This window comes from Arthrobacter sp. 260, assembly GCF_013116745.1.
Classification (GTDB): domain Bacteria; phylum Actinomycetota; class Actinomycetes; order Actinomycetales; family Micrococcaceae; genus Arthrobacter_D.
In genome coordinates, this window is sequence record NZ_JABFOE010000011.1 from 1 (window position 1) to 57671 (window position 57671).

General features: G+C 65.7%; 37 protein-coding genes and 1 tRNA gene (1 of these 38 running past the window's edge). 10 read left to right on the forward strand and 28 right to left on the reverse strand.

Annotated features, from left to right (window positions below):
* The 14 genes from HMI57_RS19565 to HMI57_RS12880 all read right to left on the reverse strand — a co-directional run.
* Positions 1–3681 (reverse strand): LamG-like jellyroll fold domain-containing protein (locus tag HMI57_RS19565; protein WP_171586410.1); only part of this gene is annotated, 3681 nt, incomplete at its 3' end.
* A 1-nt stretch (position 3682) separates the two neighbouring features.
* Positions 3683–4501: a hypothetical protein gene (locus HMI57_RS12820; protein WP_171586411.1), complete on the reverse strand. Its 819-nt coding sequence runs from the start codon at positions 4499–4501 to the stop codon at positions 3683–3685.
* Between the two features lie 10 nt (positions 4502–4511).
* Positions 4512–8111: a PKD domain-containing protein gene (locus HMI57_RS12825; protein WP_346655206.1), complete on the reverse strand. Its 3600-nt coding sequence runs from the start codon at positions 8109–8111 to the stop codon at positions 4512–4514.
* A gap of 2 nt (positions 8112–8113) precedes the next feature.
* Positions 8114–8929, reverse strand: a complete 816-nt coding sequence (locus HMI57_RS12830; protein WP_171586412.1) for a hypothetical protein — start codon at positions 8927–8929, stop codon at positions 8114–8116.
* Between the two features lie 26 nt (positions 8930–8955).
* On the reverse strand, positions 8956–9786 hold the full coding sequence (locus HMI57_RS12835) for a CDP-alcohol phosphatidyltransferase family protein (protein WP_171586413.1): 831 nt from the start codon (positions 9784–9786) through the stop codon (positions 8956–8958).
* Positions 9783–11003, reverse strand: a complete 1221-nt coding sequence (locus HMI57_RS12840; RefSeq protein ID WP_171586414.1) for a DUF1972 domain-containing protein — start codon at positions 11001–11003, stop codon at positions 9783–9785. Before HMI57_RS12840 ends, HMI57_RS12835 begins: the two co-directional genes overlap by 4 nt.
* Positions 11003–11500: an adenylyltransferase/cytidyltransferase family protein gene (locus tag HMI57_RS12845; protein ID WP_171586415.1), complete on the reverse strand. Its 498-nt coding sequence runs from the start codon at positions 11498–11500 to the stop codon at positions 11003–11005. Before HMI57_RS12845 ends, HMI57_RS12840 begins: the two co-directional genes overlap by 1 nt.
* Complete coding sequence (locus HMI57_RS12850) at positions 11500–12996, reverse strand: sugar transferase (protein ID WP_171586416.1); 1497 nt, start codon at positions 12994–12996, stop codon at positions 11500–11502. Before HMI57_RS12850 ends, HMI57_RS12845 begins: the two co-directional genes overlap by 1 nt.
* A 596-nt stretch (positions 12997–13592) precedes the next feature.
* The gene (locus HMI57_RS12855; protein ID WP_171586417.1) at positions 13593–16283 is read right to left on the reverse strand and encodes a LuxR C-terminal-related transcriptional regulator; all 2691 of its coding nucleotides are present in this window, start codon (positions 16281–16283) and stop codon (positions 13593–13595) included.
* Entirely contained in the window at positions 16276–18927 is a 2652-nt protein-coding gene (locus HMI57_RS12860; RefSeq protein WP_171586418.1) for a LuxR family transcriptional regulator, read from the reverse strand. The genes HMI57_RS12855 and HMI57_RS12860 overlap by 8 nt, the downstream gene beginning before the upstream one ends.
* A 454-nt stretch (positions 18928–19381) precedes the next feature.
* Positions 19382–22093 (reverse strand): LuxR C-terminal-related transcriptional regulator, encoded by a 2712-nt coding sequence (locus tag HMI57_RS19570; RefSeq protein ID WP_171586419.1) that lies wholly within the window; start codon positions 22091–22093, stop codon positions 19382–19384.
* Positions 22090–24447, reverse strand: a complete 2358-nt coding sequence (locus HMI57_RS12870) for a LuxR family transcriptional regulator (protein ID WP_171586420.1) — start codon at positions 24445–24447, stop codon at positions 22090–22092. The genes HMI57_RS19570 and HMI57_RS12870 overlap by 4 nt, the downstream gene beginning before the upstream one ends.
* Positions 24448–24762: 315 nt before the next feature.
* Entirely contained in the window at positions 24763–25350 is a 588-nt protein-coding gene (pth, locus tag HMI57_RS12875) for an aminoacyl-tRNA hydrolase (RefSeq protein WP_171586421.1), read from the reverse strand.
* 20 nt (positions 25351–25370) lie between these two features.
* The gene (locus HMI57_RS12880) at positions 25371–25994 is read right to left on the reverse strand and encodes a 50S ribosomal protein L25/general stress protein Ctc (RefSeq protein WP_171586422.1); all 624 of its coding nucleotides are present in this window, start codon (positions 25992–25994) and stop codon (positions 25371–25373) included.
* Between the two features lie 362 nt (positions 25995–26356).
* Here HMI57_RS12880 and HMI57_RS12885 point away from each other — a divergent pair, with 362 nt between their 5' ends.
* Positions 26357–27670 carry a UDP-glucose/GDP-mannose dehydrogenase family protein gene (locus HMI57_RS12885; protein WP_171586423.1) on the forward strand — a complete coding sequence of 438 codons (1314 nt, stop codon included), beginning with the start codon at positions 26357–26359 and terminating at the stop codon, positions 27668–27670.
* A gap of 39 nt (positions 27671–27709) precedes the next feature.
* Here the strand turns inward: HMI57_RS12885 and HMI57_RS12890 are convergent, their stop codons facing one another.
* From HMI57_RS12890 to HMI57_RS12910, 5 genes are all read right to left on the reverse strand, one after another.
* Positions 27710–28690: a ribose-phosphate diphosphokinase gene (locus tag HMI57_RS12890; RefSeq protein WP_019483222.1), complete on the reverse strand. Its 981-nt coding sequence runs from the start codon at positions 28688–28690 to the stop codon at positions 27710–27712.
* A complete protein-coding gene (gene glmU, locus HMI57_RS12895; RefSeq protein WP_171586424.1) occupies positions 28687–30258 on the reverse strand; it encodes a bifunctional UDP-N-acetylglucosamine diphosphorylase/glucosamine-1-phosphate N-acetyltransferase GlmU in 1572 nt (523 codons plus the stop codon). Before glmU ends, HMI57_RS12890 begins: the two co-directional genes overlap by 4 nt.
* A 92-nt stretch (positions 30259–30350) precedes the next feature.
* Positions 30351–30422, reverse strand: a tRNA-Gln gene (locus HMI57_RS12900).
* A 97-nt stretch (positions 30423–30519) separates the two neighbouring features.
* On the reverse strand, positions 30520–32328 hold the full coding sequence (locus tag HMI57_RS12905; RefSeq protein ID WP_171586425.1) for an ATP-binding cassette domain-containing protein: 1809 nt from the start codon (positions 32326–32328) through the stop codon (positions 30520–30522).
* Between the two features lie 65 nt (positions 32329–32393).
* Positions 32394–33368 carry a 4-(cytidine 5'-diphospho)-2-C-methyl-D-erythritol kinase gene (locus HMI57_RS12910; protein ID WP_171586426.1) on the reverse strand — a complete coding sequence of 325 codons (975 nt, stop codon included), beginning with the start codon at positions 33366–33368 and terminating at the stop codon, positions 32394–32396.
* Between the two features lie 129 nt (positions 33369–33497).
* Here HMI57_RS12910 and HMI57_RS12915 point away from each other — a divergent pair, with 129 nt between their 5' ends.
* From HMI57_RS12915 to HMI57_RS12925, 3 genes are read left to right on the forward strand one after another with little or no spacing between them, the layout of a single operon-like run.
* The gene (locus HMI57_RS12915; RefSeq protein ID WP_171586427.1) at positions 33498–34334 is read left to right on the forward strand and encodes a hypothetical protein; all 837 of its coding nucleotides are present in this window, start codon (positions 33498–33500) and stop codon (positions 34332–34334) included.
* A complete protein-coding gene (locus tag HMI57_RS12920; protein ID WP_171586428.1) occupies positions 34334–34783 on the forward strand; it encodes a phage holin family protein in 450 nt (149 codons plus the stop codon). Before HMI57_RS12915 ends, HMI57_RS12920 begins: the two co-directional genes overlap by 1 nt.
* Positions 34780–35367, forward strand: coding sequence for a DUF3618 domain-containing protein (locus HMI57_RS12925; protein WP_171586429.1), 588 nt, complete (start codon positions 34780–34782; stop codon positions 35365–35367). The genes HMI57_RS12920 and HMI57_RS12925 overlap by 4 nt, the downstream gene beginning before the upstream one ends.
* A 93-nt stretch (positions 35368–35460) precedes the next feature.
* Here the strand turns inward: HMI57_RS12925 and rsmA are convergent, their stop codons facing one another.
* Both rsmA and HMI57_RS12935 read right to left on the reverse strand, forming a co-directional pair.
* On the reverse strand, positions 35461–36366 hold the full coding sequence (gene rsmA, locus HMI57_RS12930; protein ID WP_171586430.1) for a 16S rRNA (adenine(1518)-N(6)/adenine(1519)-N(6))-dimethyltransferase RsmA: 906 nt from the start codon (positions 36364–36366) through the stop codon (positions 35461–35463).
* 65 nt (positions 36367–36431) lie between these two features.
* The gene (locus HMI57_RS12935) at positions 36432–37361 is read right to left on the reverse strand and encodes a TatD family hydrolase (protein ID WP_171586431.1); all 930 of its coding nucleotides are present in this window, start codon (positions 37359–37361) and stop codon (positions 36432–36434) included.
* Between the two features lie 268 nt (positions 37362–37629).
* On the opposite strand from HMI57_RS12935, the gene HMI57_RS12940 reads away from it, so the two are divergent.
* The 3 genes from HMI57_RS12940 to HMI57_RS12950 are packed head-to-tail and all read left to right on the forward strand — an operon-like array spanning position 37630 to position 42489.
* Positions 37630–38598 (forward strand): MoxR family ATPase, encoded by a 969-nt coding sequence (locus HMI57_RS12940; RefSeq protein ID WP_228721110.1) that lies wholly within the window; start codon positions 37630–37632, stop codon positions 38596–38598.
* Positions 38599–38605: 7 nt separating this feature from the next.
* Entirely contained in the window at positions 38606–40063 is a 1458-nt protein-coding gene (locus tag HMI57_RS12945) for a DUF58 domain-containing protein (RefSeq protein WP_171586433.1), read from the forward strand.
* Entirely contained in the window at positions 40060–42489 is a 2430-nt protein-coding gene (locus tag HMI57_RS12950) for a DUF3488 and transglutaminase-like domain-containing protein (protein ID WP_171586434.1), read from the forward strand. The genes HMI57_RS12945 and HMI57_RS12950 overlap by 4 nt, the downstream gene beginning before the upstream one ends.
* 29 nt (positions 42490–42518) lie before the next feature.
* On the opposite strand, the gene HMI57_RS12955 is transcribed toward HMI57_RS12950, so the two are convergent.
* Positions 42519–44000 carry an NAD-dependent succinate-semialdehyde dehydrogenase gene (locus HMI57_RS12955; RefSeq protein ID WP_171586435.1) on the reverse strand — a complete coding sequence of 494 codons (1482 nt, stop codon included), beginning with the start codon at positions 43998–44000 and terminating at the stop codon, positions 42519–42521.
* Between the two features lie 172 nt (positions 44001–44172).
* The gene (rsmI, locus tag HMI57_RS12960; protein WP_171586515.1) at positions 44173–45012 is read right to left on the reverse strand and encodes a 16S rRNA (cytidine(1402)-2'-O)-methyltransferase; all 840 of its coding nucleotides are present in this window, start codon (positions 45010–45012) and stop codon (positions 44173–44175) included.
* 337 nt (positions 45013–45349) lie between these two features.
* Here rsmI and HMI57_RS12965 point away from each other — a divergent pair, with 337 nt between their 5' ends.
* Both HMI57_RS12965 and HMI57_RS12970 read left to right on the forward strand, forming a co-directional pair.
* Positions 45350–46831: a glycosyltransferase family 39 protein gene (locus HMI57_RS12965; protein ID WP_228721111.1), complete on the forward strand. Its 1482-nt coding sequence runs from the start codon at positions 45350–45352 to the stop codon at positions 46829–46831.
* A gap of 44 nt (positions 46832–46875) precedes the next feature.
* Positions 46876–48699 (forward strand): AMP-dependent synthetase/ligase, encoded by a 1824-nt coding sequence (locus HMI57_RS12970; RefSeq protein ID WP_171586436.1) that lies wholly within the window; start codon positions 46876–46878, stop codon positions 48697–48699.
* Positions 48700–49017: 318 nt separating this feature from the next.
* On the opposite strand, the gene HMI57_RS12975 is transcribed toward HMI57_RS12970, so the two are convergent.
* The 3 genes from HMI57_RS12975 to HMI57_RS12985 all read right to left on the reverse strand — a co-directional run bounded on the left by HMI57_RS12975 (position 49018) and on the right by HMI57_RS12985 (position 53899).
* Positions 49018–50373, reverse strand: coding sequence for an HNH endonuclease signature motif containing protein (locus HMI57_RS12975; protein WP_228721103.1), 1356 nt, complete (start codon positions 50371–50373; stop codon positions 49018–49020).
* Positions 50374–50961: 588 nt separating this feature from the next.
* Complete coding sequence (locus HMI57_RS19575; protein ID WP_346655207.1) at positions 50962–52737, reverse strand: TIGR01906 family membrane protein; 1776 nt, start codon at positions 52735–52737, stop codon at positions 50962–50964.
* A 169-nt stretch (positions 52738–52906) separates the two neighbouring features.
* A complete protein-coding gene (locus HMI57_RS12985) occupies positions 52907–53899 on the reverse strand; it encodes a stage II sporulation protein M (RefSeq protein WP_171586437.1) in 993 nt (330 codons plus the stop codon).
* Between the two features lie 161 nt (positions 53900–54060).
* Here HMI57_RS12985 and HMI57_RS12990 point away from each other — a divergent pair, with 161 nt between their 5' ends.
* On the forward strand, positions 54061–54864 hold the full coding sequence (locus HMI57_RS12990) for an RDD family protein (protein ID WP_171586518.1): 804 nt from the start codon (positions 54061–54063) through the stop codon (positions 54862–54864).
* 39 nt (positions 54865–54903) lie between these two features.
* Here HMI57_RS12990 and HMI57_RS12995 read toward each other — a convergent pair whose 3' ends face one another.
* A complete protein-coding gene (locus HMI57_RS12995) occupies positions 54904–56181 on the reverse strand; it encodes an Ig-like domain-containing protein (protein ID WP_171586438.1) in 1278 nt (425 codons plus the stop codon).
* 102 nt (positions 56182–56283) lie between these two features.
* Positions 56284–57671: the 3' portion of an adenosylhomocysteinase gene (ahcY, locus tag HMI57_RS13000; protein WP_171586439.1), read on the reverse strand. It continues 109 nt past the right edge of the window; only the last 1388 of its 1497 coding nucleotides appear in the window; the start codon falls outside the window, past its right edge — the gene reads right to left on this strand; its stop codon occupies positions 56284–56286.

Genomic DNA, 57671 nt, shown 5'->3' on the forward strand with positions numbered 1-57671 from the left:
CCCCTCCACCGACGACGTAAACGCCGCCACCGGAGCACCATTAGCCACCGGCGGAGTGGAGACCGTCACGGTTTCAGCCACGGTATGGGTTCCACCGTCGTTGTCGGTGACCGTCAGGGTAACCTCGTACGTTCCTTCGGCAGCATAGGTGTGGCTGGAAACTGCGACATCGGAGGTGATCCCGTCGCCGAAGTCCCAGGCGTAGCTGACGACGGTGCCGTCGGTGTCTGACGAGCCTGTGCCGTCGACATTCACGGTGAGCCCGTTGGTGTCCTGCTCGAAGGAAGCTACCGGGAGGACGTTGGCAGGAGCCTCGACCACAACCTCCTCAGTGACCGTGTCGGTGGCACCATCGTCATCAGTGACGGTGAGGGTGACCTCGTAGCTGCCAGCCTCCGCGTAGCTGTGGCTTGTGGTGCTACCGGAGCCGACTTGGTCGTCTCCAAAGTCCCAAGTGTAGGAGTCGATGGTGCCGTCCGGGTCCGCGGACCCGGTGGCATCGAAGGCCACCTCGAGCGCTTCAGCAGTTGCGTCGAAAGCGGCGGTCGGTGCAAGGTTTGCCGCTTCGCCGGTGGTGCCCAGTTGGTAGTGCTGGGTTACGGTGGCGGCACTGATAGCAGAGGAGTAGACAGCTGCCTCATCAATGGTTCCGGCGAAGTACCTGGGTGTTCCGCCCACCGCATCGCCGCCGAGGCGCCAGTAGCCCCGGTGGTTGGAGGACCCGGTCTGGGGATCAGAACCTACTTCTGCACCGTCAACGTAGAGTCGCATCCCGTCCGCCCCTTGGGTGGCAACCAGATGGTGCCACTGACCGTCGTTGTAGGTGCCGGTTGTGGTGACGGCCGTGGGCGTTCCCGGGTTGACCGCGAAGGTCAACCGGCCATCGGTCTCCATCATCACGTGGCGATCGTTCCGGGCCGATGTCCCGGAACGGGATTCCCCGAAACCGACCAGCTGTCCGCCGGCCTCGGTGGTGGTGTTGAACCACAGCTCAGTTGAATACTCGGTGGGATTGGTGATGCGGGTAGCCCCGGCAGTGCCTGCGTTGACCCCGTTGAACGTGGCACCCGTATCGGTCGACCCGTTGATCGCACCCGGGACGCCTCTGGTGACTGCGTTGTAGTAGGTGCCAGCCACACAGTTGGAGCTGGAATCGAGCGCGGAGTTGCCTGCGGACTCTCCAAGCCGCCAGTAGTTCAGCGGACCGGAGGCCTGTACCGCCTCGCCATACCCCGCCGCGCTGGTGTCGACGGGCTGTTCAGCCGCAACCACATGGTCGCGGATCTGCTCCTCGGTCAGTGCCCCGTCGTAGATCGCCACCTCATCGATGTCTCCGGTAAAGTTCTGGTTGCTTGGCCGGCAGGCCCAGCTGTTCAACCGGTCCCCGCCGATCCGCCAGTAGCCACCGATGTTCCGCCCGTTGGTGACATCGGTCCGCTGCCCCACCAGCTTGCCGTCGACGTAAAGTGCCATGCCCCCGTCGCCCAGTGTGGCGGCGAGGTGGTGCCACTGGCCGTCGTTGTAGCTGTTCAGGCTGTTGATCCCTACCCTGCTGTTCAGGGCTGGCTGCGCACCGAACCAGATCTTCCCTGCGTTGTCCATGTAAAGGTGCCGGTCGGCATCCACCGATGTGGCAGTCATCGCCTCCCCGAATCCGAGGATCCGCCCACCAGTCGTCGTCGTGGTCCTGATCCAGGTTTCGACGGTGAAGTCGTTGGGGTTCATCTCCCGGGTGGGGTTGGTTGCCGATCCCAGGGTGGTGCCGTTGAGGGAAGCGCCCGTGTTGGTATCCCCGGTGATTGCCCCTGCCGTGCCGAGGGTCATCCCCGACCTGATGTTCAGGTCGTCTGCGCCGACGGAGTCGAACCCGGTGGGGCCCGACGGCTCGCCGAGGCGCCAGTGGTTCCGGGCGCCGTCGCCGTCCACAGTGTCAGCGTAGGCGCTCTCGGCCGGTGGGCTCTCCGGAACGGTGTAGGTGACGGTGTCTCCGCGAACTTCGTTGCCGAACGGATCGGTGGCGAATATCCGGTACCTGTACTCCTGTCCTGGAACCCGGTTGGTATCGACGAAAGTCATGCCGGGGCGGTCCCAGAAGGTCGATTCGAGACTGGTCGTATGGATCGGCACTCCGTTGCGGAGCACCTGGTAGGTCAGGTTCTTGTTGTCCTGGTCCCAGTTGGCCTGCCAGCGTACCCTGACCGAACCGGCCTCCAGGGATGTCACCGTGGGCATGAAGTTTGCACCGGAGATCCGAGGGCCCCGGGCGTTGGGAGCAATCTCGTTGACCGCGAATCGGGTCAGTCCCTGTTGAGGCTGGTTGTTCACCACTGGAAATTCGCCGCCCATGACAACGTAGTCGTCGTTCCCGGACACCGACCACGGACCCTGGTTCTGCCCGGTGAAGTCGCCAGCGTTGAGGTAGGGGAACCAGTTCTGCAGTTCAGGCCGTGGATTGCCCTCGAAGTTGGTGTAGGTGAACGGTTCCTTGGTGATAACCCCGGTTGCTTCTTTGGAGAAGGCGAGCGCCCGCCAGTATTCCCAGTTGGTTTCCTGGGGGAAGCCCCCCATGTTGCCGCAGTAGTGGGCGTGGCTGGCTACGTACACCAGGTCGCCGATGGGATAGATGGAGTACGAGTCCCCGTGGCAGTCGGCGATCCAGTTGGTGGAGAGGTCGGACCATTTCACCGAAAACGCGCCCTCGAGCGTTTCGGTCCGCGCGAAGGTGTAGCCGGTGCCGTACACGTTTTCACCGTCGCTGCTCAGGCTGGTGATACTGCCTCGTTCCCCGGCATTCCGGACAACCTCGTTGACCGGGAGAGGGAGCAGCTCCCCGGTGATCCCGTCGAGTGCCCCCAGCCCGTAGCCCGGGCTGGAGGACCCGTTCAGGGTGGGGAACATCCCCCCGACCATCACCTTGGACCCGTCGGCGGTTGCCGCGATTGAGTCCACCCGTCCGCCTTCGGCGACGGGAGCCCACGGGAGGAGAGCGCCGTTGGTGGCGTTGATGGCGGCAAGCCGGCCACGGGTCGCTGTACCGACGGACCCGAACAGACCACCCGCGTAGACGGTGTTTCCGGCTACGGCAAGCGCCCGGACGGTGCCGCCTACCTGGGGGAGGAAATTGAGGTCCAGCGCTCCGGTCACTGGGTTCAATGCCACCAGCCGCCAGACGGTTGCCCCGTTGTGGCTGGTGAATGACCCGCCCACGTAGATGCGGGAGCCGTCGGGCGATGCCGCGATAGCGAATGCCGGACCGTTGAGGACAGGGTTGAAGGATTGGATCAACTCACCGGTGCGAATGTCGTAGGCGAGGATATTGCGCCTGGGCGTCTCGTTGACGCCTTCAGGAGCACCATAGGGGCGGGCGTTGTTGAACTCCCCCGCGACGTAGACGGTGTTGCCGACAACCACCTGGCTCCACGCGACCCCGTCCATCTGCACCGTCGGCAGTGCATCCGCGGTGACCGTGGTGGGCGTCGCCGGGTTGGTCGGGTCGAGGGGTGCGCTGTCGGCGAGCGCAGGCGGCGCCCCCACGATGGCCATCGACACCGCTACCGCAAGGGTGCACAGCAACGCGACCAGCTTGCGTATCGGGAGCGTGGCACTCCGGGTGCTGGTCGCGTGAGTGGTCTGTGCAGTGCCCCTGTTGCGCTGTGCACGGCGCGGGTGATGTTCGTTCACACTAACCTTCTTCCCCTGGTGCCGCCCCGACAAACGCAGCAATTGGTGAGGACGCCTCCACGTTGAGAAGAATCCGTATTTGGTCCCGCTGGTCGGCGGGGATTGAAAAGACGAGCGTCGTCGACACGGAAGCCCCCGCGTCGACGGATGCGGGAAACTCGGTTGCACCTGATCCCGTGAGCTGAACAGCAGGCAGACTCTCCGGGCCGTACTCGACGTTCACCACTGAGTTGCTGAGCGAGACTGCCTCATCGGAGGTGTTCTCCACCGTGACCACAAACCTCAGAGCCGGTCCAGCAATCTCGCCGATCCCGAAGGCCTCGGCCTCGATGGCCTCCATCGCGCTGACGGCCGCGGTAAGACCGGCAGTGACGACTGCTGGCTCTCCGAGAGCGACCGGCTCCGACACAGGTTGTTCGACGGTTGCTAGTTCGGCGTCGCTCTGCCCCGGCTCCCCGGAAACCCCTTCCCCGGTGGGCGTGCTTCCACTCCCGGGTGTCGCCCCGGATTCGGCAGGTGCAGCCGTTGCCGTCTCACCGGGCGCTCCGGCCGGAGGACCCTCCGATTCAGTCTCGGAGGTCCCCCCGGTAGGACCGGTTTGCGTTGGACTGCCGGAGTCGTCGGGACGCTCAGCAGCAACCGACGCGGGAGCCGTGGGAGTGCTCCCGGCGTCGACCATGTTCGGAGACTGGCTGGAGATCAGGTACCCGATTCCCAGAGCCAACGCGAGGGAACAGACCAGTACGCCAGCCACCACGGTGCGGGTTGTGCTGCGCGGGCCGTCCTCCTCAGGGGAGTCAACGTCGAGTGGATTGTTCACTACACCGGCCCTATTGCGCGCTCGTGTTGCGGACGAGGAGGTTCGCGAAGCGTGCGACGATCGGCGTATTGGTGGAGGACCCCGACACGTAGGTCATCAGCCCGACGCCCCCGGGGAACTGCAGCTGGGCAGTCGAGTCGGACCCGGTGACCTGCCAGGCAGCTGGTTCCGTAGTGCCCACCTTCCACACCTTGGCGCTGAGGGTGGTGGGTGAGGTTCCGGTGACCGAGAACTTGATGGTCAGCTGATCGCCCACCGCGTAGGTCAGGCCACTGATCGTCCGGTTCTGCAGGCTGGTGCTGGTCGTTCCGACCACCCGCAGTAGCTCCAGTCCAACAGCCCCGTTTGCGGCGACCTTGACCTTCGCCCGGTAGTCCCCCGCGGTGCCCACCCGCCGTCCGGTCAGAGTGAGGAAGGCACCGCCCCCATTTGCCACCTTGTCCAGGGAAACATCGACGGTGCTTTCAGCGGTCGTCGAGGACACCCCTGCCAGGTTGGCGAACGGGCCCGCCCCGGCACTGTTCATCCGGATGCTGGCTGCGCCGCTGGCGACGGAGAAGAGGGACGCCGACCCGTTTAAGGTCCAGGCCCCACCCACATCGGCCGTGCCCAGGCCCGCACTGACGGTCCGGTTGAAGGTGTCGGCGGCGAGGACCCCGGCCGCGGGCGCAACCGCAGTGATGCTCCGCGTGGTGCTGTGCGTGGCACCGAGATTGTCCGTCACCGTCAGCCGCACGGTGTAGGCGCCACCCGCGGCATAGGTGTGCGTCGCGTTGACGCCTGTCCCCGTGCCCCCGTCTCCGAAGTCCCAGGCGTAGGCGGCTATCGATCCGTCGGAATCCGTTGAACCGGAACCATTCACTGCAACGTTCAGCCCGGTCACCGTCGCAGTGAACGCAGCTGCCGGCGCCACATTGGGAGGAGGTTGGGTAACTGTAACGTCCCTGGTGGTGCTGTGGGTTGCCCCGTCGTCGTCGGTGACGGTCAGGCGCACCGGGTAGGTTCCGGCGGCAGCGTACGAGTGCGTTGCGTTCGCTCCGCTTCCCGTCCCTCCGTCACCGAAATCCCAGGCGTAGGAGGCGACCGTGCCGTCCGAATCAGTGGAACCTGCTCCGTTGACGGCCACTGTCAGCCCGGTCGCGGAGGAGGTAAACGCCGCGGTGGGAGGAGCGTTCAGCAGTACCCCGGTGGTGGCCGAGTCATGGTGGGTTTTCACCGCCTCTGCGCTCAGGGCCGTAGGGTAAATGGCAACCTCGTCGATGGCTCCCTGGAAGTAGCGGCTGGAGGGCCGGGACGGCCAGTTCGTGAGGTTGTCTCCGCCGATCCGCCAGTACCCGTCGAAGGACTGACCGGTGGTGGTGTCGGTCCTGCCAGCTACCCTGACCCCGTCCACATAGAGCTGCATCCCGCCAGCGCCCAGCGTCGCAACCACGTGGTGCCAGGCGCCGTCGTTGTAGGACGCCGTGCTGTTGACTGTGCGTCGCGACCCCTTGGGAGCAGCCCCGAAGTGGATCCGTCCCAGGTTGTCCATGTAGACGTGCCGATCGGTGTTGTCCGACAGGGTGTTCAGAGCGTTGCCGAACCCGATGATCTTGCCACCGGCGGTGGTCGTCGTCTTGATCCAGGCTTCGACGCTGAACGTATTGGGACGCTTGACCCTGGTCGGATCGCTGAGGACGCCGGCGGTGGTCCCATTGAGGGTCACTGCGGTGTTTCCGGTTTCGCTGAGCGCGCCGGCGGTGCCGAAGGCAACTCCGGACAGTGCGGCGAGGTCGTCAGCACCCGTCGAGTCAAAGCCTGTGGGCCCTGCGGGTTCATTGAGCCGCCAGGTATTGGTGGGCCCATCCCGCTTGACGGTCTGGTGGTAGGCGCTCGCTGCGGGGGTTTCGCTGGCCGCGGTGACGGTCACCGTGTCGGAGCGAACCTCATTGCCGGCCGGATCAAGGGCGAAGATCCGGTAGCCGTACTGGCGGCCGGGAACGAGCCCAGTGTCGGTGAACGTCATGCCGGGACGTTCCCAGAAGGTCGATTCGCGCTGGGTGGTGTGGATCGTGGCAGAGTCCCGGCGGACAAGATAGGTCAGGTTCTTGTTGTCCTGATCCCAGTTCGCCTGCCAGCGCACCCTGACCACTCCACGGGCGGGCGAGGTGACCGTGGGGTTGAAATTCAATCCGGTGACCCGCGGCCCGCGCTTGTTAGGTGCAATTTCCTTGACGGCGAAGCGGACGAGGCCCTGCTGCGCTGTGCCGTTCACCGAAGGGAATTCGCCGCCGTAGGTCAGGTACTGGGAGTTTCCTGCGACGGACCAGGGTCCCTGGTTCTGTCCGGTGTAGGTACCATCCAGAAGCGAAGGGAACCAGTTCAGCAGCGAGGGGGACGGATTCCCTTCAAAATTGGTGTAGCCGTGCGGCTCGTCGGTCACGGTCCCGGTCGCGGCCTTGCTGAAGGCCAGTGCCCGGTTGAACTGCCAGGGTGCTTCCTGGGGGAACCCCCCAATGTTGCCGCAGTAGTGGGCGTGCCCGGCCGAGTAGATAACGTTGCCCTGTGCGTGGACCGAATAGGTGTCGCCGTGGCAGTCCTGGAGCCATTCGGTGGAGAAATCCGACCACTTGACGGAGAAGATCCCTTCGAGGGTGCTTGACCGGCCGAAGGTGTAACCCGAGCCGTACACGTTGGTGGAGTCGGAGGACAGGCTCGTGATGGAGCCGGAGGTGCTCCCGTTCCTTACGATGTTGTTGATCGGGAACGGCAGGGACTGGCCAGTGACGGCATCCACCGCGCCGAGGCCATACCCGGGACGGTTCGAACCGTTAAGGGTGGTGAATGCCCCGCCAACCACGATCTTGGTCTTGTCAGGCGACAGCGCAAGCCCGTTGACCTGCCCGCCGACTGCGGCAGGGGCCCAATCCAGCAGTGCGCCGTCGCTGGCCCTGAAGGCCGCCAGCCGTGATTTGGGCACCGATCCGACGCCGGTGAACAGTCCACCGAGGTAGACGGTGTCGTTGGTGGCCACAATGGCCCGCACCGAGGCGTCCATCTTGGGGAGGAAGTTTGTCAGTAGTCGGCCGGTGGTGGGGTCCAACGCCGCCACGCGCCACACGGTGGCCCCGTTGACAGCGGTGAAGGATCCACCGACGTAGATCCGTGACCCGTCGGGGGACGCGGCGATCGCGGTGGCCTGACCGTTGAGGCTTGGCGCGAAGGAGCTGATCAACGCGCCCGTGCGGATATCGTAGGCCAGGATGTTGTTGCGCGGCACCGTATTGACGCCGGGCGCTGAGCCGGCTGGCCGCGCGGTAGTGAAGCTGCCGGCAACATAGACGGTGTTCCCGACGACGGCCTGCTGCCAGACCACGCCGTCAATCTGCACGGTTGGCAGGGCATCTGCCGTTACGGTGGTGGGGCTCGCGGGGTTGGTGGGGTCGAGGGGTGCGCTGTCCGCAGCCGCGGGTGCCACCCCTACGATGGCCATCGAGACAGTGACCGCCAGGCTGCAGAGGAGTGCGGTGAGCTTGCGTGCCAGGGGTGAGACACCCTGAGCGCTACCCACCGAAGTGATTCGTAACGAGTCCGCGTTCCGCTGCGAGCGGTGCGGCTGATGTGCTTTCACAACTAACCTTCTTTGACTGGCGCTGCACCAACAAATGCAGCGATGGGTGAGGACGCCTCAACGTTGAGAAGAATCCGAATGCTGTCCCGCTCGTCAGCGGGGATGGAAAAGACAAGGGTGGTCGCTGCGGATTCGCCCGCGTCGACGGTTGCCGGGAACTCGGTGGCACCGGATCCGGTCAGCTGGACCGCTGGCAGGCTGTCCGGGCCATACTCGACGTTCACCACTGAGTTGCCCAGCGATACCGCCTCGTCGGTGGTGTTCTCCACGGTGATGACGAACCGCAGGGCAGGTCCGGCGATCTCGCCGATCCCGAAGGCTTCGGCGTCGATGGGCTCCATCGAGCTCACGGTCGCCGTAAGTCCGTTGGCGACGTCAGACGACTCCTCGAGGGTCACCGGTTCGGACACCGGTTGTTCGATGGCGGCAAGTTCGGCGTCGGTGGTATCGGGCTCTTCGGCCTCGGCGGGATCGACGTCGGCTGGTGCTGCTGGCTCGTCAGTCGGTTCTGCCCCGCCGTTCGCTGGTGCGGTCTCCTTGGCCGGCTCTGCCCCGCCGGCCGCTGGTGCAGTCGATGACGCGTCGGTGGGTGGTGGAGCAGTCGGCCCCTCTGGCGCGGGGTCAGTGGGTGACGCTGTGCTGTCGGCAGGGGATGAGAGGGCCGGGGTGGGAGTTCCCTCTGCGACGGGAGTCGCAGCCTGGCTGGACACCAGGTAGCCGATGCCCAGGGCGAGCACCAATCCACCGGTCAATACCCCAGCGATCACCTTTCGTCCGGCGCTGCGGGGAGCAGCCTCCTCCGGTGTACGCGCGTCCATCGGATCCTCCACTGCGCCTGGATCCTTCACTGCGCTGCGCTCCCGGCAGCGTGGGCATGGCGTGCCCTGCTGGGTGCGTCACGGCGGTCACGGGCTGATGCGTCGAGCCTGCCCATGTCCCTGAACCATTTGATCGACGCCAGGACCAGGTGGCCGAGGTTGGCGACAAACACCACCGTGTAGAGGGCCATAAAGAGCGGCGGCGCCCCGAGCAGGACGAAGGTGAGGCACAGGAACCCATAATCGGTGGGAATCAGCAGTAGAGACTTGAGCCGGGATCCCGACCCTTTCGCGGGGACCGCCCCGGTCTTGAGGGAGTGGATTTCCTTGAGGTGATCGTTGAGGATCATGGAGAAGAAGGCCACCGCCGCGACCACGCAGAAGCCCAACGGAACCAGCAGCCAGAGCGGAGTGGACAGTTCAAACCCTCGGTAGGCGCCGATCAGCACCGCCAGGTGGATACTGGACAGTTTCGCGCTGTCCACTACATGGTCGAGCCATTCGCCGGAGAGCGATCCGCCGCCGCGAAGGCGTGCGACCTGTCCGTCTGCCGCGTCGAAGGCGTACCCCACAGCCAGGCACAGCCAGACAGCGATCCCAAGCCCCCACGAGAGGTTCCCGAAGGCGATCATTCCGATCCCGGTGAAGGTGAATGCGGCGCTGATGACGCTGACGGCGTTGGGCGTCAGACCGGCACGGTGGCACGCGGCCGCAAGATACCTCCCGGCCCGGCGGTTGATGTACACCGAGTAGGGCGGAGCACCGGGTGCGGCGACCTTTTGGGCTGCGGCGAGGGAGAGCACTGTGTCGCGGTAGGTCCCGCCGGTGGGTCGGGATTGGGTAAGTGCCTGGCTCATGTCGCCACCACCTTCGGGGCCGTGATGATGCTCGTGGAGTCGGAGGTGCGACGGCGTCCGCCGAGGCGGCGTGCCGGGGTTTTGGCCAGCGAGTAGCAGAGCATCTCGTAGCGTTCGGCGACGTCGTCCCAGTCGTACCGTTCGGCCGCTCGCCGTGCGAGCCGGCCACGCCGTTCACAGTCCGCTGGGTCGCGTTCGGCGGAGTTGACGAGGCGTGTCACGTCGTCGCTGTCGGCGAAATACTGGCCAGCCTCTCCCAGCACTTCCGAATTGAAGTCCACTTCGAAGGCGTTGGTGGCCGCTCCCGCTCCGATGGCACGGAGCAGCGAGGGGTTGGTACCGCCCACCGAGTGCCCATGCCAGTACACCAGGGCGTTGGCGTATAGCTGGTCGAGGAGTTCCTGGTCCCACACTCCCCCGAGAAACTGCACCCGCTGATCCGCCAGCGAGTGGACCTTCCGGATGTAGGTGTCCGCGTAGGGTGCGGTGCCCACCACCACGAGGGGCAGCTCGGCGTGACTCTTCCGGTAGCCATCGACAATGAGGTGGACGTGGTTCTCTGGTTCGAACCTCGCCACGACCAGGTGGTATTTGCCGGGCTCCAGGCCCAGCTCCTGCACCTTATCGCTGGCGGGGTTGTCAATCAGCGGTGCGCCGTAGGCGATGTACTCGGTGGGTGCGTTGAACCGCTCCCGGTAGTAGTCCTTGATGCCGATGGCATCGGCGATCAACGCGTCGGACCATTTGACGGCGAGCGCTTCCACGGCGCGGTAGTAGCGTTTCCCCGCAGTGCCCCATTTGGCACGCTTCCATTCCAGACCGTCCACGTGGGTGGCGACGGGGATGCCCGCAGCGCGGATCACCGGTAGCCAGGGCGCGTTGGCCGCGTTGAAGACGATCGCGACGTCGGTGCGGTGCCGGAACAGGTGGCCCACCGACAATCCGGTGTGGCTCAGGGTTTCCAGCGAGCGCTTGCGCAGGGAGGGAAGGTGGACGAGGCGCATCCCGAGGTGCTCCCGCACCTCAGCGTCCTCCGGTGTCACCGGCCGGCAGTACACAGTGACATCGTGGCCCATCGCCGCGAGGCGACTGCCTACCTCTTCGATGCAGGTTTCGAACCCGCCGTAGCGTGCGGGTACCCCCCGGGTGCCGACCAGCGCAATGCGCAGCGGCGTTATTCGCTGCGAGCCCAGCGGATTGTTAAGTGATTTCAGCATTAGTTGGTCCCATTCAACAGTGGATATTCGTGGTGTTCACGGTTCAGGTTCAGGTTCTCCAGAGCCCGGCGGAGGGCGGTGCTGGAGGTGTGGACGGTGTACGGGAAGTAGACGACCGAGACGTTCCGCTCGGCGAACTCCTGCTCGAGCCTCCGTGCCCTCTCGGTTCCCCGCCAGTCGTCACCCTTGAAGAAGATGTTGAACCTGAGCTGCTCCCAGACGGCCATTTTGTCCGGCACTGTTTCGGCGCAGACCCGGTCCACCAGGCCAATGTTTTCGACAATTTCCATCCGCTCCGCAAGGGGGATCACTGGCCGGCGTCCCTTCGTGACCTCCAGGATGTCGTCAGAGACCACCCCCGCGATGAGGAAGTCACAGCGCGACTTCGCCTGCCGCAGGATGTTCAGATGTCCTACATGGAAGAGGTCGAAGGCTCCTGCCGCGTACCCGATGCGGATACCCTGCACCTGCTCGTTGCCTGTTGAGTCGTAGGACATCAGTACGCTCCTGTCGGTTTGACCAGAACTTTGAAGGTCCGCCACATGATCATCAGATCCCCGGTGACCGACCAGTTCTCGACGTAGTACAGGTCGAGGCGAACGCTCTCGTCCCAGCCCAGATCCGAGCGGCCGCTGATTTGCCAGAGACCCGTGAGACCGGGCTTGATGAATAACCGGCGGTGGGTATGTCCGGCATATCCGGAAACCTCGCTGGGGAGCGGTGGCCGGGGTCCGACCAGTGCCATGTCCCCACGAAGAACGTTGAAGAGCTGCGGGAGTTCGTCGATCGAGTACCTGCGGATCCACCGGCCCACCCGGGTGACCCGGGGATCGTCACGCATTTTGAACAGAACCCCGTTTCCCTCGTCTAGTGCCTTGAGCCCTGACAGGTCAGCTTCAGCGGTCGTGACCATCGACCTGAACTTGTACATGGGGAACTCGGCGGATCCTCGGCCGACCCGGTGCTGCCTGAAGATCACCGGGCCTTGGCTGTCGCGCTTGATCAGCAGCGCCACCACAGCGAAGACGGGGGCCAGTGCAATGAGGGCTGCCAGGGAGACGACCACGTCCATCACCCGTTTGACGACGTGCCGTCCTCCGGCAAACTGCGGCATCTCCACGTGCATCAGGGGCAGGCCCTCTACCGGACGCATCTGGATCCGGGGACCGGCAACGTTGGTGAGAGTGGATGCCAAGACCAGTTCGGTTGCGGTGCGTTCCAGCCGCCAGCCGAGTTCACGGATGTATTTGCTTCCCTTGTGGAGGTGGCCGGCGACGATCACGGCATCGGCCCCGGTGTCGGCGACCGATTTTTCCACCCGGCTCAGCCCGTAGACCACCGGGATTTGCCGCTCGCCCGCCTGGATGACCTGCGACCGGTCCTTGCCTTCCAGGACGGTCCCGACGACGTCGTACACGGCCCCGGTCTTCTTCGCCAGCTGACCGACCACGTACTGGACGTCGTCGTGCCGTCCCACCACGATCACCTTGGACAGGAACAATCCGAACTGTCGCTGGTGCATGAGCCAGTTACGCCAGATCCACCGGCTCCCCAGCAGGCCTACCAGGCCGGCGGGCAGGGTGATGATCAGGAAGTTGCGGAAGTCGTGGGCGCCGAACAGCACCACGGCGACTGCCATCCAGCTGAAAGTGGCCGCGCTCGCTTGGACAATCCGCTTGTACTCGGAAACGCCCACCCCGATCAGCCGCGGGTCACGGGTCCTGAACATTGACAGCATGACCAGCCACCCGAGGCCCACCGCAACGGCAAACGTCACTGTTTCGGCGGTGGCCGCACCGCTGACCATGCTTTTCAGGATCCAGTCAGTGCTGATGAACACCGCAGTGAGGATGACCAGGGTGTCGGTGACCCGCAGGGACATCTGGTAGCGCTGACGCCAGGGAACTCCGGAGACGGCTGCCGCGCGGACCCGGGGACGTCGCGTAAGCGCTGGGAACGGGAACTTGAGGGTCTGTTCCTGAGTCTGATACATGTCACGCTGCTGTCCGGCGGCCTGCGCTGAGGCGCAGGCCGCCTTTCGTGGAAGGAGCCGACGACGGCTGGGGACGAGCCTTGGTCTCGGAAGGCTCCGACGTCGCCGGCTCCGCTTTGGGGGGACGCAAACCAGGGTGCTGGACAGGTACGGTCCGGCATGCTCCCCGCTGCATCCAGGACGGAATCAGATGACCTGTTTCGGCCACAGTTCCGCCAGTAGGTAGTAGGTGAAAACGTGTAACCCCAGAAAACCGGCGGATTGCACCGCAAGATGAGTTGTTCAACATATCGAGACCCGCTTCATAAATGCCCAAGTACTGCAATGCCCAAGTACTGCCTTCGGGGGCAAGCCTATGAATGCGTCCGGGACCGGGCACGAGTGGTAGCTACTCGACTTAGCGCAGGTAGTACTACTCGTGCTGGCGCCCCTGCCGCGGGTAGTACTCGCTGGGTGGACGTCTGCTACGCGCGAGTCCCGCGGTAGTCCGGGGGCGGATGGTGAACCGCGGTCGCTGCGGTCAGGGGCGAAGGCGGGAGCCAGCGAGCCGTGCAGCCAGGATTCATCGGCGGTACGGCGGGGACTACTTAAGTACTCTAGGACGGGTTGAGATCCTGCAGGTCTTCGCGCCGGCTGATGCCGAGTTTCGCGAAGATCCGGTACAGATGCCCCTCAACGGTGCGGACCGATACCCCGTGCTGCTCCGCAATGTCGCGGTTGGAGTGGCCGCGGGAGGCGAGGGTGACGATGTCCTGTTCCCGCTGGGTCAGCTTGGTGGCTGACTGGGCCTCCGAGAACTGGTGCCCGTGCAGTCCCTCCAGCTTCTCCACTACCGCGTTCAGGGCGGGCTGCAGTGCCCGGGAGCGCTGGGTCTGGCCCTGCGCTGACAACAGATTGATCGCGGTACCCAGGCATTCGGCGGCAATCAGGAAGTAGTCGGCGTCCCGCGCCTGCTGGGCCGCGGCTTCCAGCCGGGTGGGGTCCTTGGCCAGCATCCCGGCGGCCATCGCGTTGACCACTGCGCCATCGGCCCCATCGAAGGTGGCGGTGATTCGGTGCAGGGCGGTGAGCGAGGCGGAGTCGCCCAGGCGGACGGCCAGTTCGAAGGCTGATGCGGCGAGGGTGGTCATGCCGACGGACTCAGCGTCCTCGCCGATTCCCCGGAGTTCGGTGATCGCCGCCGAGGCGCCCACCAGGTGCGCGTTCGCTCCCACGGAGTGGATCTTTCCCTGCAGCCGGGCCTGCAGCGATCCGTAGGCAGGTAGGGCCGCAAACTCTTTCGAGTAGCGCTGGGCCCCAGCGGTATCCCCCGCCATGGCGCAGGCGTAGGCCGCCATCCCGGTGGACATGGTCAGCAGCTGGGCAATGTCTGATTCGCGGAATCCCTCGACAGCCAGCATCAAGCGTTTCCGGGCGGTCCGCATTCGGCCCTGGCGCAGGGCAATGATGCCTTCAAAGTATTCAAGGATCCCACCGAAGTACACCATCCCGCCGTCGGCGGCCTGCGAGTAGGCGGCCAGGAGCGAGCCGATCGCCTTCCACTGCCCGCCGCGGATAAGTGACATCCCGTGCCGGGTGATCACGAACTCCTGGTGGCGCAGGAACCGGTGGCCACTCGCTGCGATGATGTTCAGCGCCTCGGCAGTGGCTGCGGCACCTGCCAGTGGTCGGCCGGTCGACCCCAGCGCCTCGCCGAGCAGCGCCAGGGCAGCCAGGCGGGTTTCTTCGGTGCCTTCAGGGTTGTCCCTGATGGCGACCAGTTGGGTCTCCGCCTCAAGGTAGCGCCCCTCCAGGTTGAGCACGAAACAGGAGAGGATCTGACTCCCCATCCGGGAGAGCCTGATCGAGGGGCTGGACGAGCCGTTCCGAAGCTGTTCGATGCGGTCCACCGTCTGCTCCCACCGGTGGACGTCCTGCCGAATCTCCTGGGCATTCCCCCCTCCCCGCATTCGCAGGTCGATGGACAGGAGGGTGGCCTCCTTCGCGATCCGCAGGCTCCCACAGTTGAGGAGGGCCTCGTCGACCAATTCCCGTGCGTAGGCGAAATCGCCGCGCGTCATCCGGGCATGCGCAATTTCAACCAGGGCACGGGACTTCAGCTCAGGTGCCTGGACCACCCGCGCCGCACGGAGCGCGAAGGTCGGGTCGTAGAGCCGGTTGGCCACGATTGCGGCTTTCAGCAACGTGGCGTCGTCGAGCACCGCACCGCAGTCGAGTCCCCAGGACACCCAGCGGAGGAACCCTTCAATCGACTCGGCCTGGTCCTCGATCAGTTTGAGGAGGCGGCGGCGGATGGCGATGCTCCGCCCGATCGGTACCTGCGCACGGATGACCTCCCCGTAGAGCGGGTGTCCTAGCGCAACCCGGGCCTCGGGCCCAGCAGTGAGGGAGAGCAGCTGGTCATCGATCAGGGTATCGACGGCGAGGGGGTCACAGCTTTCGCGAAGGACACTTAGCGCTACCGGCTCCGCGAGCGCCACGGTTTCCAGTACCTCAAGTTCCGGCCCCGAGCGGCCACGAAGTTGTCCCTGGATCAGGTCCGTCAGCCGCAGGTCGATCCCTGGGCGCTCACCGGAAAGGCGCCACACCCCGTTCCGCTTGAGAAGGTACCTGGACCGTGCGTCAGAGTGGAGCAGGGCCAGGAGGAACATCGGGTTGCCCTCGGAGGTCTTGCTGAGGACGGCGCTCACGCTGGAGAGAACCTCGTCCCCCAGCTCCCTGACACACAGTTCATGGATCTGCTGGCGGTTCAGCGGGGTGAGGTCGTACCGGTCCAGCATCCCGTCGTGGGACAGCGCCAGGAACTCCGAGGGTGGGCCGGGGGTGGGCCGGGCGAGCACCAGGGCCCGCGCCCGTCTGGTGGCGATGAGCTGCGCAAGGAGGACGCTGGTGCTGTCGTCGAGGTCGTGGGCGTCGTCCACGATGAACAGGGGAACCGTGCCACCAGTCCCCTGTTGTCCCAGATGCCTGGTCAAAGCGCGGTAGATGGCGATGGGCGATCCGGCGTCGGCGACCGACAGCTCAGTCAGGTAGGGGGCAAGCGCGCCGAACGGCACCTTCCGCAGGGACGGCTGGGCGCCAATCTGCACCACCGTCACGTCTTCGCCCAGCCCCTCGGCAACCGTTCGGGCCAGGGCGGTCTTCCCGAGCCCGGGATCGCCCACCACGATGGCGCCGAACTGGTGGGGCTCGGAGAGTCTTGACAGGATTTCCCGGACCAGTAATTGCCTGCCGACCAAATCGGTGGAGGGCGGGGGGACGCCACCCACGGGTTCAGGACTATTCAAGGATCATCTTCAGTTGGCTGCGGTTGGAGACCCCCAACTTCGCGTACACCTGATACATATGCCCTTCGACTGTCCTGATGGACAGCGTGAGCATGTCTGCGATGTCGCGGTTGCTCGATCCATCGGCAACCAACCGGGCGATGCTCCGTTCCCGTTCGGTGAGCTTGTCAAGGACGCGCTGGCGCAACTCCCCGCTTCCGCGTCCCACCGTACGCAGGATGCCGCTCGCCGCGACGGCGGCCCGTTTCTCCCCCTCGCCGGGGCTGTCAGCCGACAGCCTCTGCACCAGGTTGGCCGCGTCCGCGGCCAGGCGCTGATTGCCGACGTCGGCGGCCAGTTTCGCCGCCTTGAGGATCTGGGCGGTGTCGCCCGAGGCAACTCCCTTGCCGTAGAGGGCACAGATCTCGGCGAAGGCCCCCTGGCCATCCATTCCGCTCGTCGCAAGCCGCTCACCGACGTCGGTCATCCCCAGTTGCACGGCCTGGCAGAGGAAGAACAGCTCGTGCCCGAAGTTTCCTGCCGCGCGATCCTCATCGGCAAGCAAGAGCATCTCCTCGGCAGCCTCCCTCCGGTCCCGCGTGGCGGTCGACGCCAGGACGGCGAAGTACCGGGTGGCCCGCGCGGTGTGCCAGTCGTACCGGCGGATAGCCAGGTCCACCTTCTCGAGGTGGGCCATCGACAGCTGCGCGTCCCCGGTGAGGGTGTAGGCGTAGGCGGTGGCGGCTTCGGCCAGGCTCAGGAACTCCTGCCGATCGCGGATCCGCAGTTGGCTCAGGGCAGGGAGCAGCTTGGTCAGCGCGTCGGTTCCGCGCCCCGCGTAGGCGTAGAGGCAACCCTCCGCCAGTTCAAGGGAGGTGCCATCGAAGATTCCAGCCAGTGCTCCCTCCTGATGGTCGTTGATCATCGCCAGGCACCGCTCCCACTGGCCGGAAATCAGCATGACCGAGAACAGCCGCACCTGGGCCGACTCGGCGAGTAGGGGATCCTCGGTGGAGTCTGCCAACCGGGACACGACCAACCGGCTGAGCTGAACCGCGTCGTCCTGACGTCCCGTCATGCTGAGGGCTTCGGCCAACCAGCCGCAGAGCTGGTGACGGACGGCGGGGTCCATTGAGTCGCCCTGTTTCAGAAGGTCGTCGATGGGTTCGATCATGGCGGCATACCGACCGTTGTGGGCACTGAGCTCCGCGTCGAGCAGGTCAGTCTCTGCGAGCAGGCCAGCGAGACCCTCATGACCCGACTGTCCTTCCCGGACCAGTCGTTCGCGGATCTCCTCCAGAAGGACATCCGCCTCGGCGAACCTCACGTGGTCCCGGCTGAGCAGCCTGCACTTGAGTACCTGCATGAACACCCAGTCGTGAACGTTCGGGTCCTGGGGCCCCGCTGAGATGAACTCGTCGAGGATCTGCAGGGCGCGGTTGGTGTCGCCCTGGATGCCGTAGGCGCGGGCTTCCTCGGTTACTTCGGGGGCGCCCACCTCCTCTGGCGGAACCGCGGCCAGGAACCTGAGTGCGCCCTCGGTGTCGAAGTAGCGGTTGGCGAGCTGCGCTGCCTCGATCGCCAGGACAGGATCAATCTCCATTGAACTATCCAGGCACCAGGCCGCATAGTTCATCCGGCTCAGCGCCGGCATGGGTAGTTTGAGGGATGCGGCGGCCAGCTGCTGGACGAGTTCCCGGCTCCGGCCCACGGGTACCTGGCGTCGAATCACCTCGCCGATCAGTCCGGTGGCTACGCGCACCATGGGTTGCTGTGTCAGTTCAATCTCGAAGATCCCGGTTTCCATCAGCGCGTCCACTTCGTCCCCGCCGGCGAAATCCGAGAGCAGCTCCATCGGCATCGCACCCACGATTGAGACGATCTCGGCGGTTCGCCGCTGGTCTTGCGACAACCGGGAGAGCCGGGTGGCGATTCGCTCGGTGATGATGCGGCCGGGATCGGGTGCTTTTCGTGGACCCGCGACCCAGATTCCATCCTGGCTGGTGATATATCCGGACTCCACCTGTTCCCGGCCGATGGCTTGCAGGAATAACGGGTTGCCTCCGCTGGCGTGCCAGGTGTCGAGCACGACGGACCGGGAGACAGGTCCTTTGAGGCCGAGGGTCAGTAACTGGGCGGTGTCGGCCAGCGAGAGCGGCTCGATATCCACCCGGCGGATGAGTTCATCTTTCCAGAGGTCACTGAACTCGTCGGGGGCTGCATGGAGGGTCTGGCAGACGAGCAGCACCTTCACTGCCCCACTCCTGACCAGATGGGCGATCGCCATCGCCGAGGCGCTGTCGAGATCCTCGATGTTGTCGGCAAGGATGAGTGTCCGTTTGCCGCCGGACCGCCCGGCGAAGAGGTCCTGCAGGCTGCGCAGCAGGATGAGCGGATTGTCGACTGCCTCATCATCGAGTTCACTCAGGACGAAGTTCAGTGCGCCGTAAGGCATGTCGGCGGTGAGGGCGCTTCCTCTGATGTACAGCAGTTCAAAGTGGGCTTCGACGTCGCGGGCTATGCGCTGGGCCAGGACAGTTTTGCCGATCCCCGCCTGGCCGGTCAGGATAGCGCCGTGGCAGTCTTGAGCAACCACGGCATCCCGCAGTGTCGTTAGCTCACTATCCCGGCCAACCAGTGGCCAAAGTCCTTGCACACCAAACATAGCGCCCCACTACATGGTGCAGGTCGGCACGGCGAGTCGTCCCAGCCCGACGGTTCCGAGGAAGGGGAAACCATGTCCCGCTTCCAGTTTAAACGAAAGTTGCAGAGTCCGCCTCAGCTTCTTACGTACTAGGGGATAACCATACGCTGGATCGCCGATTAAGGCACGGGAAGTGACGAAAAAATGTGAGCGGACTCACGGGACCCCGCCTCGGCATCGAGTGAGGGTACTACCCATGGTGGGGCCGACGGCGGGCTGGGGATCAGCCCGGTCTCAGAAGGCTGGCCGCCGCCGGCCCGACCATGGGTTCCGCCGGTGAGGGCGGAGTGGGTCACCCCGGAGCACATGGCCCGGGCGACACAGTCAGACTACGGTCGAAAAATGCCCTCCACACGCGTAGTCGCTACTCGTCTTCTTCCCCGTGGCTACTTCACTTGGCGCCCGGTCTACGCAGCTACGGGTCACCGCGGGAGCCCGTCTCCAGCAGCCCGACGACCAGGTCATCCCGGCCACCGATGCCAAGTTTGAGGTAGATCCGGTACAGGTGCCCCTCAACTGTCCGTCGGGAAACGGTGAAATGGGTGGCTATTTCCTGGGAGGACGCACCCTCCGCCGCGAGCCTGGCGATCTCCTGTTCCCTGCGGGTCAGGGCAACCCGGGTCAGCGCTTGATCGGTAATGGCGCGGGTTCTGACCCTTCCCAGCTCAGGGATCAGCCCGCGCAGCTGCTGCAGAACCGTACGCTGTGCCCTTTCTTCCCCCCGACGTCCGTAGCCTGCGGCGCCCCGCGCCAGGCACTCGGCCGCCAGCAGATGTCTGCCGGAGGCCAGCGCTCGCTCCCCCGCCGCCACCAACTGGGCTGGGTCGGTCGAATCTGCCACCCGAGCAATAATGCGGATGGTGTCGGAGTTGGAGGCACCCAACTCGTTCGCCAGCTCCTGAAGTCGGCCGGCACTGACCGGACCCTCCAGCAGGAAGAGCAGTTCAAGGATCTCCGCCTCGGCATACACCAGTCCCCGCACCTGGGCATCAACTGCTGCCGCCTCGATCGCCGCCACGTGCTGGGTCATCACTGCCGGCCACGACTGGGCAGCAGAAATGTAGGCTTCAGCTACCAGGCGCTGCGGCGGGAACCCCCGGTAGGGGAGAGCCCGGAAGTCCTGCAGATACCCCAGAGCACGCTCATCGTGCCCTACCAGCCGGCTGGCGAAGGCTGCGGTTCCCAGAGCCAGGGGGAGAAGCATCTCCGGGTCGTGGCGTCGGAGTTCCTCGATCCCGGCTGCCAACAGGTCGCAGCTGGCGTCGATGCGCCCGCATCTGAAGTCCATCACGCCCTGCAACGTCATCAGGTTGCCGCCGAAGTGCTGCAGCGCCGGCGGCGCTGACTCGTCAAACGATTCCCGCAGTCGTGCAAACCCTGGCTCATCCATGGCCTGCACCAGCAGCACCCCGCGGCGGGTGACAGCCGTGCGGTAGTGCCGGGCGAGGTCCTTGCCCTCCCCCGTGGTCTGGACCGCCGCGAGGGTCAGATCGTTGGCCTCAGCGGTTTTCCCCGTCGCCCCCAGCGCTTCTCCCAACAGCATCCGGGAGACCAGACCGACGGAGGTTGAGGGCACAGAGTCACTGACGACGTCGCGCAGACCCTTGATGGCGATGTCGTACTCGCCTCCCAGACAGTGCGCTACGTGCCTCAGGATGACCGCACCCCACTCGACCGGCGGCCCAGGAATGGATGGGGCGTCCGCCCGGTTCGGGGCGGCGTTCAAGCACTGTCCCCTCGTCGCCCAGCGGTCAGCAATGGCGAGGAGGTCCTGCGCGTTGCCCCCTTGCTGCAGGGTGATCTGGGCTTCCGTGACGGCGGCGACCGCCAGGGTACCCAGATCTGCTGCCTCATCGATGAGTCCGCGAATCTCGGCGGCGGCCGCATCGGTGTCGGCCAGGTCCAGGAAACTTCGTGCCGATTCCACCCGGGCCGCGGTGGCGAATTCCGGCGCGGTGACTGCTGCCGAAAATCGTTGCGCTTGGCGGGGGGCGAACCCGTTGTTGGCTTGCTGGGCAGCTGCCAGCAGTTCCTGGTCGGGTATGCCATACCCGAGGTCCATTGCCCAGCCCACTGAGGTACTGGCTCCTGCGGCGGCCAGCACCTCACGTCCATGCGAGGATCCCCGGAGGGTTCTGAGGATCTCGACCCGCCTGCCGGGAGGGACGAGGTGCCGGATCACTTCCCCATACACCCGGGGTTCAACTGTGACACGGCTCCTGCGGCTGCCGTGCCCTCCCGAATAGGCCAGGAGATTCACCGCAAGCCCCTGTTCCATGGCTGCGGCGTCCAGCAGGTGCCGCGCCGCAGTGGTCGGGATACCCCCCAGCAGGGCAACCATCTCTATGGCCCCGCGGGTAGCGGGCGAGCAGCCAAGAAGCAGCGCTTTGACTCGCCCCACCAGTTCATCTCCGGCGGATTTTGGGGCGGCGACCAACAGCCACACTCCATTGCGCTCGACGAGTGAGCCCGTGGAGCGCAGGTGGGAGATCAGCGCCCTGATAATGGATGGATTCCCCTGGGACCAGTCGGTGAGGAATGACGTTGCATTGGAGCTGACAATCCCGCCCAGCTCACTCCGGGAGAGCACTCCGACCTGTTCGCGGCTCAACGCCGCAAGTTCACACCGCGTCAGCAGTCCGTCCCGGCAAAGCGAGTAGAGTTCCTCGGGCGCGTTCCCCAGCGACCGGGTGAGGACCAGGAGCCGAATCTCCCGTGCCAGCGCGAGCTGGCCCAGCAGGTGGCTGCTTTCCTGATCCAGGTGGTGGGCGCTGTGCACGGTCACCAGTACGGGGAGTCCAGCTTCGGAGGATACGGAGTTCAGGGCAGCCCTGATCAGCCTCAGTACTGCCAGCCGGGACTCGAGATCGGCCGGAACCGAATCCAGCAGAAGGGGCGCCAGCGCTCCATAGGGGACCCGGCTCAGCGAGGAGTCCGCGTGGACAGCCATAGGCACGACCGCGCCTTCCAGCCTCGTCAGGACCTGAGCCGCCACCGTTGACTTGCCGATGCCAGCGGGGCCACACACCCAGGCTCCATTGACGAGCGGGTCCAGGATGCTGGCTGTGATCAGGTCTATGTCGGCGGACCGGCCGACCAGCCCTCCCGCCCCGAGTTGAACGTTCACCGTCTGAACGCGTTACTGAGATTCACCTTCGCCAGGAGCTCAGCCCTGGTCCGGACGTGAAGTTTCGTGTACACGCGGTGCAGGTGCCCTTCGACGGTTCGGACACTGACATCCATGGCGAGTGCCAGCTCCCGGTTGGTCCTGCCGTCGACCACGGCGGTGACCACCTCGACCTCGCGACGGGTAAGGGAGGCAAGCTGCCGGCGTGCCCCGAGAGCAGTGCCGGACACACCGACGACGCCGCGAACGCGGTCCGCGACGTAGGCAATGGTCGACCGCTCCCCGGACTGGGCAGCGAGTTGCACTGCCGAAGCGGCCGCGTCACGGGCGAAAGCCTGGTCGCCTAGGTTCTGCGCCAGGTCCATTGCCTGCAACACCAGTTCGGCGTCCTCCGCGTCCACGCCCTTCGCGTAAAGCTGGCTCAGGGCGGCGAACCGACCCTGGCAGGATGCACTGAGTTTGAGAATTGACTGGGCCACACCGGTATCGCCCTGCCTCATCGCACCACACAGGGTCATCAGCTCCCATGAGCTGTTGCCCAGTGCCGCGTCTTCTCTGCTGAGTTCCCGGAGCTCGAAGGCTGACCGGTCAGCGGATGCCGTGCCTGCCAGGGCCAGCGCTGCGAAGTGTTTGGTCAGGCGTCGCACCGTCCAGGATGCTGTGCGTGACGGCAGGCTCGCGATCGCCAGGTAGTCGGTCGCCTGCGCCGGGTTATCCGCAGCGGTTACGAAGGCCAGTGCCGCGGCGGCGAGGGGCGCGGCACCCGCGGGGTCGTGCACCTGCAGTTGACGCAGTGCCGGATTCAGGAGCGGCTCAGCCTCAGCGGGGCGCCCGGCGGCAGCATAGATCAGTCCTTCGGCGAGCTCCTCATGGGTTCCGGTGCCGGGGCCCAGGTTCAGCAGGTGGTGGGCCGACACCTCCAGCAGGCCTGTCAGGTTGCCCGACACCGCCTCGAGGGTGGCCAGCGTGATGGCGATCCGGGACGGCAGCGACGGTTGACCGGCGACGTTGGGGTGCAGCGCACCGGCGGCTTCCTTCGCATCGTCCACCCGGCCAGTGAACGCCAGCGCCTCGCACAACCAGGCGGCAGCCAGACGGCGGTGGTCAGGATCGAGCGCAGCCGGAACGAACTCTGGTGACCTCAGCTCGGTGACGACATCGCGGAACCGTCCCTCGGTTGCGGCCCGGCGGGCACGCTCGAGAATACTCGCCGCCCGCTGCTGTCGGGGGTCACCGACCGGTTGGCCCTCCTGTCCGGTGATTGACCCGCTTAGTGCCAGGTGGGGACTGAAGCCATCGATCTGGTTCGTCAGTCCAAGCACCGCGTCGCTGAGAAGAGGGGTTGCCACGGAGACGGTCGCCCACCGGTCGCTACCGATGGAAAGCATTCCCTGCTCCTGGAGATCATCCAGGTCCCCCAGGATGTCGGCGGGTACTGCGGCAAGCGGGGTTGTTCCTGCTGCGGCGAGGGTGCGGAGCAGCCTGCGCTGGGAGGGCCGGAGCATGACGATGCGGTCTGTGATCAGGGCAGTGGTGGCCTCGCTGGGCCGGACTGCGTGGGAGGTCAGGACCCACACGCCTTCCACACAGTTGAGCGCACCGGCAGCGACATAGTCGCGCACCAGCGCGCCAAGAAGCCGGGGGTTTCCCCCGCTGTGGGTGTGCAGTGCAAGCGACGACGCCCGGGACGCGGTGGCACCGAGGGCCGCGGCGAGGTACGCAGCGACCTCCTGCTGGGTCAGCGGCCCCAGGTCCACCCGCACCAGGGTGCCTTTCAGGCAGAGAGTCTGGAAAGAGAACGGAGCGGCTGTGAGGTCGCTGCAGGCTGCGACCAGGCGGATGCTCCCCGCCTGCACCAGCTGTCCCAGCACCGTGGTCGAGTCCTCATCGAGGTGGTGGGCATCGTCGACCACCACAATGACGGGTAATCCAAGCGCCTTGTCCTTGAGCACCCGGGTCAGGGCGCTGATGACCCGGACCGGGTGGCTGAGCACATCCTCCCCTGCCTCTGCCAGCAGGACTCGGAGTGCACCGTACGGTTCGCGGGCGTAACGACCAGTGCCCCGCAGGTGAATCAGGCAGGCGGTGGTGCGAAGGTGGTCGACCATCGACCTCAGGAGCGCTGTCTTGCCGCTTCCCGGTTCACCGGTCAGCAGGACCGATGACGGCGCTGGCCCCTCCAACAGCAGGTCCCTGAGTGTCTGGGGAAGGAGGGCGCGGGTCTGGTGCGAGGGCGACGTCGAATGGTGCGAGGGCGTCGTCGAACTGCTGACCCCCGTCCGCGGATTGAGGCCGGCCTGGTGCCACTCGATCCGGGCAGGCGGGTAGGCATGCGTGCTTGTGTCGTAACTCATTGAGAGACCTTTTCTTCGCGTTCCCAGCGTTGTGAAGTACTGATCACGGTAGAACCACCGCCCGGCGCCCGCATGAGTAGCGACTACCCGAGTTTTTCGCGCACACTACGCGTCGGCTACTTGGATCCGTGGGGTCCAGGTACTCGCCGATATCCGCTGCCTGCGTAGGCACCAAAAAAGGGACCGACGTTGGGATGGGGGTGGCCCAGTCTCAGAGGCCGCCCAACGTCGGCCCCCGTATTTGGGGCCGTGATGGCGCGAAGCGGTCCGGATCATTTCACCAGTGGACCGCTGGTCGTGAGTCTAATTTATACGTTATTTCCCGGCCGAGTGGTATTTCTGCTGAGCGCTGACAAGACCCTCGGTAATCAGCGATTCCACGGCATCGGCAGCGTCTTCGAGGAGAAAGCCCAGCTCCTTCTTTTCGACGGTTCCGAAGTCGCGGAGGACGTGATCGGAGGCATCCTGCCGTCCCGGGGGCCGGCCCACTCCCACCCTTACTCTCAGGTAGTCCTTGGTGCCGAGAACCTTGGAAATGTCCCGCAGCCCGTTATGTCCGCCTTCGCCGCCGCCAGCCTTCAGCCTGACCGTGTTGAAGTCGATGTCGATCTCGTCATGCACGACAATGACCCGCTCAGCGGGTATGTCGTAGAACCGACAGAGCGCGCCGACTGGACCTCCTGAAAGATTCATGTAGGTCAAAGGCTTGGCGAGGACCAGCCGTGGTCCGCCGACGCCCAGGCGGCCTTCGAGGACTGCCGCGTGCGCCTTATGGCTTTTAAACTTCCCACCGATCCGGTCGCCCAGAACGTCAAGGACCATCTGACCGACGTTGTGCCTGTTGCGGCTGTAGTCGGGCCCGGGGTTTCCGAGCCCGACTACCAGCCACGTGTCATTCGCCACGGGTATTCCCGCAGATGGAGTTACTCGCCCTCTTCGGACTTCTCGCCGGAGGCAGCGACAACGTCACCCTCGGCAACTGTCTCTTCGTCTTCGTCGCCGAGATCCTGGACAGTCGGCTCGCTGATGTTCACGATCAGCGTGTCTGCTTCGATCAGCAGGGTGACGCCCTTGGGCAGCACAATGTCGGAGGCGTGGATGTGCTCGCCGACAGTGCGACCCTCAACGTTGACGGTGAGGGAATCAGGCAGGTGGGTGGCTTCGGCTTCGACCTGGACCGAGTTGTGCTCGAGGTTCATGACAGCGCCCGGGGCCAGCTCGCCCTCGACGTGGATGAACACGTCAACGGTGACCTTTTCGCCACTACGGACGGTGAGGAGGTCAAGGTGCTCCACAATGCGCTTCAGCGGGTTGCGGACAACGTACTTGGCCAGGGCCAGGTGCTTCTCCCCTTCGATGTCGAGGGTCAGCAGTGCGTTGGAGGTCCTCAGCGCGAGGGTCGTTGCCTTCGAGGGCAAGAGGACGTGGATGGGGTCGGCTCCATGGCCGTAGATGACCGCAGGGATCTTGTCTTCGCGGCGTGCGCGGCGGGCTGCGCCCTTGCCGAATTCGGTGCGTACTTCTGCGGGAAGTGTGAGGTCAGACATTGAGTCTCCTGTGTTGACGAGTAGTGGATCGTTGCTGGGCAAACGATCGGCATCTGTCTAGAAACAGTTCATCGTCAACACGTTCAGTGTTGGACTCTCGTCACTAGCCACCGTCGATCACGGAACACTCCCGGTGGCACCGGGATGCTCCCTCGCCTAGGCATCGCGTTCAATGTTACAGCACGTGCGGCACCGCCCCGGACACCGGTTCCGGAATTCGTTCGGACCGGAACCGGCAGAATATTCCTCATCATCCTCTAATGTGTGAGACATACCGTTGAAGTCTGTTGGAACCGCTGGCAAGCAACCAGTGGCAAGCATCTCGTCGAAAGCTCCCCGGAGCTGCCGGACAAAGGATCAGCATGCGAATTTCAGTTATAGGTTGTGGCTACCTCGGAGCCGTCCACGCGGCGTGCATGGCAAAGCTGGGGCACGACGTCGTCGCGATCGACGTCGACGAGCGCAAGATCAGCGAGTTGCAGGCTGGCCGGTCGCATTTCTTCGAACCTGGCCTGCCCGAACTCCTCGACGAGGTTCTCCAGACGGGCCGATTGAAGTTCAGTTCCGAGATCACCGACGCCCGCGGGGCGCAGGTGCACTTCCTGTGCGTGGGTACCCCCCAGCGCAAAGGTGAGTATGCTGCCGACCTGCGGTACGTGGACGCCGCTTTTGCCTCCCTCGTCGACTCGCTCGAGGAGGGGAACCTGGTGGTGGGCAAGTCGACGGTGCCGGTGGGCACCGCGGCCCGCCTCGCCGACGACCTGTTGGAACGGTTCCCTGACGCCAGCCTGGCGTGGAACCCCGAGTTCCTGCGGGAGGGCTTCGCGGTGAAAGACACGCTCAGTCCGGACCGCTTCGTCTATGGCGTCCCTGCCGGCGAGGACGGGGAGCGGGCGACCGCCCTGCTCGACGAGGTGTACGCCGGGCCCCTGGGACTGGGAACACGTCGGCTGGTGGCCGACTATGCCACGGCGGAACTGGTCAAGTCCGCCGCCAACTCGTTCCTGGCCACCAAGATTTCCTTCATCAATGCAATGGCAGAGGTCTGCGACGCGGCAGGGGCGGACGTCACGCTGCTGGCCGACGCGATCGGCATGGACGACCGGATTGGACGCAAGTTCCTCAACGCGGGAATCGGGTTCGGCGGTGGCTGCCTCCCGAAGGACATCCGCGCGTTCATGGCCCGGGCCGGCGAGCTGGGTGCCGACCAGGCGCTGACGTTCCTGCGCGAGGTGGACGACATCAACCTGCGACGCCGGATCCGGGTCGTGGAGTTGACCCGCCAACTGGTGGGTGGGTCGCTTCTCGGCAAGCGCATCACAGTCCTGGGGGTGGCGTTCAAGCCCAACAGCGATGATGTGCGGGATTCTCCCGCCCTGAGCATCGCCGCCCAGCTCCAACTCCAGGGCGCCGATGTCACAGTGACCGACCCTGAGGCGTTGACCAACGCCAAGGGTCGGTTCCCTGAACTGAACTACGAACCGGACTTCGGCGCCGCTGTCGCGAAGGCGAACGCGCTCCTGATCCTCACCGAGTGGGACCAGTACCGAGCACTGGATCCGGCGGAAATGGCCAAACAGGTGGCCAGCAAGAACATCCTTGACGGACGGAACGTGCTGGACCCCGTCCAGTGGCGTGCAGCCGGCTGGAACTACCAGGGTATCGGGCGGCCCTAGTCCATACCGGGCGCCCGACGGGAGTCCCCGGAACCAGCCCTAGGCGTTGCCGTCGAACAGGCTGGTCACGGAGCCGTCGTCGAAGACTTCCCTGATAGCCCGGGCGATCAACGGGGCAATCGACAACACGGTGAGCTGCGGGAACCTCTTCTCCGAGGGGATTGGCAGGGTGTTCGTCACCACCACCTCGCGGGCGCCGGACTCGGAGAGGCGGCGGGCTGCCGGGTCCGAGAAGACGGCGTGGGTGGCAGCGATGATCACATCCTTGGCACCTGCGTTCTTGAGCACCTGAACGGCCCCGGAAATGGTGCCACCCGTGTCGATCATGTCGTCGATGAGCACGCAGGTCCGACCCTCGACCTGGCCCACCACCTGCTTGGAGACTGCCTGGTTCGGGACCGTGAGGTCCCGGCTCTTGTGCACGAACGCCAGGGGCGATCCGCCCAGCCGTTCAGCCCACTGCTCGGCGACGCGGACCCGGCCGGTATCGGGCGAGACCACAGTGACGTTGTCGGCGTCGACCCGGGTGCGGATGTAATCGGCCAGCAGCGGAATGGCCATCAGGTGATCCACCGGCCCGTCGAAGAACCCCTGGATCTGCGACGTGTGCAGGTCAACCGACATCAGCCGGTTGGCTCCAGCGGTCTTGTACAGGTCGGCGACCAGCCGGGCGGAGATCGGTTCGCGGCCGCGACCCTTCTTGTCCTGCCGGGCGTACGGGTAGAACGGGGAGACCACAGTGATGCGCTTGGCCGAGGCCCGCTTCAGGGAATCGATCATGATCAGCTGTTCCATCAGCCAGTTGTTCAGCGGCGCGGGATGAGCCTGGATCACGAATACGTCGGTGCCGCGCACGCTCTCCCCGGAGCGGACGTAGATCTCGCCGTTCGCGAAGTCGTAGGCGGAGATCGGGAGGAGCTCAGTGCCAAGCGCTGCAGCGATCTCTTCCGCCAGTTCGGGGTGGGCCCGGCCGGAGGCCAGGACCAGTTTCTTTTCGCCGCGTGCGGTGATCTCACTCATGAACGGTCGCTTTCGTCTGTGGTGCCTGGGGTCGTGCCGGAGGTGCTGGGGAGGTCGGAAGCGGCGAGTGTGTCAGGCGCTGCGCCCTGAGCCGTGGCCGCAGCTGTCGCGGCGGCGGTGCCGGGCCGTTTGGCCTGGACCCAGCCTTCGGCGGTCCGTTGCGGTGCAACGCTGATCGCTAGGGCACCGGCGGGTACGTTGTTGCGCACGACGGCGCTCGCACCGGTGTACGCGCCGTCGCCGATCACCACGGGGGCCACGAACACCGTGTTGGAACCGGTCCGCACGTTGCTGCCGATGACGGTGCGGTGCTTGTTCACGCCGTCGTAATTGGCGGTGATGTTGCCGCAGCCGATGTTGGTGTCCTCGCCGATCTCTGCGTCGCCGGCGTAGCCCAGGTGGGACAGTTTGGAGCCGCGTCCGATCGTCACGTTCTTCGTCTCGTAGAACGCACCGATCTTTCCGTCCTCCCCGAGAACCGTCCCTGGCCGCAGGTAGGTGAACGGGCCGACGGCGGCGCGAGCGCTGATGTGGGCACCCGAACCGTGGGTGCGCAGTACCCGCGCCCCCTCCCCGACCACAACATCGGTGAGGGTGGTGTCCGGGCCGATGACGGCGTCGCGGGCGATATCGCAGGCGCCGTGAAGCTGGGTGCCGGGGAGAATCGTGACGTCCTCGGCCAACTGCACCGACGTGTCGATCCAGGTGGTGGCGGGGTCGATAATCGACACACCGGCCCGCATCCAGCGGGTGAGGGTACGCCGGTTGAGTTCGGCGCCCAGCGCAGCAAGCTGGACCCGGTCGTTGGCCCCTTCGACCTGCCACGGGTCGTCCGAGACGACGGCTGCCACCCGGCCGCCCTGGCCGGAGGCGATGCCCAGGACATCGGTCAGGTACATTTCGCCCTGTGAGTTGCCGGCGGTCACAGATTTCAGCGCATCGCGCAGGGTCGCCGCGTCGAACGCGTAGATTCCCGAGTTAATTTCATTGATGGTGCGCTGGGCGTCGGTAGCGTCCTTGTGCTCGACGATCCCGGTGACGGTGCCGTCGTCAGCACGCAGGATACGGCCGTAGCCGGAGGCGTCGCCGAGCACCGCGGTCAGCACTGTGACGGCGTTGGCCCCGCCGATGTGCTCCTCAATCAGCTGGGCGAGCGTGTCGGAGGTCAGCAGGGGCACGTCACCGTAGGTCACCACGACGGTGCCCTGCAGGGGTGCGCCAGCCTCGTCGTCGAGAGCGTCAAGGGCCACCTGGACGGCGCGTCCCGTCCCGGGCATGTCATCCTGGTCGACGATGAGTGCCTGCGGATCCAGTTCGGCGATGTGGCCTGCCACGCGATCGCGTTCGTGCCGGACGACGACGGCGAGGGCCTCGGGCACGACACCGCGGGCAGCGGCGACAGCGTGCCCCACCATTGACCGTCCGCCGAGGGTGTGGAGGATCTTCGGGGTCCGGGACTTCATTCGTGTTCCGGCTCCGGCGGCCAGCACGATGACTGCTGCTGGGCGTTTAGCGCCTGCCTCGGGGATCTGTTCCTGAGGGTGGGTGTTTGAGGTCTGCGGACCCATTGAGGAGACACTCCTGCCTGTAGTTTTCACTGTCAACCGGAAAAGTACAGGCTCACACCGGCAATACTACCCGCGGCAATACTTTCCGATTGTTCCGCCCATAGGATTCGAACCTATACTCCACAGCTCCAAAGGCTGGGGTGCTGCCATTACACCAGGGCGGACTGTGCCAACCGGGCCCTGTCGGGTCCCGGACGCACGGTTATCCAGTTTGCCATGAGTCGGGGGCTTCCTGCGACTTGGAAGCCCCCCGTCGTGGCGCTACTTCCCGACGACCTCGGCTGCGGCAAGCCACTGCAGCTCCAGGTCCTGCTGCTCGGCCTGGACCGCCTGCAGTTTCGTGTTCAGCGTGGCCATCTTGTCGAAGTCGACGTCGCCGCCCGCACCGTCGTTCATTTGCTGCTGGATACGTTCCACCTGTGCTGCGGCCTTGCCGAGCTGGCGTTCGATGCGGGTCAGGTCCTTCTTCGCCTGCCGAGTCTCTTCGGAGCTGTACGCGGGGCTCGATCCGGCGCTGGCCTGGGCATCGTCAGCATTGAGGGGGGAGGCACCTGCTCCGGATTCCGCTGCACGACGCAGTTCGAGGTACTGGTCCACTCCGCGCGGCAGGTCACGCAGCTTGCCGTCGCCGAGCAGTGTCATCTGCGAATCGGTGACCCGCTCCAGCAGGTACCGGTCGTGGGAGACGACCACCAGGGTTCCCGGCCAGCCGTCCAGGACGTCCTCGATCGCCGCCAGGGTGTCGGTGTCCAGGTCGTTGGTGGGTTCGTCGAGCATCAGCACATTGGGCTCGCCCACCAGGAGCCGGAGTAGCTGCAGCCGGCGGCGTTCGCCACCGGAGAGGTCCTTCACCTTGGTCCACTGCTTCGCGTTGGTGAAACCGAGTTGCTCCACCAGCTGGGTGGCTGACACCTCGCGACCGCCGACGCTGAAGACGCGTTTCTCCTGCTCGATGACCTCAGTGACGCGCAGGTGCTCCAGCTCGTTGAGCTCCTTGACTTCTTGGGAGAGGACCGCCGTCTGGACCGTCTTGCCCTTCTTCACCTTGCCGGCGTCGGGGCTCACCTCCCCGTTCAGCATCCGCAGCAGGGTGGTTTTGCCTGACCCGTTGACACCAACCAGGCCGAGTCGCTGGCCGGGGGCGAGGCGCAGGGTGATGCCGTCGAAAAGTGTCTTCTCTCCGAGTGCGAGCGAGACATCCTCAAGGTCGAGGACGTCCTTGCCCTGCCGGGCCATCGCCATTTTGCTCAGGGCGAGGGAATCGCGCGGCTCGGGCACATCGGCGATCAGCGCGTTGGCTGCCTCGATCCGGAACTTCGGTTTGGCGGTCCGCGCGGGGGCACCGCGGCGCAGCCAGGCCAGTTCCTTCTTGACCAGTTGCTGCCGCTTGCCTTCGACCACTGAGTCCATCCGGTCACGCTCGGCGCGCGCGAGCACGTAGGCGGCGTAACCGCCGTCAAAACCGTCGACGACGCCGTCGTGCACCTCCCAGGTGCGGGTACAGATTTCGTCGAGGAACCAGCGATCGTGGGTGACGACCAGCAGCCCGCCGTCGCTCGGGCGCCAGCGCTCGGCCAGGTGGCGGGCCAGCCAGGCCACGCCCTCCACATCGAGGTGGTTGGTGGGCTCGTCGAGCATGATGACGTCGTCGTCGCCGATCAGAAGCTTGGCCAGCGCAACACGCCGCTTCTGCCCACCGGAGAGCGAGGAGACCTTGGCGTGCCAGTCCACTTCAGCGACCAGACCACCCATCACGTCGCGGATCTTGGGATTGGAAGCCCATTCGTGGTCGGCCTGGTCGCCAACGATCGCTTCGCCGACGCTCAGGTCGCCGTCCAGGACGTCCGTCTGGTCCAGGTAACCCACGTGGACGTCACGGCGGCGCGTGACCCGGCCCTCGTCGGGGGTGGCGCGCTGCGCCAGGAGGCGCATGAGGGTGGACTTGCCGTCACCGTTGCGGCCGACCATCCCGATCCGGTCGCCGTCCTCGATGCCGAGGGAGACGCCGTCGAGAACGGTGCGGGTGGCAAACGTGACGCTGACGCTTTCAGCGCCCAGAAGATGTGCCAAGGGTGTACTGCTTCCTGATTGTGGAGGGATGAATGGCTTGAGCTGGGCCCTGCAAGGGCCACGGGTCAAGCGGTGTAGTCGTTAACAATTCTGGCACCGTGCACCGGACCGTGCACTGCCGTGGCGGTCAGACCGCCCAATGAGAGCTGCTCGGCGAGCGCTGCCGCGTGTTCTTCATCCTCGGCGAGGAACGCAATGGTGGGCCCTGATCCGGAGACCAGTCCCGCGAGGGCTCCCGCGTCAGTGCCTGCCTGCAGGATCGCGGCAAGCTCCGGTGCCAGCTCAAGTGCCGCCGCCTGGAGGTCGTTGTGAAGGAGCTCGGCGAGCGCTACGGCATCGCCGGCGCGCATTGCGCTGAGGATCCGCGAGTCGATGTCCGGCGGGGTGGCCGGTTCGGTCCCGTCCCGCAGCCGGAGCTCGTCGAGCGTCCGGTAGACCTCGGGGGTGGACAGTCCAAAGGCGGACGTCACCAGCACCCAGTACAGGGGCGTCTTCGAGATCGCTGGAGTGAGCTGCTCCCCTACCCCAACTCCCACCGCCGTGCCGCCGACCAGCGCAAACGGCACGTCAGCGCCGAGGTCAGCTGCCATTTTCGCTAGCTCGTCCCGGGAGAACCCGCTGCTCCAGAGGGCATCGCAGGCCAGAAGTGTGGCAGCGGCATCGGCGGATCCTCCGCCCATCCCTCCGGCCACGGGTACCCGTTTGGTGATATCGAGCAGCAGCCCGGTGGAGCCGTCGCTGAGATCGGCGAGCAGGGTGGCTGCACGTGCGGCAAGGTTGGTGGCGTCCAGCGGGATGCTTTCGACCGGCAGGTTCAGTGATCCCTGCCCGTTGACGGTGACCACGATGCCCGGCTCGGCCGTGACGGTCGCGGTCACCTCCTCATACAGGGAGACGGCCAGGTACACGCTCGCGACGCTGTGGTAGCCGTCCTCGCGAAGCGGGCCCACCCTGAACGAAACGTTGATCTTTCCGGGCGCGCGGACACGCACGCTCGCCGGAGCGCCGCCGAAGAGTCCTGCCGTTTTGCCTACCTCCATAGTCTCCAACCTAGATCACCCTGGGCTGAACCGGGAATCCTGCCGGCTTGCTACCGGACCATTGCACAAAGATAGTAAGCGTGCTTACATTACAGATTGTAAGCAGGATTACTATCCGAAGGAAAAACTATGACTACCCAGAATTGGTCAGAGGATCCCCTGACAGCTGTGCCCTCAGGCGAGCGTGTCCGGTCCGATTCACCAGCAGGCAACACACCGGTCGGTGGGAGCAACGGGTCCACCGGAATCAAGGATCAGGCGAAGGACCAGGCCAAAGAGGTGGGGCGCGACGGCCTGGACGCAGCCCAGGGTGTTGCCCAGACTGCGACGACCGAGGCAAAGAATGTTGCCGCTGAAGCCAGCGCCCAGGCAAAGAACCTGCTGGGCGAACTGGGTTCGGATCTCAAAGAGCAGGCCGGCGCGAGCCAGCAGAAGGCTGCCGAGGGACTGCGCTCCATCAGTGATGAGCTGGTCTCCATGGCAGACAACGGGGACCAGGACGGCCCCGCCAACTCCCTGGTCCGCCAGGCTGCCCAGCGGTCGGGCGACGTCGCCGGCTGGCTGGAGGGCCGGGATCCGGGATCGCTGCTGGACGAGGTCAAGGACTTCGCCCGTCGACGCCCGGGTACCTTCCTGATGGTGGCTGCCGGAGCGGGCCTGCTCGCCGGGCGCCTCACCCGAGGGCTTGCTGGCGCCGGATCGGACTCCCCGAGCACCACACCGGCCAACCCAGCCCCCGAGTACCCACCGACGGTCCCCGCGCAGCCTGCGGCCGGATCCGGCCCGGCTGCTACCGCGACCACCCCCGCGACCGAAACGAACCCGGTGGTGGACAACGGCCTGACCTCGGCCGACGACGCCCGGGGAACCTCGAACGATCCGCTGGCCGACCCGATCGCCGCCGAGCCAGTCATTGTTCCGGGTACCCGCACCCAGGACGAACGACTCGACAGGGACCTGCGCTGATGAGTGGCATTCACACCGGAGGACCCCAGGCGTACGAACCGCCACCCACCACGGCAGAGGAGCGGGCGGCCAATGAGTCGCTGGGATCGCTGCTGAGCGATGTGAGCCGCGACCTGTCCACCCTGATGCGTCAGGAGCTCGAGCTCGCCAAGGCTGAACTGCGTGAGAGCGGCACCAAGGCAGGCAAGGGCGTGGGCATGTTTGGCGGCGCCGCCATCGCCGGGCATTTCGTGCTGTTGTTCCTGTCCCTGGCGCTCATGTGGGGATTGGCTGAACTGGTTGGTCTGGGTTGGTCTGCGGTAATCGTCGCAGTCATCTGGGGCATCATCGCCGCCGTCCTCGCCCTGACCGGCAAGAAAGAACTCAAGAGCGTGCGCGGCCTGCCGGCTACCGCCGCAACCGTCAAAGACATTCCCCCCACTCTGAAACCAGGTGAGAAGACCCCATGAACCAGACCCCAGAACAGATTCGTGCAGACATCGAACGAACCCGCCGGGAGCTTGGCACCGACGTCGACGCCGTCGCCGACAAGGTCAGCCCCTCCAGCATCGCCCAGCGTCAGGGCGACAAGGTCCGCAACGCAGTCGGCGGCCTGAAAACCTCGGTCATGGGATCAGCGGACCATGCGTCCGCCGGCACCCGGTCGGCAGCACAGAACGCCAGCGACGCCGTGCAGGACGCCCCCCAGCGGCTCACCCGCAAGACCCAGGGCAACCCGCTGGCTGCCGGGCTGATCGCCTTCGGCGCCGGCATGCTCATCTCCTCGCTGATCCCGGCGAGCGAGAAAGAGAAGGAAGCCGCGGCTGCGCTGAAGGAGAAGGCTGAGCCCCTCACGAGCAGTGTCACCGATGCGGCCAAGGCCGTGGCCGAAGATCTCAAGGAACCGGCACAGCAGGCAATGGATTCGGTGAAGGAAACAGCCACCATTTCTGCCAACACTGTGAAGGAAGAAGGCGCATCGGCCGCGGCCGACGTCAAGGGCAAGGCCCAGGACGCGAAGGACAACGTCCAGAACGAGGCCAGCCGCTCCTAGCGGCGGCTGCTCGTTAGAGCCAGCTGCTGGTGTGGCGTGCGGGCCCCGGTCCGCACGCCACACTGCCCTGCACTGCTATCCCGGTTCCCGGGATCAGACGCGCCCCTGCTGATCCTCGGGGGGTGGCAGCTGCTCCGGTTTCGCTTCGGCGATCCGGGCGAAGGCGGCAATGTCGAGCATTTCCCCCCTCAGGCTCGGGTCGACGCCAGCCGCCGCAAGGGCCTCCCCCGCCAGCACTGAGCTTCCGGCCCACCCGGCGAGCGCCGCGCGGAGGGTCTTGCGCCGCTGGGCGAAGGCCGCGTCGATCACGGCGAAGACCTCACGCCGGCTCGCCGACGTCGCCGGCGGGTCATGCCTGACAAATCCCACCAGACCTGATGCGATCTTCGGAGCCGGCCAGAACACGTTCATCCCGATCACGCCGGACTTGCGCATCGTCGAGTACCACGCAGCCTTAACCGAGGGCACCCCATAGGTTTTGGATCCCGGTCCGGCGGCGAGCCGGTCGGCCACCTCGTCCTGGACCATGACCAGCCCATGGCGCAGCGAGGGGAAGTTCTCCAGCAGGTTCAGCACCACCGGCACCGCAACGTTGTAGGGCAGGTTGGCCACCAGGGCTGTCGGCGGGTGTGGGAGCTCAGTGACACGCATGGCGTCGGCGAGCACCACGTCGAGGTTTGCCGCGGTATCCGGACGCCAGCGAGCCACCGTCTCGGGCAGCCGTGCAGCGAGCACCGGGTCGATCTCCACCGCCACCACCCGGCGGGCGGCATCCAGCAGGCCCAGGGTCAGCGAGCCAAGACCGGGTCCCACCTCGAGCACCGTCTCCTCGGGACCCAGGTGGGCGGCAGCCACGATCCGGCGGATGGTGTTCCCATCGATGACGAAGTTCTGGCCCAGCGTCTTGGTGGGGCGGAGATCCAGGTCGGCGGCGAGGCGGCGGACGTCACCGGCGCCAAGCAGGGGCTGGATCGGCTGGGGATTGGAGGGCGCAGTCACCTAAGCCATGGTAGTCGTGCGACGCGCCCGCTGGTCACCCAGCCGTGTTCACTCCCCCGGTGCCTTTAGGCATCAGTCCACTGGCCGTATACCCGGCGGGTGTTGTCGGCGATCGACTGGCAGAGCCTGGCCAGGTCGGTGTCCAGCACCTCGGCCATCGACCGGACCGTGTACGGCACCAGGTACGGCGCGTTGGGGCGCCCGCGGAACGGGTGCGGGGTCAGGAAGGGGGCGTCGGTTTCGGTGAGCACCAGCGACGGGTCGGCAATGCGCAGCGCGTCCCGCAGGTTGTCGGCGTTCTTGAACGTCACGGTCCCGGCGAAGGACATGTACCAGCCGTGCTCGTTGCAGATCCGGGCCAGTTCCGCACCGCCGGAGAAGCAGTGGAAAACCACCCGCTCGGGTGGACCTTCGGACAGCAGGGTGGCGACGACGTCGTCGTGCGCCTCCCGGTCATGGATCTGGAGCGCCAGGTCCAGCCGTTTGGCAATGTCGAGGTGCCGGCGGAAGGAGTACTGCTGGCTCTCGAGTCCGGCGGCGGCGGTCCGGTAGTAGTCGAGCCCGGTCTCGCCGATCGCCCGGACCCGCGGGTGGGCAGCCAACTGCTCAATCTCCGTGAGCGCAGCCTCGAGCCCGCCCTGTTCGGCCAACAGCGGGGCGTCGTTCGGGTGGATCGCGACTGCCCCCAGCAGGCGGGGCTCCTGGTCGATGGCTTCGACTGTAAACCGGGACGATTCCAGGTCGCACCCCACCTGCACTGCACCGCACACACCCACCGCTTCGGCCGCGTCGAGGGCGGCACTGACACTGACCAGTGGCAGGCCGCTGCGGAAGTCGAGGTGGGTATGGTTGTCCATCACGGGAACGGGCAGCGGTTCGGGTGCTGGCGGGTACTGCTGCTTCTGGCTTCGCCCGCCCGCGTCGGGTACGCCGCCGTGGAGAGTCGTGCTGGGCGGCGCCGGTTGGTACGCCGCCGGAATGGCTGTATGAGGCATGACTCAACCCTAACCACCCGCGAAGTGAGTGCGGAACTTATCCCCACGGCCGCAAGTTGTCCTAGTAATCTGTACTCAAGCAGTTGCTGCGTGCCCCACGGCCGAACCGGCCGTGGGCGTATCCGACCAGGGCTGACCGACTCAACTGCACACCGGGGTGCAGTGCTCGCGGAAGGTTCGCATGGACGCCCACAACCAGTACGCCTCACCGAATGCCTCAGCCAACGTCACCACTGATCGTGACGACCCCTCAGGTGAGGCGCGCACCATGTCCGGTGAGCACTTCGACCAGCTGGCGGGCCGGATCCTGGGGTCAATCAACACGGTGATCGACGGCAAACCGGAAGCCGCGCAGCTGGCCCTCACGGTGCTGCTGGCGCAGGGCCACCTGCTGCTGGAGGACGTGCCGGGAGTCGGAAAGACGCTGCTGGCGAAGACACTCGCCCGGACCATCGACTGCACGGTCAACCGCATCCAGTTCACGCCGGACCTGCTGCCCTCGGATGTGTCAGGGGTGTCGATCTATAACCAGGACACCCACCGGTTCGAGTTTCGGCCGGGCCCGGTGTTTGCCAACATCGTCATCGGCGATGAGATCAACCGTGCCTCCGCCAAGACGCAGTCGGCCCTGCTGGAATGCATGGAGGAACACCAGGTGACCGTCGACGGCGGCACCTACCGCCTGGGCGAGCCGTTCATGGTGGTGGCAACCCAGAATCCCATCGAGATGGAGGGCACCTACCCCCTGCCCGAAGCGCAGCGGGACCGGTTCATGGCCCGGATCTCCATGGGGTACCCGGACCGGAACGCCGAACTGCAGATGCTGCAGACCCACCAGTCGGTGTCGCCACTTGATGCGGTCCAGCCGACCGCCAACGTGGCCGACATCGCAGCGATGATGGAGCGGGTGCGCAGCGTCTACGTCTCCCCCGCGGTGCGGGAGTACACGGTGGCCATCGGCCACGGTACCCGCGGGCACCACCAGTTGCGCCTGGGCGCCAGCCCCCGCGCGCTGCTGCAGCTGCTTCGGGCCGCAAAAGCGGGGGCGGCGCTACAAGGCAGGGACTTCGTGCTGCCCGACGACGTCGCGGCGGTGGCCGAGCCGGTCCTGTCGCACCGCCTGATCCTGGATCGGAAGGCGCTGAGCACCGGGGAGACCCCCCAGTCAGTGGTGGCAGGAATCCTCGCAAAGGTTCCGGTGGAACGCACCGCGTCGAACTCCTACGTTCGAACCTAGGACCGCCGTGCGACTGCTGGCCAACCTACCCTCCCGGGTCCTCACCTCGCGCGGGTGGGGGCTGGTCATCACTGGTGTACTGGCGCTGCTCACGGCCCAGGTCCTGGGCCGCCGGGACCTGCTCTACGTCGGCGTTCTCCTCGTCTGCCTTCCGCTCCTTTCAGTCCTCATGCTGCGGCTGATCAAACCCCGCTTTACGGTTGAGCGGAAGTTTGCCCCGCAGACAATGGAAACCGGATTCACCTCCACTGTCACCCTGTCAGTCAGGTCCAGCGGTCCGCTCAGTGGGACGGTGGTGATGCAGGAAAGGATCCCCGCCCGCTTCGGGGAGTCACCGGAGTTCCATTTCCCCTCCCGCCATCCCAGCGCCCAGGGTGCCAGCCACTACGAGTACCGGCTGCGGTCCTCCTCCCGCGGCGTGTACGACGTCGGTCCGGTCACCGCCGCTTTCACCGACCCGTTCGGGCTGGGAACCTCCCGGCATACCCTGGGAGGCACTGAGCGGCTGGTCGTCACGCCCGCGCCCCTGGACCTGCCGCATTCACCGCTGACCGGTGCCCGCGGGGCCGACGGGTTCGCCGCGACCCGGCGCAACGCCAATCCCAGCGACGACGACGTCATGACCCGCGAGTACCGCGCCGGTGATCCGATGCGCCGGGTCCATTGGGCCGCCACCGCCCGCCACAACGAACTGATGGTGCGCCAGGAAGAGTCGGTCACCACGCCGGAGGCCACCCTGATCCTCGATCAGCGGCAGGCCCGCTACAGTTCCGGCTTCCATTCGGCCTTCGGCGTCGAGAACGACGACGGCGCGTCCCTGCTCTCCTCCCCCGGATTCGAATGGGCTGTGGTCGCCGCCATGTCCATCACCGCGCACCTGCTTGAGCGGAACTATGCCCTGCGGTTTGTCGATGAGACGGGCGCGCCGGCACTGCGTTCGTCGGTCTCCGCCCCCTGGCCCGACGACGAGGAGCACCAGGGCCAGACCGGTATCCACAACGTCGCCGAAGGGCTGGCGGCACTGGAACTGTCCCCCGATCCGGCGAAACGAACGACCACCCGGCGCACGTCACGGCGCGCCGCCAGTCCGCCACGGTCATCCCAGGCCGGCCCGAACCGGTTCACGCCGTTCGGCGACCCGATGATGGATAAGTTGGCGACCTACAAGCACCGTGGCCCGTTGCTCGCCATTCTCGGTGCCATCACAGCGGCGGAGGCGCGCGACCTCGCGGCGGCGGCCGAATTCGGTTCGACGTCGTTCGCGATCCTCGTCGCGGACCGGCCGCAGGACCTGCACCCGGTGATGGAAATCCTCCGCGCCGCCGGGTGGCACGCGGTAGCAGTGTCTCCCTCAGCCGACCTGACTGCGGCCTGGACCTACTTCGACTCCCCCGGCGCTGCCAGCGCATCGACCGCCAAGACCACTGTGCCGTCCGCGGGCGGCTGGACCGGAGGGCGGGCATGACCTCGACCCTCCCCCGCCCCGCCACACCGACGCAACGGGTCGAGCCCCGCTCCGGTGGTCGGCTCCGCAGGGATCAGCGGCATTGGCTCTCGACGGCGGCCGTGTTCGCCGCGGTGATGCTGACCTCGCTGAACCTGCACTCGGTGCTGTTCGGGTGGACCTGGCTCAACCCGCTGGCCTTCACCGTCGGCGCCGTACTGCTGGTCATGGGGGCGGCGCGGAGCGCCCGCCTGCCCGCAGCCTTGGTCCCGGTTGCTGGGCTCGTGGCGCTGGTGGGTGCGCTGGTGTGGCAGTACTTCCCCGCGCAGAGCGTCTTCGGCATTTTTCCCGGCGAGGGCGCCGCTGGCCGGCTCACCGTCCTGCTCAATCACGCAGAAAACACAGTGGTATCCCAGGTGGCCCCGGTCCTACCGGGCACCGGGATCTTCCTGGTGGTCTGCGCCGCGATGGGCCTGATCAGTATTCTTACGGACACGCTGGCCACCACGCTGCGGATGCCCGCCACCAGCGGCCTGGCGTTGCTCGCGATCCTGGTGGTGCCTGCCGTGGTGCGGCCGCAGAGCGTCGGGGTACCCGGCTTCGTGGCGGCCGTCGTCGGCTTCTTGATCCTGCTCGGCTGCAGCCAGTGGCGGGATAGCCAGGCCACCGGAGCGTCGCGGGACGCCTCTGGCGGGCGGCTCGCCCGTGGACTGTCGATCGGCGCTGCGGCCCTCGCGGTGACCATCCTGGTGCCCCTGGCCATCCCCGGATTCAATGTGGGCCTGTTCCCCCAGGGCGCTCGGGTCAATCTCTGGGGCACCGCGACCGGGCTGAATCCGGTGGTGACGCTGGGAAATGACCTGCGGAACCCCACCGGTTTCGGCCGGATCACCTACGCCACGAATTCCCCCGAGGCCCTCTACCTGCGGGCGGTGACCCTCGAAGACTTCGACGGGGAGCGCTGGGAACCCGATCAGCGGCACAGCATCAGGCAGCCCGGGGTGGAGGAGATGGGCACCGACGAGGTGCGCGCCGCCATCGACGACGGCGTCGTCACCACCACGCGGATCACCACCGACACCTTCACCAGCCCCTGGCTGCTGGCGCCCTACGCTCCGGTGGGCTTTTCCAACCTGGCCGGACGCTGGTCCTGGGACCCGCTGAACCACAGCATCATCGCGACCGACAATGGGTCGACAGCGCAGCAGGAGTACGTCGTGCGGAGCGCCGGGCCAGCGCTCACCCGGACCCGTTTGCAGGCCGTCGGCCCGGTAGCCGAGGGCGCAGTCGACGCCCAGTTCCTGAGCCTGCCGGACACCACCCCCGCCATCATCGAGCAGACCGCCACACAGTTGACTGAGGACATCGTCAACCCCTACGAGCAGGCGCTGGCAATCCAGAACTACCTTCGGGGGCCATCGTTCACCTACTCCGTGGATGCCCCGGTGGAGGGCGGGTATGACGGCAACAGCCTCGACGTCGTCGCGCGCTTCCTTGAATCGAAGTCCGGTTACTGCGTGCATTATGCGGGTGCGATGGCAGTGATGGCCCGGGTGGCGGGAATCCCCAGCAGGGTTGCTGTCGGGTACGCGCCAGGTACCCCGACCGGCGAAACGGTCACCGGGCCTGACGGCGTGGAACTGACCGAGTTCACAGTCACCTCGCTTGACGCCCATGCGTGGCCCGAACTGTACTTTGACGATCTCGGCTGGGTGAAGTTCGAGCCAACCCCCTCCCGGGGCGTGGTCCCGGAGTACGCACAGACGGCGTTCGCACCGGGTGCCCCCGCGGCCAACCCCGACAATCTGGACCCTGGCGGAAATCCGCTCACGGATCAGGGCACCACCGGCACTCCCGGTCAGGCAGCGGAGGACCCGCAGACCGAGGCGGAGACAGCTGAACGGGCCCGCGAAACCTCGACGCTCGTCATGGGCGTCCTGGTGGGAGGGGTGCTGCTGCTTTTCGTCCCGCTGCTGCTGCGGACGTTGCGCCGCCAGCGCCGTCGACGGCGCTTCACCGGAGCCGCAGGGGACAGCGCTGCGGCAGCACTGGCCTGGGCTGAGGTGGTGGATCTTGCCGCCGACTACGGCCACCCCGCCCTGCCCACCGACACCCCGCGGACGTTCGCGGCGCGGCTGACCGCCACCACGGGGATCGGCGGGGCTGCGGGGTCTGCCCTCCTCAGGCTCCGGACTGCCTACGAGGCCGCCCAGTATGCGGACCCCGCGTCGCTGGTTGTAGTCGCCGAGGGCGCCCCATCACGGGCCACCGGCCGAGGCGGTAGCCCGACGGGCCCCTGGACGGGGACCGCGCCAGGCCGGGCCGTACCTCTTGGCTGGGACGACGTGCAGGCAATTGCCGGGGCACTCCGCGACAGCAGTGGCAGGGCAGCCAGGATCAGGGCGTTCCTGCTCCCCCGATCATTGTCCGGGGACGCCCGGGGCTAGCTGTCCTGGGACAGCTAGCCCAAGGAACGTCAGGACGCCGTCGGATCGGCGATGCCGACGTACTGCGTGTAGAGGTACTCCTCGATGCCCTCGGAACCGCCCTCGCGTCCGAGTCCTGACTGCTTGACGCCGCCGAATGGTGCCGCCGCATTGGAGACCACCCCGGCGTTGAGCCCGAGCATCCCGACATCCAGCCGTTCGCCGATGCGCAGCCCGCGGTTGAGGTCCCGGGTGAAGACGTAGGCCACCAGCCCGTACTCGGTGTCGTTGGCGAGGCGGACGGCGTCGTCCTCGGATTCGAAGGTGATGATCGGCGCGACCGGCCCGAAGATCTCCTCCTGCAGGATCCGGGATCCCGGCGCCACATCGGTGAGCACCGTCGCCTGGTAAAAGTAGCCGGGCCCCTCGACGGCCGATCCGCCAACGACTACCGTTGCGCCGTCGTCGACTGCCGCTGTGACCAGTTCGTGGACCTTGGTCCGGCTCTTCTCGTCGATCAGGGGGCCGAGGGTTGAGTGGTCCTCGGTGCCGCGGGCGGTCTGAAGGGTCTTCATTTTCGCCGCGAACTTCTCCGCGAACTCCCCGGCGACCGATGAGTGAATGATGAACCGGTTCGCTGCCGTGCAGGCTTCGCCCATGTTGCGGAGCTTCGCGAGCATCGCCCCGGCTACGGCGGCGTCGACGTCGGCGTCCTCAAAGACCACGAAGGGTGCGTTTCCACCGAGCTCCATGGAGGTGCGCAGCACGTTCTTGGCTGCGGCGGCCAACAGGTTGCGGCCCACCGGCGTCGAACCGGTGAAGGACAGCTTGCGGAGCCGCGGATCCTCGATCAGCGGTCCGGTGACGCCCTGGGCGTCGGAGGTGTGGACAACGTTCAGCACGCCCTTGGGCAGGCCCGCTTCCTCCAGGACGGCGGCGAACAGCGACGAGGTCAGTGGGGTGAGGTTCGCGGGCTTGAGCACCATGGTGCAACCAGCAGCGATGGCTGGGGCGATCTTGCGGGTGGCCATCGCGAGGGGGAAGTTCCAGGGAGTGATCAGCAGGCAGGGGCCTACCGGCTTCTTGTTGACGAGGATGCGGGTCTTGCCGTCGGGCGAGGTGGAGTACCTGCCGGTGGTCCGGACCGCCTCCTCGGAGAACCAGCGCAGGAATTCGGCGCCGTAGGTCACTTCGCCGCGCGCTTCGGCCAGCGGCTTCCCCATCTCCATGGTCATCAGCAGGGCGAAGTCCTCCGCCCGGGCGGTGACCAGGTCAAAGGCCCGCCGCAGGATCTCGCCGCGCTCACGGGGCGCGGTGCGGGCCCAGCTCTCCTGTGCGGCGGCGGCTGCGTCCAGCGCTGCCATCCCGTCCTCTGGGCTGGCGTCCGCGATGGTGAGCAGGGTTTCGCCGGTGGCGGGGTCCTCAATGTCGAAGGTTTTCCCGGTGGAGGCGTCCCGCCAGTGCCCATCAATCAGCAGTCCGGTGGGAACCTGCGCCAGAAGTTCCTGCTCACGCTGGGTGGTAACTGCCATAGTTGGTGCCTCCAAGAGGTTCTTCGTTGCGGGAAATCAAGTCGCGGCAGATCTGCCGCCTGGGCACCACGCTAGTCCCGCGCTTGTCAGGCTGTCCATGCCAGCCTGCACGGTCCCATCCGCTTCCCGCTGTCCGGGTGCACAACGCCGGCCCGGCGTCCGAGGGCCCCCGCTAGCGGGCGGCGATCACCGCCGCGTAGAGCTCCCGCTTGCTGATCCGCGACTCCTCGGCGACCGCTGCCACTGCGTCCTTGAGACGGATGCCCTGGTCCACGAGGGTGGCGACCGCTGCCACCCTGTCCTCCGGTTTCGCTGGGGCGGCTGGTGGCGCGCCGCCGACGACGACGGCGATCTCACCCCTCACCTCATTTTCTTCAGCCCATTCCAGGAGTTCCGCCAGGGGGCCCCGCAGCACCTGTTCATAGCGTTTGGTCAGTTCGCGGGCCACCGCCGCCGGACGGTCGGGGCCGAAAACCTGGTGCAGCGACCTCAGCATCACCTCCAGGCGGTGCGGAGCTTCAAAGAAGACCATGGTGCGTCGCTCGTCGGCCAGCTCGGCGAGGCGGGAGTTCCGCTCACCGGTCTTGCGGGGCAGGAACCCTTCGAAGCAGAAACGGTCGGTGGGTAGCCCCGACAGGGCGAGCGCCGTCAGGACGGCTGACGGGCCGGGCGCCATGGTCACGGTGACCCCGCCGGCGATGGCGGCCTCCACCAGCCGGTAGCCCGGATCGGACACCGCGGGCATGCCAGCGTCGGTCACCATGAGGATGGTCTTGCCGTCGTGGACCTGTTCGAGCAATTCGGCCGTCCGGCTGGCCTCGTTGTGCTCGTGATAGCTGATGATGCGGCCGGGCACTCTGATGTCGAGCGCCCTCAGCAGCCGTTGCAAGCGGCGGGTGTCCTCGGCCGCAACAATGTCGGAGGTTTGCAACAGCGACACCAGACGGGCTGACGCGTCGGCGGCGTTGCCAATGGGCGTCGCCGCCAGCACCAGCCGGCCACCGGGGTGGATGGTCCCGACGTCGGCCGCTGGCTCGAAGTCCGGGTGGGACGCTTCGTCGCCGTCGGTGTAGCCGCCGTCGGTGTAGTCGCCGTCAGAATCCGCTTCGTTCCCAGTGCTGTTCACCATCCCAGCGTAGACCCGCATCACCGGGTCGGGATCACCTACTGGCAGTAGCATAAGCAGGGTGAGCCATACAGCCGTTACCCCACCACCGGTGGCAGCGGTGTCGACTCATGGCTGGGTGTACACCCCCCGCACTGCCTATGACGCGCTGGTGCTGCGACGCCGCCTGCTGGGTGAGCGATTGCCGCTGGGGATCCTCGGCTGGTTGTTGCCGTTGGTGGTCATGGTCATCGGCGGGGTGCTGAGGTTCGTCCGGCTGGGCGACCCGGCGACGCTGGTATTCGACGAAACGTACTACGTCAAGGACGCCTACTCCTATCTCCTATCCGGCTACGAGCGGGAATGGCCCGAGGAGCCCGACGCCGATTTCAACAGCGGCAATACCGGGATCATCCTGAACAGCCCCGACTACGTGGTGCACCCGCCGGTCGGGAAATGGATGATCGCCCTGGGGATGGCACTGTTCGGTTCCGACAACCCGTTCGGCTGGCGCTTTTCGGCGGCACTGGTGGGGACGCTGTCCATCCTGATCATTGCCCTGATTGCCCAACGGCTGTTCGGGTCCCCCATCCTTGGTGCAGTAGCGGGGCTCCTGACAGCCGTCGATGGCCATCACCTGGTGCACTCCCGCACGTCCCTGCTGGACGTGTTCCTGATGTTCTGGCTGGTGGTCGCCTTCGGCGCGCTGCTGCTGGACCGTGATCGTTCACGGAAAAAGCTTGCCAGGAAGGTGTCGGCGTTGGCCGCGGCGTCCCCGACGGGGCGGCCGTCGGCGGCTGACCTGCTCTATGGGCCGTGGCTGGGGTTCCGGCCGTGGCGGATTGTCGCCGGTATCAGCCTGGGGCTCGCGCTCGGTACCAAATGGTCGGCAATCCCCTATATTGCGGTCTTCGGACTCATGACTGTGCTGTGGGACATGAACGCCCGCAGGATCGTCGGAGTGCACCGCTGGATCACGGGCGCCATCCTGAGGGACGGCCTGCAGGCGTTCGTCTCGATTGTTCCCGTCGCGGCGCTGACCTATCTGGCGACGTGGACCGGCTGGTTCCTGTCTTCCGATGCGTACAACCGCCAGTGGGCAGCAGACCATCCGGCTCCCGCATGGGAATGGCTGCCTGCATCAATCAGGTCGCTCGCCGACTATCATCGCGCCGCCTACACCTTCCACGAAGGTCTCGGCTCCGAGCATCCCTACGAATCGACTCCCTGGTCCTGGCTGGTGATGGGACGTCCGGTGTCCTTCTACTACAAGGGCGATCTGGGGGCCGATAAAGGGTGCGCCGTCGACGCCTGCTCCCGGGCCATCTCCTCGGTCGGGAATCCGCTGATCTGGTGGTCGGCGGCGATCGCCCTGATCGTGCTCGTTTTCTATTGGGTGGGGCGGAGGGATTGGCGCGCCGGTGCCATCCTGGCGGGCGTCGCGGCTGGCTATCTCCCGTGGTTCCTGTACCCGGAGCGCACCACCTTCTTCTTCTACGCCATCGCGTTCCAACCGTTCCTCATCCTGGGCCTGGTGTACTGCCTGGGTCTCGTGTTGGGCGGTGCCTCCGACCGTCCCAGCCGACGGCGTCTGGGCCTGATCCTCGTCGGCGGGTTCGTGGTCGCGGCAGTATTGCTTTCTGCCTATTTCCTGCCAATCTGGACGGCAGAACTGATCCCCTATAACCAGTGGCGGCTCCGCATGTGGATGCCCAGCTGGATCTGATTTTGCGTCCTGGCGACGCACCTAGTGAAAGGTGAACCTCCCCCATGCGCGAATCATCCACCGAACTCCTGGTGAACCTCCCCGCGGACACCAACATCACCGACCTGCTCCTGGAGCAGCACCGCAGGGCTCCCGACGGCGCCCTGTACTCGGTGAAGAAGGGTGGTCAGTGGCAGGACATCAGCGCGTCCGAATTCCTTGACCAGGTGCAGGCCCTCGCCAAGGGCCTTATCGCGCGGGGGGTGCGCCCCGGCGACATGGTGGCTGTGATGTCAAAAACCCGGTATGAGTGGACCCTGGCCGACGTCGCCATCTGGTTCGCCGGAGCTGTCACTGTTCCGATCTATGAGACCTCCTCCGCATCACAGGTCGCCTGGATCCTTGAAGACTCTGCCGCCGGGATTATCTTCGTCGAGGACGATGCCAAGGCCGAGGTGGTGCAGACCGCGCTCGGTGGCACGGATTCGGATAACCGGTTATACCTGATGAACAACGACGACGGCGGCGACACCTTCGCAGCGCTCGTCTCCGAGGGGTCGGCCGTCGGGGATGACGAACTCGAAGTCGCCCGGGCCAGCCGCACTCTCGACGACGTTGCGTCGCTCGTGTACACCTCCGGGACGACCGGCGCCCCCAAGGGATGCGAAATCACCCACGGAAACTTCGCCCTGTTTGCAGTGAACACTCTCGAGTTCCTGCCGGAGCTGCTCCGCGAAAAGGACGCCCGGACGCTGATGTTCCTGCCGCTCGCGCATGTGCTGGCCCGGGCGGTCCAGGTGGTGTGCCTGGCTGGTGGGGTAAAGCTTGGACATACGGCCAACGCCGCCGAGCTACTGGACGACCTGTCGACCTACAAGCCGACGTTCCTGCTGGTTGTGCCGCGCATCTTTGAGAAGATCTACGCAACCGCGGAGCAGAAAGCCAGGGATGCTGGCAAGGGCCGCCTGTTCGAGATGGGTGCCGCCGCCGCCGTGTCCTACTCCCAGGCTCTGGATACTGCTGCCCGTGGCGGCCGCGGGCCGTCGGTGCTGCTCAAGGCACAGCATGCCCTCTTCAACCGCCTGCTCTATCCCAAGCTGAGGGGTGTCTTCGGTGGCGAGGTGACCTACACGGTGTCGGGGGCAAGCCCGCTGAGTGAACACCTGGCGCACTTCTTCCGCGGGGCGGGGATCCAGGTGCAGGAGGGATACGGCCTGACGGAAAGCACGGCTCCCTGCACCGCGAACACCGTTGCATTGACCCGGGTCGGCAGCGTTGGCATTCCGATGCCCGGCACGACCGTGCGCATGGACACGGACGGCGAGATCCAGATCAAAGGCGTCGGGGTGTTCAAGGGATATCACAACAATCAGCAAGCCAACGCTGAAGCTTTTACCGACGACGGCTTTTTCAGGACCGGCGACCTTGGCCAGCTCGACGAGGACGGATTCCTGACCATCACCGGCCGCAAGAAGGACCTCCTGGTCACCGCTGGTGGGAAGAATGTGGCGCCCGGGCCGCTGGAAGAGAAGCTCCGTGAGCACCGGCTGATTGCCCACGCTGTGGTTGTGGGTGACGGTCGGCCCTTCATTGGTGCGTTCCTCACGCTCGACCCGGAAGCCGTGGGCGCGTGGGGAACTGAAACCGGTCTCGGTGGTCTGACTGTCGCCGAGGCAGCATCACACGCCGGGGTGCGTGCCGAGTTGCAGTCAGCCGTGGACGAGGCCAACTCCCATGTCTCTGCCGCCGAGCAGATCCGCAAATTTACTGTGCTCGACCAGGACTTTGGACCGGATTCCGGCTACCTCACCCCCACACTGAAACTCAAGCGCGCAGCTGTTGTCGCAGACCTGGAAAGGGAGCTGGAGAGCCTCTACAGCACCTCGTGAGCCCGCTGCAGGTCACTCGGTCGGCAGCAGGCGAGCTCCTGCTGTTCGATGAGGGCAGTGGAGGTCACGGCTGCAGTCGAGCGAGGGTGCGTTGGGAGGAAGCTGGCTGGGTTGGGGCTTCGCCGGTTAGGCGTTGACTCGGTGGTCTGCGCTTCGTAGGGCTTGCCACGGGACCGGGCACCAGGAACTTGAGCCACCCGGAGACGGGGCTGCCGCCAACTTCCGCAGATTCGGGACATGACCGCACTGCAACGTTGCCACCTCGGGACGGTTGGCCTTGAGAGTCTGCAGTTCTTTAGCTTGAAAGGCTGCTGTTCTCTAGAAGGGTGGTGGGTCTTCCTTTGGTGTTGGTGGTGGGTCTGGTCGGGTGAGGTAGGTTTCGCCGGCGGGTGAGATGGCGATGATCATTCCGGGTTCGGGTTGTTGGTAGCGCCAGTAGCCTTCGGATTTGAGTTTGTGGTGGCGTTTACACAGTGCTGCCAAATTGCCGTAGCTGGTTTTCCCGCCGTGTGACCAGGGTGTGGTGTGGTCGAGTTCGCAGAACACCGCCAACCGGTTGCACCCCGGGTGCCGGCAGGTCCGGTCCCTGACCCGGACCGCGTCCTGGAGGTCCTTCGGAACCCGGTAGGTGGTGGCATCGGCCCCAAGCCTCGCCCCGGTGAACGGGTGGGTAAGGATCCGGGTGAACGATGGGGCATGCCCGGCGAGTCTCCGGGCGGTGTCGGGGTCAATCGGCCCGTACCCTTCGAGTTCACCCGGTGCGTCCCCGCCGAGGAGGGTCATCACGGGGACGGTGACGAACACTCTCGCCTGCACACCCCAATAGGGGTGGTGTTCCTGACGTTGATCCTCGTCACTGGGTTCCTGGACATGTCCGGTGGCTCCGGCGCTGGTGAGGACATCGATGAGGACGTCGGCTCGTAGTTGGGTGAGGGTGCGTGGTTCGTCGTGGCCTTGCAACGCACGGGCTGCGGTGTCGACCCGGTGGAAGATCCCGGCAGCCTGATCGACCGGTAGGTAGGCTTCGAGCCAGGCCATCCCGTCATAGCTCGGAGTCAGGAACACCCCGCGTTCCTTCACCGCCCTCTTACGCCTGACGGTGATCGTTTCGGGGTGGAGTTCTTCGCGGAGCCGGTTCGCCTGCTGCCGGAACTTCGCCACCGTCGTCAGCGACGCCATCCCGATCAGCCGTGCCTCAAAATCAGCCGTCACCGCAGGGTCAGTGTCGGGGATGCTGGTGGCTTCCTCGACCACAGCCCACGCATGCCGTTTACTGAGCTTCCCGGCCTCCAACGCCTCCAGCGTCGCCGGGCAGTACCGGGTGAGCAGGGTGCTGTGCTCGACGAGGAACCCCGCCGTGCGTTCGGGTATGTGCAGGGCTGCGCTGATCTCCGACGCGGTGACGGTTTTCTCGTAACCCCAGTCCCTCGGATCGTGGCGGGTGTGTTCGGTTTGCAGGTCAAGGGCCCGGGTCACGACTTTGGCTTCCTGGGCGTCCAGCCAGGACCGTGCCTCGTCGATGTCCTTCAACGTGTCCAACACCTGAGCCGCGTCCAAACCGCCCACCGCCGCCATCTGCAACTGCCCAGTCAGTGCGGGAGGTTCGCTACTGGAACGGACCCGCACATCCGGGTCGTCCCCGAAGTGAAAGAGATCCCACGCTTCAGAAAACAACCACTCAGGACCCGGCTCACCCGAATCTGGTTCCGTCGAATCCGTCCCTGTTGAGTCCGACCCTGTTGAATCGGACTCAGATGAGTCAGAGTCCGGAGAATCTGCATCGTTCGGATCAGCCTCAGTCGGATCAGTATCCGCCGCGGGCTCCGGCAGGTCAACGACGGGAGCCGTCCACACCGACTCAACACCCAACGGACCAGCCGACCCATACCTAGAAGAACACCCAGTGGAAGCTCCCGTGGACGTGTCTCCGGACGACTCCGAGCCAGCCTCCGCGGAAGACTCCCTGGACCTCTCCGCCGCAGTCTCCGGAGGAGCCCCTTCGGAAGTATCCGCCGCGGCCTCCGAGGAGGTCTCTGTAGACGTGTCCACGGACGTGGCTGAGGTGGCTTCCGCGACCCCGCTATCGGGAACGGAATTCGTGCCGGATCCGGGAGGAATCTCCGGTCCGGTAGAAGAAGCTCCGCTGCTTTCCATACCTCAAGTTCATCACCCGCCACCCCCAAAATAAGGTCCAATCAGGGGTGCCTAGAAAACTTTTCCTATTAATTTTTCGCCCGCCCAGAGGCGGCCCGACCCCTGCCCTTAGAGCGAGAGCGAGTCCAGCTGGCGCTGCCGGGCAGCGTCAGCTGCCAGGCGGGACTTCTGCCGGCGAGCCTTGGTAGGCCAGGTCAGAATGAGTGTGACCAGCGAGACGATCAGCACGAGCGCCGCCACGGTGATCGCGGCGTCCATCCAGAACTGTGCCGGGAAGAGCCTGATCAGCGTGTCGTCCATGCTGAACGTCCAGGTCCCGTCGGCGAAGAACAGGGCATGCACCTGGGTGAAGAAGGTCTGCCAGCCGAGGATGGCGGTCACCGTGAGGGCAATCATCAACACCAGGGTGGTCAGCGCCCCGGCGAAGAGACTGCGCCGAACACCACCCGGGTAGGTGCGTGCCAGGTGCCAGCAGGCGGCAACGGTGAAGACGAGCATTGCCAGCGCGACGGCGAAGCTGATCACCAGGACCAGCTTGACGTCAAGCATGTGGCCCACTTCGCTGTCGAGGAAGAGCTGGTCGCCGTCGGCGTTGACCAGCTCACCCAGGTAGCGAGGGGGTGCCCAGTTGAGGATGTAGTCCACTGTGTAGGAACCGTAGGTCATGCGGTCCTCAGCGGTGAACCCGAAGCCGTCTGAGGGGAATCCGGGCCGGTGGTACTCCACCCAGAGGAAGAGGGGGGTCGTGACGGCCCGGATTGCGGCCGCCAGGAGCATGATTGGGAAGAAGATCGCGATGAGAACCTGGAAGACCCTCGCCATGACGGGCTTTCCGGTCAGCGCTCCGTCTCTTTCGGCGGCACGACGGCGTGCCTCCTCCTCGGATGCCCTGGTGGACAGTGCTGCAGTTTCAGGCTCCGGGTAGTAGGGGTCGGACTCTGCGTCATCACTGCTCGTGCGGGTGTCGTTCTTGGCTCCGGCACTGGCAACCGCTGCAGCCGATACAGGCGCAGCAACCGACGTAGCGGTGGAGCTGTGCGAATCGGAAGCATCCTGGTCCTCGACAGCGTCGTGAGAATCGGCTGCGTCGTGAGCGTCTGGCTCGACGTTCCCTGAGGTTGCGGCATGGCCAACAGCACCGGTGGGTCCGGCGTGAGGATCGCCGCCGTCGTCGTCGGCGCTGTCGTGGTCGATGCTGCGCTGATCTGCGCCGCCAAGGCCAGCCGCGCTCTCATCGGTGCTGTTCTCGTCAGTGCTGTTGTGGTTGGCGCTGTTGTGATCAGTGCTGTGCTCGTCGGCAATACCATCGGGGCGAGCAACGCCCTGGGTGTCCTGGGTATCGCCAGCGTTGGGGGAACCCAACGCATCAAAGGCGTTCTGCCAGTCCGCAATCGAGGTATCGTCGGCCTCGTCATGAGCGGGGCCAGTAGCCGTGTCGCTTCCCCGTGTCTCGTCCGCCGACGCATCGCTCGCCCGGGTGTCGTTCAACGGGGTCTCGTCCAACGGGGTCTCGTCCAACGCGGGGTCATTCGAAGATGTGTCGCTGAAGGAGGTGTCGTTCGACGACAAGTCGTTCCCTGACTCGCCTGCCGGCTCGCCTACCCGATGGCTGTCCGCAGGCTCGCTGTCCGCAACTTCAGCCGCGCCCGACTTACCATCGAGCGGATCGTTTCCCTCCTGCTCGCCATCAGCGGCACGTCCCTCGAACCGGCTGAGATCCGGCATGGTGCTTGCCTTGCGCATTGGCAGCGAACTGCGCAGCGCGATAGCGGGCTCGCCAGCAGGTTCGGTGGATTCGACGGGCGCTGGGGTGGCAGCGGCACTGGTCTCCGGGGAGGTTGCGTCAGCTCCGGCGTGCTGGTCGGTCTCGTCGTTCTGAGCCACTGGGTTATCTCCTAGAAAATTGCGCAAGTACTTACGTTCGAGCGTACCGCCGAACCCCGCTTACCTGCGGAGGCCGGACCGACGTCGGGCAACTGGTCCCAAGTCGCCTAGACAAAAGAACCCTCGGTAGAGGACCTGCACACTGGGACCGGCGTAGAGACCGGCTACCTTAGGCGGTGCGAACAGTCTCACCGCGGTCGATGCTCGACAGGTCTCCGGTGTAGCCGGCATTGACAGCACGGCGGCCCAGCACGAGGGTGTACACCCAGTACGAAGCGAACACGAGGAAGCCGATGCTGATTCTCAGCCAGGCCGGGAGCGGGCTGGGGGTGACGAAACCCTCGACCAGTCCGGAAATGAACAGCACCAGTACCAGGCCCAACGCAACGGTGATGAGGGAGCGCCCCTCTTCGGCGAGGGAATTCGCGCGGCTCCGGGCGCCGGGTGACACCCACGCCCAGAACAATCTCAGACCCGCGGCCGCTGCGATGAAGATGGCTGTCAGCTCCATGAATCCGTGCGGCAGGATGTAGATGAAGAAGGTGTCGAGCTCCCCATAGGCGGCCATGGTGCCACCGGCCATCCCGACGGCCTGGGCGTTCTGGTAGAGAATCCACGGCGCCCATACGCCTGTCGCTCCGAAGGCAACCGCCTGCAGGGCAATCCATGCGTTGTTGGTCCACACCAGTCCCGCGAACGATGCCGCCGGATTCTCGGAGTAGTAGTTGACGAAATCCTCCTGCACATACTGCTCGGCGACCTCGTCACCGCCCATCGCCGCGACGACACCGGGAGTGCCCGCCACCCAGGCCCCATACATCCAGGCCACCGCGATAAACAACACGCCGACGACGACGGTCAGCCAGCGGACACGGTAGAACGCTGCCGGGAGGGACACCACAAAGAACCCGGCCACATCCTCCATGAAGTTCGAGCGTGCGCCGGTGAATCGGGTTCGTGCCCGGGACAACCTCATCGACAGGGCGCCGGAGAGAGCACTCTCGGGCGCAATCGACCGGATCATTGACAGGTGGGTGGAGGTGCGCTGGTAGAGAACCAGCAGTTCGTCGGCCTCGGCGCCGGAGAGCTTCCGCCGCCGCACCAGCTCATCAAGCCGCTCCCAGTCCGGGCGGTTCACCTCAACGAAAGCATCGACATCCACCCGTTCAGCTTAGCCGGGCGATGCCAGATAAGCTTCAGAAGGAGAGGCCGCTCCGACGCCGTTCAGGCTGCGGAGGAACAACTTCAGGCTGCGGAGAGACGCGTTGGGCTTCGCAGAAAGACACTGGTCGGGGAAAAGCGCACTAGGCAAGGGGACGCATGATGAGTTCAGTCGTGACTGGCGAGGCTGTAGTCCTAGAGCTCAGGCCTGCCTCCTTCGGTGCCCGGAGCATCAGCCTGCTCATCGATATCGTTGCCCAGGCGATCCTGGTCCTGGCAATCGTCCTGGGCGTGAGCAGCACCCTGGGCGGTTCCTTCGATCCGGCGCTGACCCAGGCGCTGGTTCTCGTGCTTCTGGTTCTGGTGGTGTTGGTGGTCCCGGTGACGGTGGAGACCGTGACTCGCGGTAAATCCCTCGGCAGGCTGGTGATGGGGCTACGGATTGTGCGCGACGACGGCGGTGCCATCCGGTTCCGGCACGCCTTCATTCGCGGCATGGTCGGCGTCCTCGAGATCTACCTGCTGCTCGGGTCACTGGCCTTCCTGGTGGCCGTGTTCAACGAACGCTCCAAACGCCTGGGCGACCTACTGGCCGGCACGTACTCGATGCACGAGCGGGTGGTGGAGAAGCCCCGCACCCTCGCTGTGGTTCCCCCGCAGCTGGCGGGCTGGCTTGCTACCGCGGACGTCATGCAGCTCCCGGACGCACTGGCGCGGCGGGTAACCGCATTCATTGGCCAGGCCTCCAGACTCACTCCCCTGGCACGCCACACGCTCGCCGTCGACCTGGCGACCGAGGTGTCATCCTTCGTTGCACCGCCACCACCAGCGGGCACCCATCCGGAGGATTTCCTCAACGCGGTGCTTGCCGAACGCCGGAACAGGGACCTGAACCGGTTGCGTCGCCAGCGCGAGCGCACCACCCGGACCACCGATCGGCTCCACAAGCTGCCCTTCGGCCAGTAACCACCGGCGCCGGCTGTCAGCTGGACGAAAGAGGGCTGACTAGGGCTGGCTGCTGTATTCGCTCCACGGGGTGTTCCAGTCCCCGAAGCCGTCCCAGATGAACATCGGACCATAGCCGGTATTGCGGACCTCGACTACGTCGCCCGGGCCGAAGGTGTCGTAGAAGTACTTCGCCCCCTCAGGGGACATTCCGATGCAGCCGTGGGAGACGTTGAAGTTGCCCAGCGCCACCTGCGCCGCGGGCAACGCCTCATGCACGAACGCCCCGCCGTTGGAAATCCGGCTTGCATGGTTCACCACGGTGGGCTCGTAATAGGCCTCGTCGCCCGGTTCCAGGCCAATGGACTCGGCCGTGAACCTGGTCGACTCATACTGTTCCATCACCACGTGGAAGCCGATGGTCGATGGCCACTCCTCGGTTCCCAGGGTGATGGGGAAGGTCTCGGTCAGATTCCCGTCGATGTAGACGTTCATCATCTTGGTTTCGTTGTCGACGACGGCCAGCCGGGTGTTGTGGGTGTTGAACACCAGCTGGTCGTCGAAGTTCCCGATCATCTCATTGCCGTAGTCGACCCCGAACAGTTCCATGTCGACGGTGATCGTGCTGTTCGGAGCCCAGAACTCTTCGGCCCGGTAACGCACCTTGGTGTCGCTGAGCCAGTAGAAAGCACCGGTCTGACCGCTGGTACTGGTGATGGTGATGGCGGACTCCACCGCATCACGGTTGATGACAGGTTCGCTGAAGTTGATCTCGATGGGTTGCCCGGTCCCGACCGTCGAACCGTCCCGCGGATACATCGCCGCGTCCGCCTCGTTGGCCGGCATCACGGTACTGAAGCTCTGTGACTCGGTGACCGTGTTCCCGTTGGCGTCAGCCAACACAAACTCGAACTCGTAGGCGGTCGCGAACTCGAGGCGGTCGGTGGCGGTCCAGACGGTGTCGTTCTCGCTGAGCGTCCCGGCGACCGGCTCGGCCCCAGCGGCCCGTAGAGTGACACTCTCGATGACCCCATTCTCCGCCCGGATTTCCGGCGCGGTCACAGGGTTCACCTGTTCCGCCCCGTCCGCGGGAAGCGCGTTGAAAGCGAGATCGGCTGCGACGCTCGGTTCGGGGGAACTTGAGGCCGTCGTCGGGGACGGCGAAGGTGCGGCGGCCGTCGTCGTCGACGTGGCAGCTGGCCTATCGTTGCCGGTGCCCGCCCAGTTGGGGGCCACGGCTACAGCCGCTGCCGCAGCGATCAGCAGGGCTGCCACTGAAACCCCGCCAATGACCCAGCCCTTGCGGCTCTTGCCCGTGCCCTGCTGCTTATCCATCATCTGCCCACATCCTCTAAAAACCGGCCACCCCACAACAGATTTTACGTTGTGGGGTGGCCGGTGGAGTTCACTTCGACGTGGCAGCCACGTCGGGCGGTCTGTTTAGTACCGGTAGTGGTCCGATTTGTAGGGGCCGGAAGCGTCGATATCCAGGTATTCGGCCTGGCTCTTGGTGAGCTCGGTCAGCTCCACCCCGATCGCGTCGAGGTGCAGCCGGGCCACCTTCTCGTCGAGAATCTTCGGGAGCACGTAGACCTGGTTCGCGTACTCGCGGGTCCCTTCGAGATTGTTCTGCATCCACTTGGTGTAGAGCTCGATCTGGGCGATCGTCTGGTTGGCGAAGGAGTTGCTCATCACGAACGACGGGTGGCCGGTGGCGTTGCCCAGGTTCAGCAGGCGACCCTCGGACAGCATGATGATCGAGTGCTCGGCGGTGCCTGCTGCCTCGTCGGCGGCGAACACCCACTCGTGGACCTGGGGCTTGATCTCCACCTTGCGGATTCCGGGGATCTTGGCCAGGCCAGCGATGTCGATCTCGTTGTCGAAGTGCCCGATGTTGCCCACGATGGCCTGGTGTTTCATGCCCGCCATGTGATGCGCCATGATGACGTCCTTGTTGCCAGTGGTGGTGATGAAGATGTCACCCTGCGCCAGGACGCTCTCCAGCTTCGCCACCTGATAGCCGTCCATGGCCGCCTGCAGCGCGCAGATCGGGTCGATCTCGGTGACGATCACGCGTCCGCCCTGGCCGCGCAGCGCCTCGGCGGCACCCTTGCCGACATCGCCGTAGCCGCACACCACGACAACCTTGCCGCCGATGAGCACATCGGTGGCGCGGTTGAGGCCGTCCGGGAGGGAGTGGCGGATACCGTACTTGTTGTCGAACTTCGACTTCGTGACGGAGTCGTTGACGTTGATGGCCGGGAACAACAGCTTGCCCTGCTGCGCCAGCTGGTACAGCCGCATGACGCCAGTGGTGGTTTCTTCGGTGACGCCCTTGATATCAGCCGCAATCCGGGTCCACTTCTCAGGATCCTCAGCCAGGGTGCCGCGCAGCACGTCGAGCACCACTGAGAATTCGTGGGAGTAATCCAGGTCGTCCTCGGCCGGGCCCGCGGGCACTTCTCCGGCCGCCTCGAACTCCACTCCCTTGTGGACCAGGAGGGTCGCGTCGCCGCCGTCGTCGAGGATCATGTTCGGCCCGTGGCCTGCTCCGCCGGGCCAGCTGAGGATCTGGGTGGTGGTCCACCAGTATTCCTCAAGGGTCTCGTTCTTCCAGGCAAACACCGGGACACCTGCGGGCTCCTCGGCGGTGCCGGTGCCGACGACGATCGCGGCAGCGGCCTCATCCTGAGTGGAGAAGATGTTGCACGAAGCCCACCGCACCTCGGCGCCGAGAGCGGTGAGGGTTTCGATCAGGACCGCTGTCTGCACGGTCATGTGCAGGGAGCCTGCGATGCGGGCCCCCTTCAAGGGCTGGCTTGCACCAA

Excerpts from the sequence above, each read along its gene's own strand:
- HMI57_RS12830 (WP_171586412.1), bottom strand. The coding sequence starts at position 8,929 with ATGGACGCGCGTACACCGGAGGAGGCTGCTCCCCGCAGCGCCGGACGA.
- HMI57_RS12835 (WP_171586413.1), bottom strand. The coding sequence starts at position 9,786 with ATGAGCCAGGCACTTACCCAATCCCGACCCACCGGCGGGACCTACCGC.
- HMI57_RS12840 (WP_171586414.1), bottom strand. The coding sequence starts at position 11,003 with ATGCTGAAATCACTTAACAATCCGCTGGGCTCGCAGCGAATAACGCCG.
- HMI57_RS12845 (WP_171586415.1), bottom strand. The coding sequence starts at position 11,500 with ATGTCCTACGACTCAACAGGCAACGAGCAGGTGCAGGGTATCCGCATC.
- HMI57_RS12850 (WP_171586416.1), bottom strand. The coding sequence starts at position 12,996 with ATGTATCAGACTCAGGAACAGACCCTCAAGTTCCCGTTCCCAGCGCTT.
- HMI57_RS12860 (WP_171586418.1), bottom strand. The coding sequence starts at position 18,927 with ATGTTTGGTGTGCAAGGACTTTGGCCACTGGTTGGCCGGGATAGTGAG.
- HMI57_RS12870 (WP_171586420.1), bottom strand. The coding sequence starts at position 24,447 with ATGAGTTACGACACAAGCACGCATGCCTACCCGCCTGCCCGGATCGAG.
- HMI57_RS12880 (WP_171586422.1), bottom strand. The coding sequence starts at position 25,994 with ATGTCTGACCTCACACTTCCCGCAGAAGTACGCACCGAATTCGGCAAG.
- HMI57_RS12885 (WP_171586423.1), top strand. The coding sequence starts at position 26,357 with ATGCGAATTTCAGTTATAGGTTGTGGCTACCTCGGAGCCGTCCACGCG.
- HMI57_RS12890 (WP_019483222.1), bottom strand. The coding sequence starts at position 28,690 with ATGAGTGAGATCACCGCACGCGGCGAAAAGAAACTGGTCCTGGCCTCC.
- glmU (WP_171586424.1), bottom strand. The coding sequence starts at position 30,258 with ATGGGTCCGCAGACCTCAAACACCCACCCTCAGGAACAGATCCCCGAG.
- HMI57_RS12910 (WP_171586426.1), bottom strand. The coding sequence starts at position 33,368 with ATGGAGGTAGGCAAAACGGCAGGACTCTTCGGCGGCGCTCCGGCGAGC.
- HMI57_RS12915 (WP_171586427.1), top strand. The coding sequence starts at position 33,498 with ATGACTACCCAGAATTGGTCAGAGGATCCCCTGACAGCTGTGCCCTCA.
- HMI57_RS12920 (WP_171586428.1), top strand. The coding sequence starts at position 34,334 with ATGAGTGGCATTCACACCGGAGGACCCCAGGCGTACGAACCGCCACCC.
- HMI57_RS12925 (WP_171586429.1), top strand. The coding sequence starts at position 34,780 with ATGAACCAGACCCCAGAACAGATTCGTGCAGACATCGAACGAACCCGC.
- HMI57_RS12935 (WP_171586431.1), bottom strand. The coding sequence starts at position 37,361 with ATGCCTCATACAGCCATTCCGGCGGCGTACCAACCGGCGCCGCCCAGC.
- HMI57_RS12940 (WP_228721110.1), top strand. The coding sequence starts at position 37,630 with ATGTCCGGTGAGCACTTCGACCAGCTGGCGGGCCGGATCCTGGGGTCA.
- HMI57_RS12950 (WP_171586434.1), top strand. The coding sequence starts at position 40,060 with ATGACCTCGACCCTCCCCCGCCCCGCCACACCGACGCAACGGGTCGAG.
- HMI57_RS12955 (WP_171586435.1), bottom strand. The coding sequence starts at position 44,000 with ATGGCAGTTACCACCCAGCGTGAGCAGGAACTTCTGGCGCAGGTTCCC.
- HMI57_RS12965 (WP_228721111.1), top strand. The coding sequence starts at position 45,350 with ATGGTCATCGGCGGGGTGCTGAGGTTCGTCCGGCTGGGCGACCCGGCG.
- HMI57_RS12970 (WP_171586436.1), top strand. The coding sequence starts at position 46,876 with ATGCGCGAATCATCCACCGAACTCCTGGTGAACCTCCCCGCGGACACC.
- HMI57_RS12990 (WP_171586518.1), top strand. The coding sequence starts at position 54,061 with ATGAGTTCAGTCGTGACTGGCGAGGCTGTAGTCCTAGAGCTCAGGCCT.
- HMI57_RS12995 (WP_171586438.1), bottom strand. The coding sequence starts at position 56,181 with ATGATGGATAAGCAGCAGGGCACGGGCAAGAGCCGCAAGGGCTGGGTC.